This window comes from Cryobacterium sp. PH31-O1, assembly GCF_030063455.1.
Classification (GTDB): Bacteria; Actinomycetota; Actinomycetes; order Actinomycetales; family Microbacteriaceae; genus Cryobacterium.
On the sequence record NZ_JASITB010000002.1, the window covers coordinates 1 to 56,908 of the forward strand.

Below are 56,908 nucleotides of genomic sequence, written 5' to 3' on the forward strand. Positions count from 1 at the left end.
GACCAGGACTTTTTCAATATTATTTCCAAAGGAATCTCATAAACTGCAACCCGCTAGAAACGAGCCACAACCACGAGGTTTTTGGCATTTGACATTGTGCACGCTGTTGAGTTCTCAAGGATCGGACACACCCGGCTTCAGGCCCTATACTAGGCTGTCGCTCCGGGGCAACTTGTCTAACTTACCCACCCAGCCAGTCGCTGTCAAATCCGCCCAACCGGGCAGTTTCCGGCATGCCAAAGCACACCGAAACACTCGGAAAAACACGACTCAACCAGTGACACACACTCGATGGGAGACTTACTATCCTAGCCCAACACACCAGCACTTGAAACAAGCACCCAGCATCAATGTGGCTAGAAGACGGTCCCACGTGAGGCCGAAAAGCACTGCGGCTTTCCGCACCTTTGGGGTACGTATAGATACATTACGGCCACCACACCCACCCGTCAAAACGCCCCCCACCCGGGCGTGTCGCACCGGCGTGCACTCGCTCCCCACCGGGCCCACCTTATGAACACCGGCCCAGTCTATAAACTGGGCCCACGGACGGGGCCCGGGCCCCGTCCCATAAAGCGTGCAACACACCGGGGAGGAAAACGGACGAGGCGGAATCCGCTTAACTGCGCCCAGCCCGACCACCGGGCCCACCTTATGAACATGGGCCCAGCCTATAAACTGGGCCCGCGGACGGGGCCTGGGCCCCGTCCGCAATACGGGCAGGGGCTAGTAGCGGTAGTGCTCTACCTTGTAGGGGCCCTCGGCGGGAATACCAAGGTACGCGGACTGCTCGGGGGTCAGGACGGTCAGTTCTACTCCGAGGGCGTCGAGGTGCAAGCGCGCCACCTTCTCGTCGAGCAGCTTCGGCAACACGTATACGCCGATCGGATACTTCTCGGGCGAGACATACAGCTCGATCTGCGCGAGCACCTGGTTAGTGAAGGAGTTACTCATCACGAACGAGGGGTGCCCGGTGGCATTGCCGAGGTTCATCAGGCGTCCCTCCGACAGCACGAGCACACTGCGTCCGCTCGGCAGACGCCACTCGTCGACCTGCGGCTTGATCTGCACCTTGACGGCGCCCGCGAGGGACTCGAGCGCGGCCATGTCGATCTCGTTGTCGAAGTGACCGACGTTGGCGACGATGGCGAGGTGTTTCATGCGCAGCATGTGGTCGACACCGATGACGTTGAAGTTACCGGTGCCGCTGACGAAGATGTCGACCTGTTCGACGACGGAATCGAGGCGGGCGACTTGGAATCCGTCCATCGCGGCCTGCAACGCGTTGATCGGGTCGACCTCACTGACGATCACGCGAGCGCCCTGGCCGCGCATCGCTTCCGCGGCACCCTTGCCGACATCGCCGTAGCCGGCGACGAAGACGACCTTGCCGCCGATCAACACGTCCGTCGCCCGGTTGAGTCCGTCAGGCAGCGAGTGGCGAATGCCGTACTTGTTGTCGAACTTGCTCTTGGTGACCGAGTCGTTGACGTTGATCGCCGGGAAGAGCAGTTGCTTACTCGCAGCGAGCTCGTAGAGCCGGTGCACTCCCGTGGTGGTCTCCTCCGTGACGCCCATAAGGTCGGCCGCGACCAGGGTCCAGCGGTCGGTCGACTCGGCCAGCGAGCGACGGAGGGCGGCGAGAATGACGCCGTATTCGTGGCTGTCACCGGCAGCATCCGCTGGTACGGCGCCGGCCATTTCGAACTCGCGGCCCTTGTGCACGAGCATCGTGGCGTCGCCGCCATCGTCGAGGATCATGTTGGGGCCGGTCCAGGTGGCTCCGGCGGCAGCGGCCTCGGCGCTCCAGTCGAAGATCTGCGTGGTGCACCACCAATAGTCTTCGAGGGTCTCGCCCTTCCAGGCGAACACGGGAACGCCGGCGGGGGCGTCCGCTGTGCCAGTGGGACCGACCGCGATCGCGGCGGCCGCGTCGTCCTGCGTGGAAAAGATGTTGCAACTGGCCCAGCGCACCTGGGCGCCGAGGTCCACGAGGGTCTCGATCAGCACGGCGGTCTGCACTGTCATGTGCAGCGATCCGGCGATGCGGGCGCCGGCGAGCGGCTTCGACTCACCGAATTCGGTGCGTAGGGCCATCAACCCTGGCATCTCGTTCTCGGCCAGGCGCAGCTGGTGGCGGCCGGCTTCGGCGAGCGAGAGATCGGCGATCTTGTAGGTAAAGGTGGGGAGCGCGGTGGGTGCGGCGACAGTCATGGTGCTATCTTGCCATTTCTGTCTGAACGACCTCGACATTGTTTCGCCCAGGCGGCACGTTCACCAGAGCGGATGCCCCGGCCGGCTCCGCGCGGTCGCTGCGGCGCGCGCCATCGCGGGGTAGCGCGGGTTAGTTGGCGGCGCCCGGGTCGTCGGCGATGAGGCGGTGGCGCATCAGCTGCCAGCCCTGGGGAGCGCTCGTGCGCTCCGCGTGCCGCGAACACAGGTCAAAGCTGTGCGGTTCTTTACGGCCGGAGAGCGGACCGAGCACGGCCAACGATTCCCCATAGTCGAAGGTGAGCGTGGCCACCGAGGGTTCGAGGCAGGCAACACGAGAGCACGGTCGGAATGTCATTGCCTCAAGGATACCGGCTGCCGGCCCACCGTAGGATGGCAGCATGTCCCGATCCCGTCGTTCCGCAGCGCCCGAACCGACCGTGCGCGGCCGCGGGCGCGATCGGCACGGCCGCGGCATCCGCAGCTCGGCGACCGGCCCGTTTCTGCCGCCGTTGCGAACCCGGATCGACCTGTTCGATATGACGATCGCCTCGACGATCGAATACCTGCGCGGCGTCTGGCCGGAAGAACTGGGCAAGTCGGTGTTTGAAGTGGCCTCAGGGCCGACCTCGGTGATTCCGGGGGTCGGGGTGGAACGCTGGATGGTGACGCCGGAGACGAACCGCGTGGTGTTCTACCGCCTGCCGATCCAGCGCCTGTCGCGCCTGCACGAAAACGATGAGATGCACCAGCGCATGATGATCGAGACCTGCGTGTTTCGCGGCGTCGCCGAATTGCTCGGCAAAGATCCCTGGGATCTCGCGCCGGATCGCTTCCGCCACTTCTAAGCGCGCGCCGCGCGGGCGCCGCGGTACTCGTTCAGGCTCGTGGCAGGTGATCAAACTAGTGCCAACTCGCTCAACTCCAGCCGCGAGCAGAAGGCCGGCGAGTCGGGCATCCGCTTCTTAATGCCGACTAATTCCTTGCTGTGACTGGGATCGGAGCCTGTTGGACGGGTCGTTTGACGCGCCCACTTGTCTGGACGTTTGCTGAATTGAGTAACGGATCGGTAACGGAATGGGGCAATTCCAAACCATTTCGGGGGTGGAGCCGAACACCATGCAGACCCCAACACCACCTGCTCGATCTACAGAAAAGGATTCATCCCATGCGCACATTCACCAAGGCCACCATCGGTTTCGCCTCCGCTGGAATTCTCATCGCCGGCCTCGCCGGATGCTCCACAGCCGCCACGACCTCGACCCCGGCACCAGCCGCCAGCTCGTCGAGCTCGGCCTCCGCCGACCCGACGCCCCTCGCCTCGATCCCCAGCCTGTCGGGTGTCGACACGGCCGTGCTCCTCGACGCAGACTTCGCTGCAGCCCTCACAAGCCTTGGCCTCGCCGCCGGTACCGTCGGAACGGCCACCCTCGAAGAGGGCAGCCTGCACTTTCCGATCACCGGCGGAAACGTGGACTACTACGACCCGGCAGAAAGCTACCGCCCCTTCGTTCAGGGTTCCATTGAGCACGAGGGATCCGGCTTCTCGCTGACCGCCGGCGACACCGTCGTTGAGCTGACCAACTTCACCATCGACCCGGGTACCTCGGAGCTTTTCGGTGACGTTTCGGTCAACGGTGAGTCCGCCGCAACCCAGGCCCTGCTGTTCAACCTCTACGGCGGAACCCTTGAGCCGCTCAAGATGGAGGGCGACAACGCCATCCTCACCGGCACCACGGTTCACATCTCCTCCGTCGCCGCCGGCCTGCTGAACTCCACGTTCAACACCGACGCCGTCGCTGACCAGCTGCTCGTCGGCATCGCGACCATCACCGCCGCGACCAAGTAGTCAGTCGGCTCTTCACAGAGTCAGCTTCACAGCACGAATCGGGGCTCGCCACACGGCGGGCCCCGATTTTTGCGTGCCCGTAGACCGCTCGCGGCTCGTGGCACTCGTTGGCGACGCCGCGTTCGTTGGCGACACGGCACACGTTGGCGACGCCGCGTTCGTTGTTAGGAGTGCCGCGAACTCTGGCGAGTATCGCGACGGGATAGAGCGCCGGGACAGAGCGACGGGATAGAGCGCCGGGATTGGGCCGCGAGCATCCGCTCAAAGCGTCAAACGGATGCCGCCACCCGGCTGCGCAGGTCGTCGCGCACGGTAACAGCGAGGTCGGGATGGTCGACGAAGACCCCGTCGACGCCGCTCCCCATGACGGCGGCGAACTCGCCCCGCCAGTGTCCGAAGTTCGCGGCTAAATCTCCCCGTCGGCACGGTGCCGTGAGGAACGCGTTCTCGGGCCGTAGGGTCCAGCAGAAAATCTGCAGCCCGACCGCGTGGGCGTCGGCGACGAGGGTCGACGTCACGAGCTCGCCGTCGGTATCCACTTCGATGATCGCCGACTTGTCAACGCTGATGCCGACCACCGTGCCACTGTCGCCGAGGGCGGCGAGGCCGGGTTCGGTCAGGTGGTCGGCGTAATAGGGCGCGGCGGCACCGACTTCGACGACTTTATCGATCGGCTGGCCGGCCGGAGCGATCAGGAACACGTTTCGGGCGATAATGCCGCGCGCACGAATCTGATCGAGCACGGTCGGTTCGAAACTTTCGATGATGAGGCGCCCGTCGCTGCCGTTCCAACCGGCCGCTTGCACCTCAGCGGCGAACAACTCGTCGAGCGGCAGGCCGATCGAGGCGAAATAGGCGGCGCTCTTGATTTCGGCGACCATGCCGAGGGTGCGACGAAAGGTGTTCGACGCCGCGTCGACCAGGTCGAACAGGTCGCTCAGTCGCAGAATCGGGTACTGGCCGTCGTGCCGGGCGCTTTTTGGTCGCAAGTGGGCGAGGCGCTCCCGGGCGCGCAGCGTTGACAGTTCCGCCCAGGTGAAGTCCTCGGTGAACCAGCCGGTGACGGTGTGGCCGAGAAACTCCTTAGTGGTGCGGCGGCCGGCGAACTCGGCGCGGGAGGCAACATCCGTTGTGGCGGAGATGTCGTTCTCGTGGCGCAGCACCAGAATGCCGTCGCGGGTGGCGACGATATCGGGTTCGACGGCGTCGGCGCCGAGCTCGAACGCGAGCTCATAAGCTGACGCGGTGTGTTCGGGGCGGTAGCCGCTGGCTCCGCGATGACCGATAAGGAGTGGGGGCATCTGCACACCGTAACGGCGCCGCATGACGCCGACGGCCCGGTCGAGTGAACACCCGCTGAAGTTTCGGCGCGATGCAGGCGAACGCCTCGCGACAACTGGGCATATACGCGCAAATTGGCCGAACAGCGACCAGCGCGCTGCCTAACCTGACAGAGTCTGCCGCTTGGCCGACAACACTTTCAGGAAGATTTGCGCGGATGCCCACCATCGAGGACCTGCAGCGCGACACCGATTCAGCGGTGGCGGTCGCGGCCCCGACGAGCGTCGCGACACCCGCGCCGCCTCGTACGTTCAACGCGCGCAAGAAGAAGAAGCCATGGAAGTCGTGGCTGCTTTTTCTGCTGTTCGCCGGCCCGAACGTGGCCCTGCTGATCGTCTTCACCTACAAGCCGTTGCTGCAGTCGCTGTACTATTCGACGCTGCAGTGGAATCTCGGGTCAGCCTCGGCGATTCCGGTGGGTCTCGGCAACTACGTCGCCTGGTTCACCGACCCGGGCACGGCGCGCGTCGTCACGGTCACCCTGATTTTCACGGTCGCGACCGTCGGCGGCGGTATGGTCATCGGCCTGCTGTTCGCGGTGCTTCTCAACCGCAAACTGCACGGTCGCGGCGCAGCGCGCACCATCGTCGTGGCGCCCTACGTGCTCTCGGGTGTTGCGGTCGGCCTGCTCTGGCTGTTCGTGTTTGACCCGAACTTCGGCATCACCGCGGCGCTGCTCGACGCGATCGGCGTGGCCTCGCCGCCGTGGTACAACGATCCGCACTGGGCTTTGGTCATGGTCATCATTGTCTACCTGTGGAAGAACGTGGGTTACGTCGCCCTTATCTACCTGGCCGCGCTGCAGTCGGTGCCACGAGACGTGCTCGAAGCCGCATCGCTCGACGGCGCCTCCCCGGTGCGCGCGTTTCGCAATATCGTGCTGCCGCTGCTCGGCCCGACGACCTTCTTTCTGTCGATCACGACGCTGCTCAGCTCCCTGCAGTCATTCGACATCATTCAGGCCATGACCCGCGGCGGGCCGCTCGAGGGCACCACCACGATGATGTACCAGATCTACGAGGAAGGCTTTCAAGCCGGTCGGGCCGGGTATTCCTCCGCTGTTGCGACCATTCTGTTCGCCGTGCTGCTCGTGGTCACGCTGATTCAAATGAAGTACGTCGAGAAACGAGTGCACTACTGATGGCCCAGCAGATCACGACAGCCACGCGTCGCCGCAAGCCGCTGCAGCTCGGCGGCTACCTCGGACTGGCGGTGGCCATCGCCATCATGATTCTGCCGCTGCTGTGGATGTTTTTGGCTGGGTTTAAGGAACGCGACGAGATCTACACGGTACCGATTCAGTGGTTCCCCGAGACCTACGACCTGTCAAACTACGCCGCCGCGCTAGCCGCCGTGCCGTTCGGCAGCTTTTTTCTCAACAGCACCATCATCACCGTGATCGGCGCCGGACTCAAGCTACTGCTCGGCCTGACCACCGCCTACGCGGTCGTGTTTCTGGAGTTTCCGTTCAAGAAGTTCGTCTTCGGTTTGGTGATCTTCGCCCTGCTCGTGCCGCAGCAGATCGTGATGATTCCCAACTTCACCCTCGTGGCATCGCTCGGCTGGATCAACACCTACCAGGGCATCATCGTTCCGGGCCTGGCCAGCGCGTTTGGCACCTTTCTTTTTCGCCAGCACTTTCTCACCCTGCCGATCTCCATCCTCGAAGCCGCCGCGTTGGACGGTGCCAGCCACTGGACCCGTCTGTGGCGTTTCATCGTGCCGATCTCAGCGCCGACCATCGCCGCCGTCGCCCTGGTCTCGATCGTGTCCGAGTGGAACGAGTATCTTTGGCCGTTGCTCGTCGTCGACCGTTCCGACATGATGACGCTGCCCGTGGGGCTCATGCTGCTGCAGAACAATGACGGCGTCACCAACTGGGGCGTGCTCATGGCCGGCACCGTGCTGGTCACCGTGCCCGTGCTCCTCGCCTTCTTCGTGCTGCAGAAACGCATCATTGCCGGGCTGACCGCCGGTGGCGTCACCGGCTGACGCTCGTGCATCCGTAGCAGTCAAGCGGATGCCGCCCCAATTCTTTTCTGCTCATCGTGTGTAGCCCCTTCAAGGAGAGATCTATGACCGCCTCACCCACCTTCACCATCAACCGCCGACAAATTCTAAAGCTCGCCGCGGTGTTCGGTGCCACCGCCACCCTCGCCGCGTGCAGCGGGCCCTCCCTCGGAGCCGGCGCCGGCGCCGCTGAGGTCGCGGTGACCGACTGGACCGGGATCGTGCCGGCGAAGGAGATCACCTGGTGGAGCAACCACCCGGGCACTTCGAAGCTGATCGAGGAAGAGATAATCAAGCGTTTTCAGGCCGAGAACCCAGAGATCACCGTGACCCTGGTCACGGCCGGCGCCAACTATGACGAGATCGCGCAGAAGTTCCAGGCGGCGTCTGGCACCAACAGCGTGCCGGACCTCGTGCTGGCGAGCGATGTGTGGTGGTTTCGCTACATGATCAACGGCCAGGTGCTTCCGCTGGACGACCTCGCCAAGCACCTCGAGTTCGACACCGACGACTTCAACAAGACCCTGTACGACGACTACACCTTCACCGGCAACCACTGGGCCATTCCCTACGCCCGGTCGACCCCTCTGTTTTATTACAACAAGGCCGTCTGGGCCAAGGCCGGGCTACCGGACCGCGCGCCGAAGTCCTGGGCCGAGTTCGACGAGTGGGCTCCGAAGATTGCGGCCGATGGCGGCGTGACCCCGCTCGGGCTGGGCAAGGGCGCATCCTGGGCGGCCTGGTGGTTCTGCAACATGCTGTGGGGCCAGGGCGGCGCGTACTCCGACGAGTGGACGATGACCCTCGACACCCCCGAAGCGATCGCCGCCGCGGATTACCTGCAGTCCCTGATCTACGAGACGAAGGTCGCCACTGTGGCTGCCGTCGACCAGGTCGCTGACTTCGGCGCCGGCCTGACCGGCTGCATCATGGGTTCGACCGGGTCACTCACCGGCATTCTCAAGGCCGCAACCTTCGAGGTTGGTACCGGTTTTCTGCCGGAAGGGCCGGAGGGCCAAGCGTGCCCGACCGGCGGAACGGGAGTGGCCATCGCAGCCGACCGTGCCCCGGAGCAGCAGCTGGCCGCGGGTATGTTCCTGAAGTTTCTGACCAACTCGGAGAACACCGCCTATTTCTCCTCGAACACCGGCTACATGCCGGTACGCACCTCGGCCCGCGACGGCGACACCATGACCAGGGTCTACGCCGAGTTCCCGCAGTTTCGAACGGCGGTCGACCAGCTCGAGACCACGCGTTCACAGGATTGGGGCCGCGTCTTCGTGCCAAACGCGGACAAGGAGCTCACGACCGCGCTAGAGAAGATCATGCTGCAGCAGACCGACCCGGCCGAGGCCTTCGCGGTTGCCAGCACGGCGATCGCGACCTCGTTCGACCAGAACGTGAGCCCGTACCTGTAGCTTCTGGGTTGATCTGGAACGGGCTCGCCGGGATGGCGGGCCCGTTCTTGTGTGGGCGGGGATGTTTGCGGAGCTGGGGCGTGGATGTGAGCCGTGAGTTTCGCGGCATTTTCACGCAATTTGGGGCCCGAACTCACGGGTCGGCGAACGGGGACTCAGACTCCCCGTCCTTGGCGCTCGCTTAGCGCTGGGAGAGACGCTCGACCGGTGCGAGTTGGGCGAGTTCGGCATCGAGATCGCTGGCATCAAGATTGCTGGCCTCGAGATTATCGGCCTCGACAACTCCAATGGCCCGATAGAACTCGGCGACCGCCCGACGGGCGTAGGCCTCGTGGTCGAACGCGCTGGCCACGACCTCGCCACGCAGAAAGGCGGTGAGGCCGGCCGCGAGACCGGCATCGGTCTGCGGAACGACGAGACCGGCGGCATCCGGCAGCGCATCGTGAACGGATGCGAAAGCCACCGTCACGACCGCACGCCCCAGTACCAGCGCCTCCAGGAGCACCATCGGTGCGCCCTCGTAGTCGCTCGACAACACGAAGCAGTCGGCGGCGGCCAACACCGGGAACGGGTTGCTGAGCGCCCCGGTCAGGGTGACCGCAGTGCTCAGGTTCAGGTCGTGAATCAGACCGGTGAGCTCGGCTTTGAGCGGCCCGCCGCCGACGATGACAAGCCGGGTCAGCGGATGCCGGGAGTGCACGAGCGCGAAGGATCGAATCAGTCGGGCCTGATTCTTTTCGGGCGAGAGGCGTCCGATGGTGACGAAGGTGGTGACATCGGCGGAATTCCGCTGGTCGGCACGGAGGGCAGCGACCGGTTGCACGGTGGGGGCAGCGACGGGATCTGCGGCGGCCGCGCCGCGCAGGATGCGCTGCACGTCGACGGTGTTGTGCGCGACGGTGAACTTCGAGCGCGGCGCGTAGACGGCGAGGGCCTCGGCGTTAATTTCGGCGAGGGCTGGCGACACCGAGACCAGGCTGTCGTACCGCTCATAGCGGGCAAAGGTTTCGGTGAGGCCGCGCAGCATCCGTTTGGCTCCCCCGACACTGCGGTGGGCGTCGGCTGCGAGGTCGTTGTGCAGCCAGATCGAGCGCACGGCCGGCGGCGAGTGCAGCAGCAGTTCGGCCCAGAACGGGCCGTAGCCGCTGAAGTCCACGACGTGGTCGAAGCGGCTGTCGCCGAAGCAGCGGGTGAATTCGGCGGTGAAAGCGGTGGCGGGGGCGCTCCGGCGCCGGCGGGTGAGGCGCTGCCGGAACCCGCCGTTCATGCCGCCAATCCGAGCGAACTGGCGAACGCGCGGGTCGATCAGCCGCTGGTTGGCGCGGCGGGCCGGCGCATTGCTCTTCGCGAACGCAACCGAGACGTCGAACCGGTCATGGTCGACGGTGCCGAGCAGGTTGATTGCGGCGGAGGTGATGCCGTTGGGTTTCATACCGCCGAGGTAGACCAGCACGGAAGTGCGCGCGGGCCCGGGCGACTCGTGCAGGGCCAGAGCCGGGTCGGCGCCGCGAAAGACGATGTCGATCACGCGGGCACTCGCGGCACCGTCATCCTGGCCGACGTAGTCGTGTTGGGCCGCCCGATAGCGCTCGGTGAAGTCCGGCAGCCGTCCGTGGTCGGCCACCTGGCCGATGACCGCGGCGACCGCCGTGGTGGTGCGACAAACCGGGCCGGGCAGCTCGGTCGGCGCCAGGTATAGCCCGCGGGCCTGCTCGAAGTCGGCGAGGTCGGGGGTGAAGAACACAATCGGACGGCCGGTGGCGAGAAAGTCGAAAAAGATGCTTGAGTAGTCGGTGACCAGAATGCTCGTGAGCCCGAGCACGACGTTGGTCGGGAGAATGTTCGGTACGAGCACCCGCGCGAGGTCGGCGCGGCCGGAAGCGAGCGCGTGCACAGCCTGATGGGTTTTCAGCAGCACGACATAGCGACTGGTATCGATGCCTTTTTCGATCTGCTGCACCCGGTCGAGCAGCGCGTCGAGGTCGTCGTCGGGGTGGGCAAACGAGGCACCCTTCCATGTGGGAGCGTAGAGAACGATCTCTCGGTCGCCGAGATCCAACCCGGCGAGCCGAGTACGGGCGGCGCGCGACTGCTCCGGGCTCAGGGTCTGCCGATCGATCCGGGGGTAGCCGGCCAGAAGCATCCGTCCCCGAAAAATGCCGTCGAGCTTGTAGGCGCGCTCATACATTTGGCGTGCCATGAATGGGTTGGCGGCGAGCAGGTAGTCGGCGCTCACGAAATTGCGCACGATATTGGCGGTGCCGTACGCTCCGTCGACCATGTCGTAACCCATGTGTTTGAGCGGGGTGCCGTGCCAGGTATTGAGGTAGATCTGTGCGGGACGCTTGGAGAATTGCGGCGGAAAGGTGGCGTTGCTGATCAGGTACCGGCTCGTGGCGAGCGCCCGGTAGTAGGCAGGCGATCCGCTCTTCACGAAACGAACCGAGCGGTCGCCGCGAAATTCGTGGCGGGCGGCGCGCGGATTCTTCAGCGCCCAGATGTGCTTCAACCGAGCCTGGTCGGGCGTCTCGCGCAGCTGCCGAAACAAGGCTTCGGGGTTGCAGAGCAGTCCGGATCCGTTGAACGCTTCGTACAGCACGGCGTTCGGATTGATCGCCCGGGTGCGCCAGTAGGCGTGCACTTCGTAGTTACAGGCCCGACGGATGCGACCGGCCAGCCACGCACGGCGGCGGCCCGCGCCCGCCCCCGCGCGGCACAAGACTGCGACGAGCCGGGCGAGCACTGTGCGGGTGACGGCGGGTTCTGTGGCGTTTGGGCGGCCGGGCAGCTGGACCGGCGGGTCGGTGCGCACGGTCACGGCGCCGGGTATGCGGTCGGCTGGCTCAGCCCGCGCTCGGCGAGCACGGCGCGCAACCGGGTGGGGTAGTCGGTGATGATGCCGTCGACACCCAGGTCGATGAGGGTGTGCATGAGCGCGGTCTCACTCACCGTCCACGGGATCACGGGGAGCCCGGCCGCGTGCGCTTCAGCGATCAGCTCGGGCGTGACGGTCTCGAAGACCGGCGAGAGCGCGTCGTAGCCGGCTGAGGCGGCAGCGCGAGCGACCGACCCGTCGTAGTCGTCGATGTCGATGCCGCCGAGGTGCACGCTCGCGCCGGGCTGGCCCACTTCGAGCCAATCGTCGTCCTGGGCGAGGGCAACGAGTCGCAGATCGGGCGCGATCTGCCGCACCAGATTGAGCGAGGCCCAGTCGAAGCTCTGCACCGTGACCCAATCGGCGCTGGCCGACGCCCCGATTTCTGATACGACGGCTCGGGTGAGCGCGGCCATTTCGTCGTGATCGCTCGGGGTCTCGATCTTGGTTTCGATGTTGAGCTGCACCGTGTCCGCGCGGTGAGCCTCGACCAGAGCGAATACGTCGGCGAGTTCGACGATGGTATTGCCGGGCACGTTCTGTTGCTCTGGATAGCCGGGCAGCTGCTGGTAGCCGCAATCGAGCGTCTGAATCTGGGCGAGGGTCAGTTCACGCACCCGGCTGCCGGCGTAGGGGAACGCCGGGTCGTTGCGGAAGGCGGCAGCCGTGTCGCGGCATTTGCTCTCGGTGAGCACATCATCGTGCCAGACCACGACCGCGGCATCGCGGGTGAGGTGGGTGTCGAGTTCGAGGGTGCTGACGCCGAGTTCAAGCGAGGCGGCGAAGGCGGCCAGGCTCTCCTCCGTGTGTTCGCCGCGGCCGCCGCGGTGGGATTGCAGGTCGAACGCGACGGCCTCGTCGAGGGGCACGGCAGCCTGAGCCGGTTCGGCGAGCGCAGACTCCCCCTGCACGGCCGCCGCCGCGCCGCCGGCGAGCACCGTGCTGAGGGCGGCGGCCGCCGCGATGATCAGAATCTTGCGCATGGTGGCACTCTTTCGTGGTTCGCAGCACGCCGAAAGGCGCGCATCTGCCCACGTTAAGAAGGGGAGGTAGCCGGCATCCGGTGCGCAGCCGTCAGGTGCATGAACTCTGTGTTAACACAGGGCGCGACCAACTCAGGCGGGCCGGGAACGCAGGGGGTGCAGCATCCGCTTGAGGCCGCCGGGTCCGGCGCGGTGCAGGGAGACGGCGACGATGACCACGACCGCGATGGAGATCGACGCCTGGGTGAGCGGCACGCTCGGCACGAGTAACCGCAGGGTAAGCGCCATCGGCACGAGCAGCCATTCCCAGCGGCCGCTGAGCGCCACGAACGGCAGCAACAGCAGCGCGTACCACGGGTAGCGGGGGCTGAGCACGAGCAGGGTCGCTCCGATCATGACGAGCTGGCCGACCCACGGCCGGTTCTGGTCGGTTGTGAGAATCACCAGCACGGCCACCACGGCCAGGATGAGACCGGCGACGATCACAGCGGAGGCCCCCGGCGCGACCAGGGACACCAACGCGAACCGGCTGCCGTCCTGGTAGCCCTCCTCGCTGAGGTAACCGGGCAGGTAGCCGAGCACCTCGATGCCGGTGGCGAGCACATAGGGCACGTAGAGCAGGGCGAAACTCAGAACGGATGCCGCCACCATGCGCCACCCGCCCCGCTTGAGTAGGGCGGGCGCGGCCAGCACCGGGATGAGCTTGGTGCCGATCGCGATTCCGAGCATGATGCCGCCGCGCCAGACTTTCTTGCTCGAGACCAGGAACACGGCCGCTACGACGAAGATGACACCGAGCATGTCCACGTGCGAATTGGTGATCGCCTCGGTCGCCACGAGCGGGCACCACGCCCAGAGCGCCGCATTGCGCGGGTCGAGGCCGCGGCGCCGCATACCGATCAGAAGCATGGCGGTCGTACCGAGGCTGAGCAGGAGTCCGGCGAGCTGTAACGGCCAGTATTCAGGCCCGGGTCCGGTGAGAAATCGCACGCCGGCGAAGAAGATCTCGCTGGCCGGCGGGTAGATCGTGGGCACGGCTGTGCGGTTGAGCGCCGAACAGAGCAGGTCGCCGTCAGTGGTGTGGGCGCGGGCGATGCGCTCGCCGACGCAGATCTCCTTGCCCGCAGCGTTGGTCTGCGGGGCGGGAAAGAGCCAGTCGGGTCTCAGAGAATCGAGGCGGGCATCCGCGGGGGTGAAGGAGTAAGGACTGATGCCATTGGTTTGCACGATGCCGTCCCAGGCGTAGCGGGCGGAGTCGGTGCTGGTGTTGGGCGGGCCGACCATGGCCGCGCCGCCGATCAGGGCGGAGCCGGCGAGGATCAGCGCGACGACGGCTTTTGCGTTGACACGGCGCAGCAACCAGTACGCGAGGCCGAAGAGCGCCCAGAGGGCGCTCGTGACCAGCACGAGCTGCACCTGGTCGCGGTCGGGTTTGAACAGGTCGAGGGCGGTGACGCTGAACGCGGTGAGGGCAGCGCTGAGTACGAGAAGTCCCGAGATAAGAATGAGTCGCACCAGTCCATCCTCACCTACTTGTGCCCAGCAGCGCCCCTTTCTGCACCTGCGGCTTGAGAAACCTGCAGACCGTAAGACTCCCGGGTTACTGGCGGTGGCCCCCGGGCGGGAGAGCAGACCATGACCATGCGCCTCGACAGCTCAAGCAACTCAAGCAACTCAGACCCACCCTCTCGGTTCGGTAAGCAGTATCAGCGAATCGAGGCAGCGGCCCACGAGTGTGCCAGTGGGTATGCAGTCGCCGAAGCCGATCAACTCGTCGATCACCGTTTCGAGGGGCCGTGAGATGCAACAGGGGCACCAGCCGTTCGCGTCAAAACTTGCACGCATGGCGTCGATGTAGTCGTCTCTTGACATTCCCACGATGTCAGTCACGATCGCCGTCGGTGTGCGGCCGTCTGAACTCATTCCGGTGAATGTGCGCCCACAATCGCACGCCCCGTTGGGGTTGCGTTGGCTGGCTGGGCAGGGATCGATCATCCACACCAGTTCGCCCGCGATGCACGGGTGGGACTCGCCCTCGCTGGCCCGTCGTGCCGCTTTACTCTGTTTGCTCTGGATTATCTCCGTCGCGACCAAAACCTTCATCGTTCTTCTCCTTGGTCTCGGCACGAGTCTCAGTGAGTAGATACCCATCACGCTAGCGGCACCCACCGACATTCCTGTGGCTCCGGTCACGACCAGGTGACGACAGCCCGACGAAGAAGGCGCGGCCCCGAAATCTTCTGCGAAAACGAGGCGGGCCGTGTGCACATCGTAAGGATTCAGCGGGGTCACGGCGGGCGTTCAGATGGTGCAATAGACGTATGCGGCGATTGATGTACGAAGCCCAGCGAGCGCTGGCGTCGCCGGTGCGCAATCCGCGGATGGCGACCGTGATCGGTCGGCTGCTCGGCGCCGCCTTTTTGATCTGCTTTGGCACCGGCCTGTACAGCCATTTTCTGCAGGAACCACTGGACTGGATGCGCTTCGCGACCCGGCCCGAGTTTCTCTACCAGGTCACCCAAGGCACGCATATCGTGGCCGGCATCGCCTGTTTTCCGCTGCTGCTGGCCAAGCTGTACATCGTTTTTCCCAACCTGTTCGCGTATCCGCCAGTGCGCGGACTGGTTCATTTTCTCGAGCGTGCCTCGATCGCCCTCTTTGTGGGTGCCTCCCTCGTGCAGATAACGATCGGACTGCTCAACACCTATCAGTGGTATCCGTGGCCGTTTCCCTTTCGGCAGGTGCACTTCGCGCTCGGCTGGGTACTGATCGGGCTACTCGTCATCCACATCGGGGTGAAGCTGCCCGCGATCACACGGCACTGGAACAAATCGTCTTCTTCAGACGATGACCACCTCGTCGACGCCGTGTCGAACGACCGGGCTTCCAACGCCGAAGCCGTGCGGCTCTGGGGTACGACGCGGCCGGGCGGGGTGACCGGGCGCGTGCTCGACTACATCGATGCGACGCCGCGAGTTGCCAGCAGCGTCAGTCGCCGCGGCTTTCTCACGACGGTTGGCGTGGCGACTACAGCGGTCGTTGGCCTAACCGCCGGGCAGACCTTCACGCCGCTGAACGCGGTCAACCTGTTCGGTCCGCGCAAGAAGGGGGTCGGACAGCAGGGCGTTCCGGTGAACCGCACGAGCGAGCAGGCACAGGTAGCGGATGCCGCGATGGCGTCGGCCTGGACCCTCACCCTCGCGGTCGCCGGCACCGAACGTTCATTCACCCGGGCCGAGCTGCTCGCGCTGCCGCAAACCGAGGTGCGGTTGCCGATCGCCTGCGTGGAGGGCTGGAGCCAGATGGCTTCCTGGCGCGGGGTACGGCTGCGGGACCTCGCCGACCTGATGAACGCCGACCCGGAGACCTCGTTTCGCCTAATCAGTCTCGAGGAACGCGGCAGCTTCAGTAAAACCCAGATGGGCCGCGAATACGTGCGCGATCCGCTCACCCTGGTAGCGCTCGAACTCAACGGCGAAACCCTCGACCTTGAGCACGGGTATCCGGCGCGCATGATCGCGCCCGGACGACCCGGCGTGCTCCAAACCAAATGGCTGAGCCGAATCGAGGCGATCCAATGACGCGAGCGGATGCGAACACGACCGGCGCCAGGGCCAGTGGCGTTGGAATTTCCGGGCTGAACCCACCGCCGGCCGGAATAACGGCATCGACCAGCCGACGGATGCGCAGCATCCGCCTGGTGCTGGTAGCTATCGGTGTGCTGCTGCTCGCCTGGGGCGCGTTTGTGATGTTCGATTCGGTGCGGCTGACCCGCATTCCCGGGGTCGCGCTGTGGGTCGGGGCGGCGATCGTGTTGCACGATGCGATTCTGGCTCCGATCGTGTTCGCGCTGGGTTTCGCGCTGCGGCGGGTGGGTCGCCGGGCGACCGGAACGGTCATTGCGATCGTGCAAAGCGGCATCGTTGTGGGGTCGATCGTGTCGCTCGTAGCGGTGCCGACGATCGTGGCGAAGAACTTCGCACCGGCCAATCCGACGGTGTTACCGCTGGACTACGCACTGAATTTGGGTATTTTCTGGCTCGTTCTGGCTCTGGTCACTGTGGGGCTGTCGGTCGGGGCATTCCTGCGCTGGCGGCAGCCGGTCCCGGCACTACCGGATGATTCCGGTCGGTAACTTTCGGGGCTCCGGGCCCACCTTGTGGCCTCGGGCCCAGTTTATAGACTGGGCCCATGGACGGGGCCCGGGCCCCGTCCGGCAGTGCAAGCGGGAGCAGTGCAGGCGGGAGCAGTGCCGGCGCGAGCGGAGCGGTGCGGGCAAGGAGTCAGGCGCGGGCTAGACGGGCGAAGGAGCGGCCGCCACGGGTCCATTCGGCGTCCTGAAAGAGTCCGAACCGGGCTGCTCGGCGGCGCAGGGCGCTAACCCCGATCTCCGCCCAGGGAAAGGCGTCGCTCGTGTGTCCGGCGGCGTCGTGCAGGGTGCCCTCGTAGGCGAGGTCGTGCTCTGGGTCGCGATGCACCTCGACAACGAGCACACCGTCGGCGGCGAGCAGCTCCGCGCAGCGATCGAGCAGGGCGTCGGGATCGCCGCCGATGCCGATGTTGCCATCGACGAGCAACAGGGTCGCCCAGGAGCCCACATGCGGAATGTAGTCGAACACCGAGCGGTGCAGCACCGCGAGTCCGGCCGCGACCGCGATCCGCACAGCGGTCGGCGAGACGTCGACGCCGAGGGCGTCGAGTCCTACGTCGATCGCGGCCTGGATCATGCGACCCGGTCCGCAGCCAATGTCGAGCACGGGTCCGGCGACGCCGGTCAGCAAGGACCGATCAGTCGCATCGGCACCGGCACTCCAGCGTGCGGCGTGCATGGTCGACACGCGTGCGGGGGTGCCTGGATCGGCATCGGCGCGATTGCCGTGCAGGTACAGCACGTTATCGTCGCTCTGCAACGCCTGCGCGTAGGGTTCGGATCCGCCGGCGCCGAACGTGGTCGGGCGCCTAAACAGCTCTGCGGTCGTGCCGTCGACACCTTCGATAGCGTCATCGGTCACCCAGTCGGCCGGCTGGCCGATGAGCGCTGGCGTGAATCGGTCAGCGTCGGCGGTTTCGTCGCCGGCCGTCCAGTCCGCCCCCTGCGCACGCAGGATCGGCGAGACCAGGGTCACGAGCGTTCCCCGATCAGGGCGAGAAGGTCAGCGCTGCTCAAGTCGGCAGCGCGCGGGTGAACAGCGTCCAGGTCGGCAGCGCGCGGGTGAACAGCGTCCAGGTCGGCAGCGCGCGGGTGAACAGCGTGCAGGTCGACCGGGTGCAGGTCGACGTCGCCGCGCCGAGCGGATGCCTGCACCGCCTCGAAAGCACGGCCGAAGCGCGAGTCGGGAGCGATCGAGGCGACAGCGTGGGCATCCGTTATGGTGTCGATGTCGGTGAGCGAGGGCAGCAGACCGACGGTGAGGCCGGCCCGCTCGAGGCGTCGCAGCTGGTGCGCTCCGGTGTCGGGGCGGCTCATCGGGATGCCGCGAAGCAGGGCACCGGTCGGGTTTTTCAGGCCGAGGGCCCAGAAACCGCCGTCGTTTGCGGGGCCGAACCAGGCATCCGTTTCGTCACCCCAGCCGGAGAAGACGGGCGCGAGCAACTCCGCGCTGACCTGCGGGGTGTCCATACCGAGCAGCAGGGTCGGCTCATTGAGGTGGTCGAAGATGGCGGCGAGGCGTTCGTCGAGTGCGCCGCCGGTCTGCGGCAGAATCTCCCAACCGGAGGCCTCGGGTGGTGGCGTCACGCCGTCGAACGCCAGGATGTGGCGGGTGGCGGGCAGCCGTGACGCGACCGTGAGGGTGTCGGCGAGGCTGGCAGCGGCGAGCTCGGCTGCCTGCTCGAGCGAGAGCGGCGGGTGCAGGCGGGTCTTGACTTTGCCGGGCAGGCACTCCTTGGCGATGACGACGATCGCGGTCATGAGCGGTCTCCCCGCGGGTTGGCAGCGAGCAGCGTGGACATGTCCTTGATCGCGGTGAGGGTGCCGCGCACGGTTCCGGTTACCTTGCTGCGACCGACCCGCGGCGCGTAGCCGGTATCGACTTCGAGGATGCGCCAGTCGGCCGCGGCCGCTCCGAGAAACATCTCGAGCGGATACCCGCTGCGGCGGTCGTGCAGATCGAGGGCGAGAAGGTGGTCGCGGCGGGCCGCTCGCATGGGACCGAGATCATGAATGTTCACACCTGTTATTCGGCGCAGTTGCCAAGAAAGATAGGTATTTGCTAAGCGGGCATGCGGTGGCCACGCGTTGGGGGTGGTCGGGCGGCGACGTCCGAGCACGAGATCGGCCTCATCGGCACTGATCGGGTCGACCACCAGAGGCAGATCGCGGGGGTCCATCGAGGCATCGGCGTCGCAGAACGCCACGATCGGGGCGGTCGCGGCGAGGAGCCCGGCGTGGGCTGCGGCGCCGAACCCGCGCCGGCTTTCGTGCACGACCTGCGCGCCGAGCATGCGCGCGACGTCGGCGGATCCGTCGGTCGACCCGTTGTCGACCACGATCGCACCATAGCCGGCGGGCAGGCGTTCGAGAATCCACGGCAGTGCCTGCGCCTCGTTCAGGCAGGGCAACACCACGTCGACCCGAATGTTCATCATGATCCGAGCCTAAGCGGGGGGTCTGGGCCTTCGAGACGAAAGAGCTTACGAACCGCTGAAGTCTTCTGGGTCTTTGGTGTGAGAGAGCTTACCCACCACCGGCCCCGGCTTCGGGAAGCGGGGCCAGTTTTGATCATGGGCCCACCTTCCGGCCGTGCCCGGAAGTATTTTGCCGATGAGGGACCTGTGCTCACGGCAGAACGGTGCGCACTTCCGCGCGGAACCAAGGCCGCCCGCCTAGTCTGAGGGGGTGTCCCCCTCCCAATATTTTGCGCCGCCCCGAGCGGATGCCCTCGCCAGCCGCCGCGTTCTCGTAATCGAGGACGACCCCATGGTGTCCGAGGTGGTTGGGCAGTACCTGCGCGCCGCCGGATTCGTCGTCGATGAAGCCGTCGACGGGCTCGCCGGTCTGCGCCAGGCCGAAACGGTGCAGCCCGACCTCGTGGTACTCGACTGTATGCTTCCGCTACTGGATGGCATCGAGGTCTGCCGGCGCATTCGCGTGAACTGGGGCGCGCTGCCGGTGATCATGCTGACCGCCCTCGGCGAGGAGGAGCACCGCATCGAAGGGCTCGAGGCGGGCGCCGACGACTATCTGGTGAAACCGTTCTCGCCGCGGGAACTCGTGTTGCGGGTGCAGTCGGTGCTGCGGCGCAGCAGCACCGAATCGATTCCCGAGGGAATCCTTGACGCCGGCGAGTTCTCGCTCAACCTCGCCGCGCATGAAATTCGGCTGCGCGGCAAGCCGCTTGTGCTGACGAGTCGGGAGTTCGACCTGCTCGCCTTCCTGATCTGGCGGCCGTCGAAGGTGCTCACCCGCGAAGAACTGCTCCGCTCGGTCTGGGGTTGGGAATTCGGCGATCTCTCTACAGTGACGGTGCACGTGCGGCGTTTGCGGGAGAAAATCGAGATCGACCCGGCGCATCCGTTGCTCGTGAACACTGTCTGGGGGGTCGGCTACCGCTTCGATCCGGTGCCGCTCGGGCCAGCATCGAGTGGCGCGGCATGAGTGCGCGCGGCATGAGTGCGCGCGGCATCAGCGCCGCTCGCATTCTGGCGGGGCCCCCGGACAGTTCGCCACAGTCCATCACACCTCCGACCAGACCGCGCGCGGGCTGGGCTGGCGCGCGGGGCGGCATCCGTTTGACACGGGGTGACGCACGATGACCGCGGGCGTCTTCGCGACCGTGGCCGGCATCGCCCTCGGCTGCGCGCTCGTCGTGGGCGCGCTGGGATTGCTCGCGCTGCGCCTGCTGTCTCGGGGATCGCTCGTGACACAGCTCATCGTCGTCGCTTTCGCTACCGTGGCGTCGGTGGTCAGCGGTACCGCGGCGGTGGCGTCGCTCATGTACCTGTCGGCGCACGACCTGACCGTGTTCTATTCGGTCGCCGTCGTCGCCGGAATCGTCTCGCTCGTGATGGCGTCGGTGCTGGGACGATCCCTGGTGCGTGACAACCGCTATTTTCGGGCCGCGGCGGCGAGCATCGGTCGCGGCGAATCGGTGATCTCCCCGGAGCGGCATACCAGCACGGAGTTCGCTTCGCTGGCCGGGGAACTGGCCGCGACGGCCGACCGGCTGACAGAATCCCGTGAGAGGGAGGAACGCATCGACACAGCGCGACGCGAAATCGTGGCGTGGATCTCACACGACCTGCGCACGCCCCTGGCCGGTATTCGGGCCATGGCCGAGGCTCTCGAAGATGGCATGGCGCCCGACCCGAAACGGTACCACGTGCAGATTCGCGGGCAGGTCGACCGGCTCAGCGGCATGGTCGATGACCTGTTCGAGCTGTCCAAGATTCACGCGGGTGCGCTGCAACTCAACTTCGAACGGGTAGCCCTCTACGACCTGATCAGCGATACCGTCGCCGACCTCGCGCCAGTGGCGCTCGCCAAATCGCTCGACCTGCGCTTCGAGGGTGAACGCGGCCTCACCCTTCAAGCGGATGCCCGCGAACTCGCCCGCGCGGTCGGCAACCTCGTCATGAACGCCATTCAGCATTCCCCGGCCGGGAGCGCCATCGTGGTCTCGGTCACCCGGCACGACGATGGCCGCGCCGTGATCTCGGTCGTCGATGCGGCCGGGGGCATTCCCGAGCAGGACCTTGGCCGGGTGTTCGAGGCCGGATGGCGGGCGAGCGAGCCGCGCACCGCGTCCGGCGCGGGTCAGAGCGGCGGCGCCGGGTTGGGACTCGCGATCGTCGACGGAATTGTGCGGGCTCACGCTGGGCAGGTGACCGTGACCAATGTGGGGGACGGATGCCGGTTTGAGTTGCTGCTGCCGCAGCATCCGCTGGGATGATGGGTGGCGGGCTCGGCCCTCCGCCGTGGCGCGTTCAGCAAATCCTCGTGCGGGAGCCCCCCGCAAGTCCGGATACACCCGGCCGCCCCCTGAAGTCCACCCGAATTTCCTGACTGCGCCACCGAAAATGACCGGGACAGGACCGGGACGAGTCAGGGACGCACCGCGGCCCGTAGGGGCGAGGTGGCGAACTCGCGCATCCCGTCGTCAAACGTGACCTGGGCGCACCAGCCGAGTTCGCGGCGCAGACGCTCCGAGGACGCGGTGATGTGCCGCACGTCGCCGAGGCGATACTGCCCGGTCACGATCGGAGCCAGGCCGCCCGCTGCAGCGAGGGCCGTCGCCATGTCGCCGATGCTGTGCACGATTCCGCTGCCGACGTTGAACGGACGGAATATTCCAGAATCGGAATGAACGCTTTGCGGCATTGACGGGGCCGCGCCAACGGGCTCGGGAGGGACCGCTGCAGCGGTGGCGGGAGTAGCATCCGTTTCGACGGGTGCGGTGGCCGATGGCGAGACCCAGTCGAACGCGGTGAATTCCAGCGCGGCGATATTGGCCGCGGCCACGTCGCGTACGTGCACGAAATCGCGGCGCTGTCGGCCGTCTTCGTAGACGCGCGGGGCTTCGCCGCGTTCAATCGCCGATCGAAACAGTGACGCGACTCCCGCATACGGGGTGTTCTGCGGCATGCCGGGGCCGTACACGTTGTGGTAGCGCAGGGCGGCGACGCGCCCGCCGGTCGAGCGGGCCCAGGCGGTGGCGAGATATTCCTGACCGAGCTTGCTGCTCGCGTAGACGTTGCGTGGGTCGAGTGGATCGGTTTCGCTCACCAGAACGGGTTCGAGCGGCCGCCCGGTGACGGGGTCGAGGGGGTCGAAGCGTCCCGCGTCGAGGTCGCTCGCAAGGCGCGGGCCGGGCCGGGTGAATCCGTTCGGGCCGCGGTAGCTGCCCTCACCGTAGACAACCATGGATGACGCCAAAACCAGGCGCCGGATGCCCCGCTCGGCCATCGCGGCCAGCAGCACCGCGGTTCCCACCTCGTTGCTGTGCACGTAGTCGGGGGCGTCGGCGAAGTCGACACCCAGTCCCACCTTGGCGGCCTGGTGGCACACCACGTCGATGCCTTCCAGCGCGCGAGCGACCGTGGCCGGGTCGGTGACATCGCCGTGCACGAAGTCCACGCGCGAGTCGAGGCCCGCCGGCAGCACGTTCCGGGCCCGGAGCGTGGGCCCGGTTCCCGGGCTCACGCCCGGAACCGGTTTGGCCCCTGGCCCGGACCCGGCTTCGGGCTCCGGCGCGGTGCCGTGCACGTCGGCGCGCAGCGAGTCGAGCACGCGCACGCGGTAGCCGCGGGCGAGGGCGGCATCGACGATGGCGGATCCGATGAAACCGGCGCCCCCGGTGACCAAGAGGAGTTCGCCGGTCATAACAGGTTCCGCTCAAAGTTGCCGGCGCGGCCTGCGCCCTCGACAGGAGCAGCCGGCAGTTTCCCGGCAATCGTCAGGTTTCCGGGGCGGGGGAACGTGTGACCGGTCATCACGCCGACTCCTCGATCGGGTCAGAACACACGGGACGCCCGAGCACGGAGTCGACCTGGGCCGGGTCGATGAGGTCGCGCGGGGCGAAGTCCGTCGGGAGGGCACGCAGGATCCCGTCGATCGCGGCCAGGATGCGCGGCTGGGCGTCGCGGAGGCGACGGAACACGGCTGACGCGGTGACGGCATCCGTTTCGCGCGTTGCCTCGCCCGGTTGCGGCGCCAGCCCGGCGTCGGCGTCGGTCACGAACGAGAGGTTGACGGTGCCCATGTTGAGCTCGCCGGCCAGCACGATTTCGGGATAAGCGGTCATATTGACGATGTGCGCACCGATCGACTGGAACCAGACCGACTCGGCCCTGGTCGAAAACCTGGGCCCCTGAATGACGACGACGGTTCCGGTTGGCGCAAAGTTCTCTCCGAGATCGGCGAGGGCGCGCACGGCGTAAGCGCGCAGGAGCGGATCGAACGGGTCGGCGGCGGAAAGGTGCTGAACCGACTCGCGGTCGTAGAAGGTGTCGGGGCGGCCGCTTGTGCGGTCGATGAACTGGTCGGTGACCACGAGCAGGCCCGGCGGATACTCCGGCGTCACTCCCCCGACGGCCGACGAGGAGATGATCGCGCGCACGCCGATCGAGGCGAGCGCCCAGATATTGGCGCGGTAGTTGATCAGGTGCGGGGCAACGCTGTGGCCGCTGCCGTGGCGGGGTAGGAACGCGACGCGGCGACCGGCGCGCAGGCCGATCGTGACCGGGGCCGTCCCGTAGGGGGTCGGAACCTGGTGCGTCACCGCTCCGGAAGGATCGATGAGTTCGTAGAGGCCGGATCCGCCGATCACGGCGATGTCAGCCCGTGCGGTCGGGTCGACCAAGGCATTAGCGACGGGGTCAACCGTCGAGGCAGTCGGGTCAAGCGTCACAAGCGGCTCCCAGCACGTTACAGGTCGAGTATTCAGTGTGCCATCGAAACCTGCGTACCCGCGGACGCCGGCGACCGGATGCCCCCGCCGCACCGCCCCCACTTGGACGGGGCCCAGGCCCCGTCCCCGGGCCCAGGTTATAAACTGGGCCCCCGGACGGGGCCCGGGCCCCGTCCGGGGTTGAGGGGGAGCTAGTGCGTGTAGACCCGGATCGACGAAGCCAGCGGGCCGGGCGGGTTCAGCGCGAACGACGACAGTACCCCGTCCCCGGAGTAGTCCACGAGCGCCCAGAGTTCTGAACCACCGCTGACAACGTAAACCGCTCCATTAGCGAGCGGCACCGTGGCGCTGGCCCCCGCATCCACCTCGAGGTCGATCGGTGTTCCGGCGGAGGGCGTGAGGGTGAGGGAGGCATCCGCTGCCCCGCTATTGCGGAGGTGCAGGGTCGGTGACGGGCCGGCGGCCACGGCGACCGCAAACGATCCTTCGAGCGGCGCCGAGGCCGAGAACCAGCCGAAGTCCTTGCCGCCGGCGCTGTCGGTGGCCGTGCGGGCGGCCGCGACGATCGGCTCGTCGGAGCGCAGCTGCACCGAGTAACTACCCACGACTAGCGGCGCCAGCGGAATTTCCGTGGCGATCCCGGGCTCCACCTCCACCTGCGTTGAGGTGCCCTCGGCGGTTCCATCGGCGCTCGTCACGCCGATCTGCACGGTCGCCGCGACCGACCCCGGCACGAAAACCCGAACCGACGGGGTGTCGGCGTTGAAGCCCTCGCCCGTGGTCTCCGTCCCCTCCGAGACGGCCGTCATGACGCGCACCCCGGCAATGATCTGGTTGGTGGCGGGGATCGCCGTGGTGCCGACGATCTCGACCCCGCCCGGTTCGATGCCGCGAATACTGCTCTGCTCGAGCGACGCCGCCACCTGCCCGCCGCGCGACTGAACGTGCAGCACGGGCGATTTCACGTTCGGGGCGAGCCCGGCGAGCGAGATGACCCGCTGCTCCCCCGGCTGCACCAGGATGCCGGTGGCGCCCGGTGCGTCGACGAGACCGCTCTCGCCGGAGACCGTCACGTTCACCGTCGCCAGCACGGTGGTCGGGTTGCTCAGCAACAGCAGGCTCGTGCGCCCAATGTCGGTGGAGCCGCCGACGATCCAGCTGTCGCTGACCGCTTCGGCGCAAGCGGCGACGGCGAGTCCGCCGATGGTGTCGGTCGCGGCGACCTGCGACTGGCTGCCAGCCACGAGCGGCGGCAGCACCGAGCCCTCCTGCACGGGCACGGTCAGCAGCAGCGGCGGCTGCCGGCTGTTCGAATCGTCGACCGCCGTTATCTCGGTCACCTGAGGCCGAATCTGCTCGAGTGAGCTGCCCGAGACCGCGCCATACACAGCGGATGCCGCCCCCACGCTCGACGCGGCCTGCGCCTGGGTCGAGTCCTCGGCCAGGGTCAGCAGGGGCCCGGGGCAGACCCGCTGCTGCTCGCTCGGCAGCGGCTCGATCTCACTCGATTGCGGGTCGCGTTCCAGGGTCGGCAGCGTCACCAGGGTGGCCGCACCGAGCGTTGCGATGACGACGGCGATGCCGACGAGGCCGAGCACCCCGCGACCGGCCCGGCCGCCAATGCGGGCGAGTTGACTTTTATCGGGCATTGTCGTCCTCCACTGGATCGGCGGCATCATCAAAGCCGTCGTCCGATTCCAGCCCGGTGCCAACGCCGGTCTCCCGGTCGATGGCGAGGTCGGCTTCGAGGTCGGTGCCGAGCGGCACCTCCAGGTCGGCATCGAGGTCGGAAACAACCTTCACCCGCCGCGCACGCTTCGGCTTCTGCTTGGCGTTGGCCCGGGCCGCCCGGCGAATCGCGTCGCGGTTGGCCTGACGCACGGCTTCGCGTCCGGCACCGATCGGCAGCGACAGCAGCACGGCGCTGCCCACCACGGCGAGGGCCATCAGCAGGGTCACAAAACCGAAGGCGCCGCCGGCGCGAGCCGGTATCGGGGTGGAGGCGGCAGCATCCGTTTCGCCGAACTGCCACAGCCGGCCAAACTCGGTGTCGCCAACCGGGGCGAGCGCGGCATTGCCGTCGAGGGCGGTCTCGGTGCGCAGCGCCGTGTCGGCGGCGTCGACGCTGGCGCCGGCGGGCTGCAGCACGATAAAGCGGATGCCGAACTCGGCCAGATCCGCGCTGGTGTCCAGCCCGCTGCGTGAGGCCAGGTTGCCGGCGAGCTTTGCGAGCGCCTTCTCGCGGGCGCTGAGAGTCTGGTCAGTGCTGTCGAGGGTGGACTGCTGATTCAGGGTGGCGCCCACGCCGCGCTCGATCGTGGCCAGCAGGCCACCGTCGGCCTGTGGAACGAGTTGCAGCGTGCCGACCCGGGGGTCAATCTGCGCCTCGGCGGCGACGAAAGCCGGCTGGGTCTGCCCGGTGCCCTCCCGCACGGCTGCGGTGCCGAGGTGCAGCGAAGCGACGAGCGGCAGCACAACCACGGCGAGGGCGAGGGCGGCGACCACGCCGGGCGTCGACGCGAAGCGGTGCAGGGAACGCAGGCCAATGACGAGGGCGCCGACCAGGCCGAGCCAATACAGGCTGAGACCGCTGCCGGTCCAGACGCGCACCGGTTCGGCGCCGATCGAGGCGAGTACGAGCTGGTTGGCAGCGAGAGCGGTGCCGAAGCCGAGCAGCGCGACGAGCCAGGCGCCGCTGGCCAGGCGCGCCCCGGGCAGCAGCAGCGCCAGCAGGGCGAGCGCGGCGAGCGGCGCGAGCAGAAGAGGCACGAACAGCTGCGGGTCGAGGCCAGAGGCCCCGAATCGGTCGAGCACAGCGGCCCAACCGTCGGTGCCTGGCAGCCCGAGCAGCAGTTGCAGGGTGGGCGCCTGGCCGCTCGGCACGGGCAGGCCCGGGTCGGCGACGAGGTTCAGCCAGCTGCCGCGCAGCCCCTGGTCGACGATGAGCGGCAGCGCGAGAGCGAACGCCGGCAGCGGAATGCCGACGAAACGCATCACGCGGCGGCCGGCCAGGGCCACGCTGAGCGCCCAGACCAGGAGCAGGGCGGGGGCCAGCGACGGCGCGCAGGCGACGACCGCCGCGAACAGCAGGGCAGCGGATGCCGACGCTGACCAGGTGCGGGCGGCCGCGAACCAGGCGAAGAACAGCCACGGCAGCAGCAGGTGCACCATAATTGCGGCCGGGCGTCCGTCGGCGAGGGCGATCAGAAAGGTCGGGGCGAGCACCCAGAGCGCAGCGGCCAGGGCGCGCAGGCTGCCGCGGTCGGTCAGGCGGGTCGCCGCCATCCATGCGCCGACGGCGGCGAGCGGGAAGGCGAGCGCGTAGACCAGCACGAGCGCGAACGACGGCGACCAGAACGCGATCGAGCCGAGTACGGCGACGACCGCGGCGAAGGGATCGGCAGCGCCGACGAAGCCGAGTCCCAGATCGCGCCAGCCGTAGCCGACGTTCGCCCACAAATCGGGCAGGCTCGGCGACAGCGGCAGCAGCCCGCCGCCGGTGAGGGTGTCGGCGCCGAGCAGCGGCACCATCATGATTACGCCCACGACGGCCGCGGCGAGCATGGTCCAGGCACCGCCGCCGGAGAAAAAACGAATCTCGGAGCGTTCGCCGTGCAGGCCGAACAGGCTCGCCTCCCGTTTGAGCGAATGGCGTCGGCGCACTTCCGCCGAGGGAACCCGCAGGGTGGAGATGGCATCCCAACCAAGCGTGCGGGTCTTGGCGAGCGAGCGGCGGGCGTTGCCGACGCGCATGCCGTTGAAGGCTGCGCCGAACGCGGCCGAGAATTCGCCGACGATGGCGCCGGGTTCCTTGCGCAGCAGCTGGCCGATCGAGCGCACAAAGGCGAGCGGCAGCAGCGACAGCCAGTGGAAGACCAGGGCGCCGGCCGGCGCGTAGACCAGGCGGCGGTGCAGTTGCGCTGAACGTTCGGCGCGCACCCGCCGGCGACGCAGCCGCCCCCGGGACGACTGGTTCGGTCCGGCGACACCGTCACCGGCCGAAGCGACGCGGGCGGCCGGAACCACCGACACGCGATAGCCGGCCAGGCGTACGCGCACGCAGAAGTCGAGGGAATCGTCGACGGTCGGCAAGGCCGGGTCGAACCCGCCGAGCTGTTCCCAGACGGTGTGGCGCACGAGCATGCCGCCGGCGCCGACGGCGAGCACGTCGCTCAGGCCGTCGTGCTGGCCCTGGTCGAGTTCACTTTCGACCAGGGTGACGGTGGTGCCGCTCGGCGTCATCGATTCACCGAAGTCGTGGATGTATTCGCCGGCGATCCACTCCATCACCTTCGGCCCGGCGACGGCGACCGAGGGCGCGATCTCGAGTGCGTCGAGGAGGGCCTCCAGGGCGTTCGGCTCCGGCGCGCTGTCCTGAGCGAGCAGCCAGAGCAGCTCGCGATCGTGCGTGGGCGGTGTGGTCACGCGCACGGCGGCGGTGATCGCCTGCCCGAAATTCAGGTCGGCGTCGGCGGCGATGAACTGCGTCGGCCCGAATGCGGCGAGCATCTTGGCGGTCGCATCGCTCGAGCCGCAGTCCACGGTGATGACAATGTCGGGTTTACGGGTCTGCAGCGACAGCGCCTTGAGAGTTCGCTCAAGGTGTTTCGCGCCGTTTCGGGCGACAAGGATGGCGGTGACTCTCGGTTGCATAACAGCACCAGCCTAGGTCGGTATCGGCCGGGGGCCCTGAACTGCGAGGGCGCGCCCCCAATATTGGCCCGGCAATAAGCGGATGCCGTGGCACCCGCTCGCGAGGCAGCCCCGGGTAAAGCGTGGCTGTAACAGGCATCCGCTTAGAGGAGCTCCGCGATGGACGGGCCCAAGGGCATCGAGCGCAGACGCAGCCTGCGCTCACGCCCGCGCCCGCAGTTAGGCGCGCTTACGCAGTTTGCGGCGCTCGCGCTCGGAGAGGCCGCCCCAGATGCCGAACCGCTCGTCGTTGCCGAGCGCGTATTCGAGGCACTGACTGCGCACCTCGCAGCCGGAGCAAATCTTCTTGGCGTCGCGAGTGGAGCCGCCCTTTTCGGGGAAGAATGCCTCGGGGTCGGTCTGCGCGCAGAGCGAGTCGGCTTGCCAGGCGAGAAGGTTTTCGTCGCCAAGATCTTGTCGTACTCCCGGAACACCGAGGGTGACGGGGTCTACGAACCAGTCCTCTGGTACTCCGGAACGATAGTCAGGTGTAGCCATATCGTCTCCCAGCGCTCGCTCACGCACCGAATGGTGCTGTACCTAATTACACCGGTGTAATTCGCTAACGTCAAGTCGCAGATCGTAAACCCTCAATAGGGGCTGGAGGGTTGCGACTCGCCGACGGCATCCAAATCGGGCATTTGGGGGGTACGCGGTGTGCGTGGCAACATTGCGAACGTAGCACGATCGTCGCTGGCGACGGCGTGTCGCGCGCTCAGTTTGCGGCGGCGCGGGAGGAATTCCAGGCGCTCTGCACCATCTGCTCGAGGGTGTGGCGCATGCTCCAGCGCAGATCGCGGGCCGCGAGCGCCCCCGAAGCCACGATGCGATCCGGGTCACCGGCGCGGCGCGGCCCGATCTCGGGGGTGAAATCGATACCGGTGACCCGGCGCACGGTGGCCATGATCTCGCCCACCGAGACGCCGTCGCCGCTGCCGAGGTTATAGACCGCTTCGATCGGCTCGGCGGCGTCGAGGCGGCGGGCCGCGGCGACGTGCGAGAGCGCCAGGTCGGCGACGTGAACGTAGTCGCGCACGCAGGTGCCGTCGGGGGTGGCATAGTCGTCGCCATTAATGCGCGGCGTGCGACCGTCCAGCAGCGCGGCGAACACGAGCGGAAAGAGGTTGTGCGGGCTCGTGTCGCTCAGGGCCAGGTCGCCGGAGCCGACGACGTTGAAGTAGCGCAGAGACGTGTGGCGCAACCCGGTCGCGACGCCCTGGTCACGCAGCAGCCATTCGCCGATCAGCTTGGATTCTCCGTAGGGCGACTCCGGGCTCTTCGGCGTCTCTTCGGTGACGAGGTCGGTGCGCGGTGTGCCGTAGACGGCGGCGCTCGACGAGAAGACGATGCGGTCGATCGCGGCGGAGTTCATGGCGGCGAGCAGGGTGGCCGTGGCGGTCACGTTCTGCTCGTAGGTGTGCAGCGGGCGTTGCACCGAGACGCCGGCATATTTGAAGCCCGCCACGTGCACGACGCCGTGCACGTCATGCTCGTGGAACGCGTGCAGCAGCGTGCCGCCGTCGAGTACGTTCGCCCGAATGAAGGGAACGTCGGCCGGCACGAACGACTCGTGGCCGCTCGAGAGGTCATCGAGCACGACCACGTCGAGGCCCTCGGCCTGAAAGGCCCGCACCACATGGGAGCCGATATAGCCCGCTCCGCCGGTAACCAACCACGCCATAACGCCCCGCTCGTTCACGCGGCACTCGGTGTGCCACCGCTACAGGCTAGCGCCAGCGGATCAGGGCGTCATAGTCGTGCGTGACACTGGTGGGCTGACGGCGGTAACCGTCGCGTCGGGTGGAGCGGATCGAGGCAACAATACCGGCGACCGCGAGGACTGTGAGAAGAAACATAAAGATGAACATGGCAGAAACTCTATGTATTGTGCTTTTCTGCCGCGAGTGGCAGAATTGACACCGTTCGACAGATTCCTGCCAAGGTTGAAAAGAGGATGCCCGTGCTTCAGAAAATCGTCTGTGTCACCCTCCCCGGTCTGGCGCCGTTCGAATTCGGCGTCATCTGCGAGGTGTTCGGCATCGACCGCAGCGCCCAGGGCGGGCCGGCCTTCGACTTTCACGTCGTCGCCGCCAATCCCGGCCCGATCCGCACCAAGATCGGCTTCGATATCGTCGTGCACGACGACCTGTCGGCCGCCGCCGACGCCGACCTCATCGCCATTCCCGGCTACGAGTCCGGTGAGCCGATCGACCCGCGCGTGCTGCAGGTCGTGCGCGACGCTGAGGCCCGCGGCGCCTGGGTACTGAGCGTCTGCAGCGGCGCGTTCGTGCTCGCCCACGCCGGCATCCTCGACGGTCGCCGCAGCACCACCCACTGGATGTACACCGACACCCTGGCCCGGTTGTTTCCGAACACGACCGTCGACCCCGACGTTCTGTTCGTCGATGACAACCACGTCGTCACCGGGGCCGGCACCGCTGCCGGCATCGACGCCGCGCTGCACATCGTGCGCACCGAGCTCGGCGTCACCGCCGCCAATGTGATCGCCCGCCGCATGGTCGTGCCGCCGCAGCGCGACGGCGGCCAGTCGCAGTACATCGAGGCCCCGGTCGTGGATTGCCAGGACGAATCCTTTGCCGCCGTCACCGAATGGATGCTGCGCCACCTCGACCAGGAGCTGCCGGTCGACCTGCTCGCCCGCAAGTCGCTGATGTCGCCGCGCACCTTCGCCCGCCGGTTTCGCGCCGAGCTCGGCACCACGCCCACCCGCTGGCTCAATCGGCAGCGGCTGCTGCGCGCGCAGGAACTGCTCGAGGACTCCTCGCGCAGCCTCGAGGAGATCGCCGCTGACACCGGTTTCGGTGGGGCCGCCGTGATGCGGCACCACTTTCTGCAGGTGCTGCAGACCACGCCGACCGCGTACCGCCGGGCGTTCGGCCCCCGCAAGGCCAGCTAGCCGCCCCACGTCCCCACAATCGCTCGCGCCGCACCGATGGAGGTCTCGACAAGCTCGACCAACGGAAGAGGCAAATCCAAGCGGCAAGCCCCGCGCTACGCGCCCGTCGTCGCGAGAAAAACCTCACCGGTGCCCGCGAAGGTCAGCGTGCCCTCATCGGGCGTGACGTAGACCGACTGCCCGCGCTTCAAAGCCCGCGACGAGGTCGCCCCGGCCACGAGAAACCCGCCGGCCGTGCAGATGGCGATGGCCGGGCCGGTGAGGGTGATCTGTCGCATCGTGACGGGCATCTCGGGCGCCGCGTCGGCATCCGCTTCGATGTGAACGAGCTCGAACTCGGTCACCCCCGGTCGATACAGCGACACCCCGGGCGCACCCACGACCGGCGCGAGGTACGGTGCGTGTTGCGGAGTGAAGTCGAGCACGGCGAGCAGTTCGTCGATGTCGACGTGCTTGGGCGTCAGCCCTCCGCGCACCACGTTGTCGGAGGCGGCCATGAGTTCAACACCGAGCCCCGACAGATACGCGTGGATGTTGCCGGCCGGCAGATACTTCGCCTCGCCGCGCTTGAGGGAGATGCGGTTCAACAGCAGGGCCAGCACGATTCCCGGATCACCAGGGTATTCGGCGGCCAGGGCGCGAACCGTCTCGAGCTCGCGGGCATACCCGATGGCGGCTCCTCCCTCGGCCAGAAACTCGGCGTGGTCGGCGAGCGCCACGACCCGTTCCACCAACCATTCCACCTCGCCGGAGTCGCCCCCGCGACCGTCGCGCAGCAGCCAGTCGACGGTGTCGGGCAGCCCGCGGGCGAGGTGGTTCTCAAACAGGTCGAGCACGGCAGCCTGCGGTTTTTCGGTCGCGAGATCGAGCAGCCGCAACTCGGCGATGATTCCGCGCACCTCGCCCAGCGGGCGGAACCCGCAGAGCGCTTCGAAGGTATCGCTCAGCGCAAAGATCAGTTCGGGCTTGTGGAACGGGTCGCGGTAGTTGCGGTTGCCGGCGTCGACGGCGATGCCGGCCTCGTTTTCGAGCTCGAATCCGGCGCGGGCCTGCTCGGTCGTCGGGTGCGCCTGCAGCGACAGCGGGCGGCCGGCGGCCAGGAGTTTGAGTAGAAACGGCAGGCGTGGGGCTGCGCCACCGGCATCCGCTTCTCGGGTCGCCCAGTCGGCACCGAGCGCCGCCTCGGGTGCCGCCGCAATCCACTCGGCGAGGGTCGAAAACCCGCCCACCAGCGACGGATCCTCGATCACCGACGGCGACCCGGCGTGGGCGCCCAGCCACAGTTCGGCTTCGGGTCCGCCCGACGGCGTGCGTCCGAGCAGGTCGGCAATGGCATGCGTCGACCCCCAGGCATAATTGCGCGGCGTGTTGGCGATGCCCACAAACATTTTCGGCTCCTAGTCAAAGTGTTTAGACCAAACTACCAACCGAATTCGGGTGCTCCGCCGACGACCCTAGGCTGGCCGCCATCCCTGACCTTCTTGCAACGGAGCATCCATGACCTTTGAACTACTCGGCAGCGACTTCTTCGGCTACGAAAACCTGCTCACCCCGCCCGAGCAAACGGCCATCCTGAAGCTGCGCGCCTACCTCGAGGCCGAGGTGCGGCCCATCGCGAACGGATGCTGGGACCGCGCCGAATTTCCCGCCCAGATCATCAAGCCGCTCGCGGAGCTCGGCATGTACTCCTTCGGCTGGGACGAGACCAAACCGTTCGCGAATTCGGCCGTGTTCCGCGGATTCGTGGCGCTGGAACTGGCGCGCGTGGACGCATCCGTTGCCACGTTCGTCGGTGTGCAGAACGGGCTGTCGGCCGGTTCGATCGCGGCCTGCGGCTCCGCCGAGCAGCGCGCCGAATGGATTCCGCGGCTCGCTTCGGGCGAGATCGTGGGAGCCTTCGGGCTCACCGAGCCGTTGAGCGGCTCCGACGCCGCGCAGGGCCTGCGCACGACTGCCACCCGCAGCGGCGACAGCTGGACCCTGAACGGCGCAAAGCGCTGGATCGGCAACGCCACCTTCAGCGACGTGACCATCATTTGGGCCAAGGACACCGCCGACAACCAGGTGAAGGGCTTCATCGTTCCCACCGACACCGCCGGCTACAGCGCCACCAAGATCGAGGGCAAGATCAGCCTGCGCACGGTGCAGAACGCCGACATCACGCTGACCGACGTGGTGGTGCCCGAAAGCCTGCGCCTGCAGAACGCCAACTCGTTCAAGGACACCGCCAAGGTGCTGCGGGCCACCCGTGCCGAAGTGTCGTGGGCGGCGGTCGGCAACGCCATCGGTGCCTACGATGCGGCCGTGGCCTATTCGAAGCAGCGCGAGCAGTTCGGCAAAGCCATCGGCGGGCACCAGCTGGTGCAGGACCTGCTGGTGAAAAGCCTCGGCAACATCACCGCGAGCCTCGGCATGGTCGTGCGGGTGTCGCAGCTGCAAGATGAGGGCGTGCAACGCGACGAGCATTCCGCGCTGACCAAGGCCTACACGACCAGCCGCATGCGCGAGAGCGTGGCCTGGTGCCGCGAAATGTTCGGCGGCAACGGCGTCACGCTCGAATACAACGTGGCCCGGCATTTCGCCGATGCCGAGGCCATCTATTCCTACGAGGGCACCCAGGAGATGAACACCCTCATCGTGGGCCGCACGATCACCGGCCAGGCCGCCTTCGTCTAACCCGTGGCCGGCCGCAGCTCGGGCCGGGGCTGCAGGAGATGCCGGTGAGATTTGCGACACGTCGTTTGGGGCATCTGCGGCGGCGTGCCGCACATTGAGGTGCCCAAACGGTTACCCGCGCCGCCGCTCGCGCAGTCTTTACCCGTAGTGCCGTTCACAAGTGCGGAGATTTCGCACACACCGGGTCACTCCAGCGAAATTTCACGCATTCTCGGGAGTATCTCCGCAGTTTTGAACGCCACCTCGAGTAGAGCTGCAAAAGCGGATGCCCACGCCCCCGAAATACCGCCGCCCCAAACCGCCCGCGGACTGTGCGACCGCCCCACGCCGGGCTACGGTGTCGGAATGAGATCACACCAGCGAAGCCCGGTCACCGAGTGACGACCGATCAGGGGCTCGACGCCGTCGTCGTCGGATCCGGCCCGAACGGGCTCGCCGCCGCCGTCACTCTCGCCCGGGCCGGCCTGAGGGTGCGGGTCTACGAGCGCAACCCGGTCATCGGCGGCGGAGCGGCGACCGCCGAGCTGACCCTGCCCGGGTTTCACCACGACGTGGGATCCGCCGTGCATCCGCTCGCGCTCGCCTCCGAGTTCTTTCAAAAATTCGGCCTCAAAGACCGCATCGAACTGAAAGTGCCCGAGATCTCCTATGGGCATCCGCTGCCCGGCGGCCGCGCCGGCGTGGCCTGGCACGACATTGAGCGCACCGCCGCCGGCCTCGGCAGGGATGGTCCGGCGTGGCTGCGGTTACTCGCGCCGCTCGTTGACAACATCACAGACGTGGCCGAACTCACCGGGGATGCGCTGCTGCGGGTGCCGCAGCATCCGCTCACGCTGACCCGGTTCGGGCTGCGCACCCTCGAGCAGGGCAGCCCCGCCTGGAACTGGCGATTTACCGGCGAAATAGCACCGGCGCTGCTGACCGGCACGTTCGCCCACTCGATCGGCAGGCTGCCGAGCCCGTCGACGGCCGGTGCCGGACTCACCCTCGCCGCGCACGCGCACGCCGGCGGCTGGCCCATTCCGGTCGGGGGAAGCGGCGCCATCGCGGCGGCCCTCGCTGACGACCTGCTCGCACACGGTGGAGAAATCGTAACGGATGCCGACATCACCAGCCTCACGCAGCTGCCGCTCGCCAGCATCGTGCTGCTCGACGTGACGCCGCGGGCCCTGCTCGAACTGGCCGAGGGCGCGCTTCCCGCTCGCTACGCGACAGCGCTGGGGCGGTTTCGCTACGGCAATGCTGTCGCCAAGGTGGACTTCGCACTCTCCGAACCGGTGCCGTGGACGGCGAAAGATCTGCGGCGAGCGCCGACCCTGCACGTGGGAGGCACCCGCGCCGACCAGGCTCGTGCCGAAAACGCGGTCGCCCACGGGCGGCACTCCGACTCCCCCTACGTACTCGCCGCCCAGCCGAGCATTCTCGATGAAACCCGCGCCCCCGAAGGCCAGCACGTTCTCTGGGCGTATACGCACGTTCCCGCCGGGTCGAGCCGTGATCAGACCGAGCAGATCACCCGGCAGATTGAACGCTTCGCTCCGGGCTTTCGCGACACGATCCTCGCCTCGGCCAGCCAGACCGCTGCGCAGATGCAGCAGAACAACCCCAACCACATCGGCGGGGATATCGCGGCCGGTGCCATCAGCCTGCTGCAACTCGCCCGGCGCCCGGTGCTCTCCGGCGATCCCTGGCGCACGCCGCTCAAGGGCGTCTACCTGTGCTCGTCGTCAACCTCGCCCGGCCCCGGTGTGCACGGCATGTGCGGCTATCGCGCTGCGCTCAGCGCCCTGGCCCACGAATTTCACATCGAGACACCCCCGGATCTTTCTCCCCCGAAGCTCTAGCTCTCGTTCGGGGCGCAAACGCGGCGCCGTGCGCAAGCGAGTGGTACGTTGCCTCGGAGTTTTTCGCAACACGCCGTGATTTCGCGCTGCTTTGAGCGGTATGTCGCGAAGTACTCCGAGATTACGCGCACGGGCCGGCCCGAAGTCGAGCAGCCGGCCCACCGCAACGCTCGCTGAAACCGCATCCGCTCGCTGAAACCGCATCCCAAGGAGTTTCCATGGCCGTGAACTATCGAGCATTCGCCTGCACCGCCGAACAGGTCTTCGCGGTGCTCGACAACGGATGGCTCTACCCCACCTGGGTGGTCGGCGCGAGCCGCATGCGCGATGTCGACGACAGCTGGCCCGCTGTCGGCAGCCGCATCCACCACTCGGTGGGAATCTGGCCGGCCCTGCTCGACGACACCACGTTCGTGCTTGAATGGCAGGCACCCCGCCACGCCATGCTCAAGGCCCGCGGCTGGCCGATCGGTGAGGCGCACGTGTCGATCGACATTCAAGATCGCGACAGCGGATGCCTCGTGCGCATCACCGAAGACGTCGTAGCCGGCCCCGCCCGCCTGATTCCCACTCCCCTGAGCGATCTGGCCATCGGCTGCCGCAACGCCGAAACCCTGCGCCGGTTGGCCTATTTGGCCGAGGGCAACGCCACCTAGCCGGGTTCACGAAAGCGGGCACCGCGCTGCGCCAGCTACCCCGAAGCAACCATTTACCCGCCCTCGACTGACACCGGCACGCTCGACAACACCGGTAATCTGAGGAGTATGTCCGCCGTGCAGAGCCGCCTCGTCATTCGACTCTTCGCGACCTTCGTCTGGTTCACCGTTTTGGCCGGCCAGTTCTGGCGCAACCTCGGCGGTTGGTGGGGCTTCGGCGCCATCGCGGTGATCGTGGTCGTCGGCAGCATCATCGGCCTGAACACCCAGCGCACCAACGCCCGCAACCGGGCCACCGCTCTCGCCCTGGTCGCAGCGGGCTCTGGCCCCGTGCAAACACCCGACGATACCCCCACCGATCGCGACATCGCCCGCGGCCGCACCTACCAGGCAGCCCTCGCCCCACCCCTGAACTGGCGCAAATTTCCGAAGACCATCACCGCGTTCCTGCTGCTGGCCACCCTGTCGATCGCGTGGTCGTATTACCCGGGGGCATCCGCTCTGGGAATCACCCTGCAGCTCATCACCACCCTTGCCGCCCTGTTTCTGGCCGTGACCCTCACCTGGCCGGAGCTGCTGCGCACTTTGGCCGGCGCCCTGCGCTGGGTGCTCGCGCTCAGCCTCGTGTTCGAACTGTTCGTGGCCGTCGTCATCCAGAACCCCGTGTTGCCCTTCTTCGTGGACTACGGCACGAGCAAGGTTCCAAATGCCTTCTACTGGTCGCGCGGCCTGCTGCTTGACGGCGGCCCGATCGAGGGCATCGTCGCCAACCGCAACCTGCTCGGATTCGTCGCGTCAATAGCCATCATCGTCTTCATCGTGCAGTTGAAAGCGCACACCGTCAGGCGCAACGCCGGCCTGGTCTGGCTCGGCCTCGCCGTCGGGATGCTGCTGCTCACCCGCTCCGCTACTGTCACCGTCTCGCTCGTCGCCGTCGTCGCCGCCCTGCTCTTTGCGCTCTGGGCGCGCAGAGTGCACGATGAGCACCGGCGGCCGTTGTATGTCGTGGCGGGGGCATCCGTTTTGGCAGTTGCGGCAGCCCTCGCGCTGTTTTCGTCGCAACTGTTCGGGCTGCTCGGCCGCAGCGACGACCTCACCGGTCGCTTCGACATTTGGGCCAGCGTCACCCAGCTGGCCTTGGAACGCCCGGTGTTCGGCTGGGGCTGGGTGAGCTACTGGGTGCCGTGGGTGGAACCGTTCAACGATCTGGCCGTACGTAAGGGCGTCACCTACCTGCAGGCGCACAATGCCTGGCTGGATGTGTGGCTGCAGCTGGGCATCGTCGGCGTTATTTTGTTCGCGGCGCTGGTGTTCTCCACCCTGTGGCGGGCCTGGTTTCTCGCCGTGGACCGCCCGCGGCTCGGCGTGAAAGACACCGAACCGTTCGCCGTCTCGGCGCTGCTGCCGCTGCTGCTGCTCGCCGCGCTGATCGCACAGAGCGTGGCCGAAAGCCGCCTGCTGATCGAGAGTGGCTGGGTGATTCTCATCGTGCTCGCCGTCGTCACGAAACGTCAGCAACACGCGCCCCGGCCGATGCCGTGAGTTGCGGCGCGGTAAATTAGAGGATGCCCTCCCTGCACGACGCCCTTCGCCGCGTGCTCGCGTCGCCAAAATTCGCGTCAGCGCTCACGCTCGCCATTCTGGCCACCGCCTTCAGCACCCACCTGCTGCGCAGCGTCATGGGCTGGCCCGGCCTCATCGGCATTCTCGGCGGCCTCGTCGTGCTCGCCGTACTCTCGCTGCTGGCCCGCCGCCCGATTGTGGAATGGCACGGCCTGCTGCCCATCTCGATCATCGCGTTCGTGGCCTGGTGCGCGCTGTCCGGCGTGTGGAGCGGTTACGTCACCGAGACCATCATCGGCGTCAGCTACCAGATCACCGTGGGGTTCCTTGCCATCTACGTTGCCCTGGTACGCGACACCTTCCAGGTGGTGCGCGCCATCGGCGACGTGCTGCGGGTGTTGCTCGGCCTCTCCATCGTGCTCGAAGTGCTCTCGGGGCTGCTGCTCGACCTGCCCATCGCTTTTCTCGGTGTGGTCGGCGATATCGATCAGCTCGGCCCCATCCAGGGCGTGTTCGGCTCGCGCAACGTCTTCGGGCTCATCGCCCTGATCGCCGCTGTCACCTTTTACGTCGAACTGCGTGCGAGGTCTATTCCGCGCGGCCTGGGCCTCGGCTCGATGTGGCTGGCCGGCATCTGCCTCGTGCTCACCCGCTCGCCGGTCATCGTGGTCGTCGCCCTCTGCGTGATCGTCGCCGGGCTGGCCCTCTATCGCTTGCGCCGTGCGCCCGTTGACAGTCGCTGGCGAGCCCAGCTCGGCCTGGTGGCGGCAGCTCTCGTCGCGGCCGGCGCGGCCTGGCTCGGCCGCACCACCATCATCGGCGCCCTGAACGCCGGAAGCGAGTTCGAAGCCCGCTATTCCCTCTGGAGCGAGATGTGGCGGCTGGTGAAGCTGCATCCGCTCGAGGGGTGGGGCTGGGCCGGATTCTGGCCGCAGGACGTGACCCCCTACGGCTGGCTTGAGTTCACCACCGGGCGCGCTCACGCCACCGGTCTCAACGCCTACCTCGACGTGTACTTTCAGGTTGGACTGATCGGCTTTCTCGCCTTTCTCGCCCTCGTGCTGCTGGCCCTCGTGCGGTCCTGGCTGCTCGCTTCGAACAAGCGCTCGCTGGTCTACGTCTGGGCGCCGCTCATTCTGGTGACCCTGCTGGTGACGAGCGCGGCGGAGAGCACGATTCTGTTCGAGTTCGGCTGGCTGCTGCTGGTGATCTGTTCGGTGAAGGCCGCGCAGAGCTTGAGCTGGCGAAGCGCCCTGCCTCACAAGCCCGACCCCGTCGGTTCGTAGTCTTTGCCCACTGCTCGACTCCGGCCTCTTTTCGAAACTCCGCACCCCGCGGGTCGAGCCCACCGTCACCGCCAGACGACCAACGGTGTGGGTCTTGCCTATCCCGTGCCTGCAGACGAGTGCGTCAGCAGGCTTCCGCATTTCGCTGCCGTTTGAATTCGAGCATGAGCGGGCTTTTGCTGGCGAGCGCAATCAGCGTCTGCGTCGGGTCGATGGTCGCGGGTGGTTGCAGCCAGAACTCGCCAGGCTCGCCAATCACTCGCCAGCCTTCCTGGTGAAGACGGCGGTGGCAGGGCCCGCAGAACAACAGTCCACGTTCGATGTCGGTCGCGCCGTTGTCACGCACCCACTGGTCGGCGTGGTGCGCCTCCGTTCGGGAGGGTGGCATGTCGCAGCCCGGAAACATGCAACCGCCATCGCGCACACCCATGGCCACGCGTTGCGCCTCGCTGAAGGTGCGTGCGGTGCGGCCCAATTTCAGCGGATGCCCCGCCTCGTCTACCAGCAGCCGCAACTGGCCGGTGTCACACAGGTATTTCTGCACCGTTTCGAGTGAAATCGGGGCCAGGTTTCCCTCGAGAAAACCGTGCCCGACGCGTTTTGGTGATTGGGGAGGAACCGATGCTGGTGGAGTTGGTTGTGAAGCAATTGATTCGGTCAGAGCCGGCGAGCCGGCTCTCGGCGTCGCGGCGGCGGCTCCCGCGCCCGGTCGAGCGTTACCCCGTGCTTCGCTTCCGGTGCGGTCTGAGGCGTCCGGCTTCGGGCTGTTCGCGTCAGCGCCAGTCACCTTCACCCCACGCGGTACGGCCAGCCCGGCCCGTTGAAGGTCGGCCTGGGTGACGATGATGCGCACTGCCGGCTGGCGTCCGCCGTACACCTTGGTGGGGTCGGCGTCAGAGCCGGTCTTGAGCAGCGCTGTGAAGCAATCGGCGGCGATCTGGTCGACGGTGCGGGGGTCGTTGCGCACCCGGTCGGCCCACGCTTCCTGCTCGGGGTCGACGAAGCGCACGCCGCCGCGACGGCGCGGGCTGGTGAGGCAGTCGTAAGCGCTCAGCCAGTACTCGCCCTGCTCCGGTGCGAGCAGCCCGCTGAGCACGACCATGCCGTCCTGGCGGCGAAACAGTTTGAAGCTGGTGTCGTCGCGGGCCTGCTTCTCCCTGGCCCGGATGCCGGCTTCGTCGAGCTGGTCCCGTAAGCGGCGAGCCCGCCGGTACACCGACTCCACGTTGAGCCCGGTGACCTCCGGCACCAGTGCCGTGAGCGCGTCCCGAAGAATCTGGGCCGATACGGCCAGGTCGATCTCACCGAGGCCGCGTCGCAGTGCGTCGGCCTGGTCGACCGTGAGGTTTCCGGCAGCGACGGCGTGCACGATCGGTGCCTGCCACGGCAGCTCCACGATCTCAGATTGCACTTCGCAGAGGTCACGATTATTCGGAGGGTTCAGCAGCAATTCCGCTGCTCGCTTGGCCGCTTGGTCGGCCGCCAGCTTTTCTGCAGCATCCGTTTCGCCGATCAGAATGCCCGACATGACAAGCTTCACCGCCTCCCCGCGGCTGGAACCGTTCACGTGCTGAATCATCGCCTCAGGAGTGGCGAACCCCTGCCGTGCCGCCAAACCCGCCCGGCCCAGCTCCGGCCGCGAGCGGCGGGCGACGGTACCGGCCATCCACGCCGCAAACACATCGAGAAGCCGCCGCGCCTCGGCCAACAACTGCTGACCGGCCAGCACCTCAACCTCTGACAGGGCGTCGAAAGCCGCGCTGCAATCGCCCAGAGAAGCGACCTGATCGGCCGCCCGGCGAAGCTCATCAGCGAGGTTGTTCATACCCCCATTCTCTCACTCCACACGTGAATTACCGAGAAAAGCTCATAATCTGTGGATAACAAATCGAACTGAAATCCGTGGAGGAGCGGCGCCAAATGGAAAGTGGGCCAGCCCCTTGGCACCCTAACTGCTACGCCTGCTACACTCACGGTATGAGAACAATCGCTCATCGTGACCTACGCAACAACAGCGCTGAGGTGCTCCGCGCCGTTCGGGATGGCGAGACTCTCCAGATCACCAATCACGGCGAGGTTGTCGCCGTACTGTCCCCACCGCCCGCCGCACCGCTCGGCGGCATTCGGCACCAACCGCCCCTAACCCGCGGAGGGTTTTCAGACCTACCACTCTTCACTGCTGCGGAGAGCACCGAGTCTGCCCTGCACGACCTGCGCGCCGAGCGTTGATCACCTACCTGGATACCTCTGCCGTCGCCAAGCTGCTCGCGGACGAACCAGAGAGCCAAGCGCTCCGGGCGCACCTAGACGACAGGGTCGCGGCCGGGCACGCCGACCTCGTCTCGGCATGTCTGCTGGAAACCGAGTTGCGGCGCCTGGCCACGCGAACAGGAATACCACAAACCGCGGTCACTGACGTGCTCTCACGACTGGCCTTGATGGACATGGACCGCAGCGTCTTCCGCGAAGCCGGGCTCCTCACTGGCACCAGCCTGCGGAGTCTGGACGCCCTCCACATCGCCGCAGCGCTCCAAGCCTCGGCAAACGAGTTCATCACGTACGATGCTCGCCAGCAGGCGGCAGCCGAGGCCGTCGGTCTGCGCGTATATACCCCCCGGACGGAGCTAGCTGAGCCTCAGTGAGATGCATCCGTTCAACTTTTCGCCCTTCAGCAGCGAATGCCGCAACCCATCGAGGAGCGCGCGCCACCAGAAAGCGGATGCCGGCAGCCAGACTCGCCGGGCGAGGGCTCAGACCGGCTGCACCAAATCGCGCAGCACGTCTTGCAGCCCCAGGCCGAACCGGGTGTAGTCGCCTCGGCGCCAGCCCCGCACAATCGGCGCAACCCGAAGCAGGCGGTGCTGCGAAAGCGCGCTGCGCATGCGCTCGTGCGTCAGTTTCGCATCGATCAGCGCCAATACCGCAGCGGATGCCGCCGGCTCGAACCCCGACGCCCGGTGCTGCAGCGCTTCGGACCGGGCTAACAGGCGAGCGTTCCGCGCGGTGCGCGGTGCCCGCAGCCGCCCGAGCTTGCCGGAGGCGTCGAGCGTGGTCACACCGATCTGATTGTTACCGTGCTGCCGGTAGTCGGTGAGCGGCTCGTCGAGCAGGTCCACCATTCCGGTGGCAGCAGCAACCATGGCCAGCCACTCATCGTGCACCCAGGCAGCAGGAAACGGCGTCGCGGCCGCTACGAGCTCGCGCCGCACCATCATGGTCGCGCCTGTGACGATGTTGCGCCGGAGCAGGGCGTCAAAGGCATGCCCCTCGTGCACGCCAGCGCGGTCGGCATCTGACACTCCGAGCGTCTGCAACAGGGTCAGCCCGAGCGGGTTCCCGACCGCGTCGACGAGACGAGCCTCGGCGTGCAGCAGCAACAGGCCGGGCCGACGATCGAATTCGGCGGTCATGCGCTCAAGGCGTTGGGGCAGCCAGACGTCGTCCTGATCGCAGAGCGCAATGAGGTCGCCGGTGCACGCGGCGAGCGCCTGCTCAAAGTTCGCCGTCACCCCGAGCGCCTTCGCGTTCTGCAGCACGATCAGGTCGAGCGCTGAACTCGGGTTCTCGCGAAGCCAGTCTGAAACGACGCGCCGAGCGATGGCGAGCGAGGCATCCGTCGACCCATCATCAGAGACAACGATCTGCCCCGGCAGCACCGTTTGGTTGAGGATGCTGTCCAGTTGCTCAGCGAGATAGGCCGCACCGTTGTAGGTGCACAGGGCGACAGACACACTCATAGTTAGCGGCGTTTCACGCCGACCGACAGCACACCGAGAAACATGCCAGCCATGATCGTCTGGGAGCCCAGCATCATGAGCAGCGCGGCCGGGATGGCCGCGCGTAGGGTGGCGCCTGCTTCAAGGGGACCAAAGTCGTTCGACGCCCAGCCGACAAGCTGGCCGACCGCAATACCGAGACCGATGATGAAGAGAAGCAATCCGACCAATGCCCCGCTCTCGAGGCTGATGCGCTTTTCCAGGCGGTCGAAGTTGCGGCTGCGCGGAATGCGAAATCCTTCGCGCTGCGCATAGATCTTGGTGAGAATGGCAAACAACACGGATTGATAGCCAACCACGGTGAGCGCGGCGAGATACAGCTGAGAAGAGTAGGTAAACCCAATGCGGCCGAACACCACCGGACCAAAGCCCAGCAGCATTACCCCCACGAACCCCAGCACGAACGCAGCGGTCCCGGGGATCAGGAACAGCCAGCGCGGGCTGAAGATGAGCAGAAAGCGCAGGTGGCGCCAGCCGTCGCGCCAACTCCGCAGGTGCGGCGGGCGACTGCGACCGTCTTTCGCGAGCGTGGTCGGCACCTCACTGACGCGAGAGCCGCCGAGGGTCGACTTGACGACCATTTCGCTGGCGAATTCCATTCCGGTGGTCTGCAAGTGCAGGTCGAGCATCGACTGACGATTGAACCCGCGCAGGCCGCAGTGAAAGTCTTTGATGGGCGAGCGAAACAGCATGCGCCCGATCCAGGACAGCACCGGGTTACCGAGGTACTTGTGCAACGGCGGCATGGCTCCGGGCTCGATACCGCCACGAAAGCGGTTGCCCATGACAAGTTCGTCGCCCGCGCGCAGGCGCTCAACAAAGCCGTCCAGGCTGCTGAAGTCGTAGCTGTCGTCGGCGTCGCCCATGATCACATACGTGCCGCGGGCATGCTCGATGCCACCGTTGAGGGCGCTTCCGTAGCCCTTCTCTGCAATAGCGACGACGCGAGCTCCAAGTGACTCGGCGATCTGCTGTGATCCATCGGTACTGCCGTTATCGGCGATTAAAACTTCGCCGACCACCCCGCTGCGCTCGAGATATCCGAGGGCCTTGTTGACGCAGACCGCCAGGGTCTCAGCTTCGTTCAGACAGGGCATGAGGATCGTCAGTTCGATCGTCGAAGTTTGTTGCATGTGCGTGTAGGTCCTGTCTATGTTCTGCGGTGCGTCCCCAATCGTACAGACTTAGTGCACTATGAACATTGGCCTCGTCATCACCACCCTCGGCCGCGAGCAGGGGTTGCGCCGACTCCTCCAGTCACTCGAGGGCCAAGTCGTCGCCGAAGACGCCATCGTAATCGTCGCGCAGCGCAATCTAAAAGCGGTCGAAACTCTCGTCAGGGATTTCGCCACCATCGGTTGCGACATCGTCGTGACCACGTCAGCGCTGGGCGCCTCGCGGGGGCGCAATGCCGGTGCCGAGGCTCTCCCGGCCGGTGAGGACTACCTCCTGCACTTTCCAAACGACACAACCTGGTTTCCTCCCGGCACAATCGCCGGTATACGGTCCACGCCGAGTGCGGCAAGCGCCGGCGCACTCACCGTCACGGACGAGAATGGCCCGAAATTTCACCTACCCGCTGCGGGAACGCCTCTAGACCGCTGGAACATCTGGACCGTCATCGAGATGGGCCTGGTCATGCGCCGCAGCGTGTTCACCTCACTAGGCGGTTTCACGGAGTCGATCGGCACCGGAGCCTTGACGCCGTGGCAGTCGGGCGAGGCCACCGATCTTCTGCTGCGTCTTATGCACGCCGGCCAGGCCGATTCTTTTGTGTGGTTGCCGGCCGACATCGCAATCGGCGGCATCTCCGACCCGCATGGGCTATCCAACAGCCAGCGTCGACGCAAGTTGCGCACCTATGCCCGCGGGTTCGGTCGCCTGCTCAGCGTCTGGGAGTACCCGCTGTACTGGCGAGCAGCCGCGCTCGCCGGGGGGCTGCTTTTCGGCGCGCGAAATCGGTCATCGTTTCACATAGCGGATGGCTGGTGGGTTTTCGTGGGCCGATTCGAAGGCCTCACCGGCCGCTGCGTCGGCAAGAACACGACGACGGCGGTCGATCGATGAGCCTGTCCCTGCCACCGCAAATTCGGCTCCGCGGCGCGGCAATGTCGCTCATCACCCTGCTCGGGGGCGTCTCCTTGGCCGTCATTCCGGCCGCGACAGTCGCCATCTCAGCTCGCCAATTCACTTTGGAAGAACAGGGCGCCATCGCCGTTGCTGTGATGCTTGCCACCTTCGCCGGTCAGGTGACCTTCGCGGTCGTGATCGAATCACGACTCAGCTCGGCCGCAACGGCCCGACGGGTAACGTTTCCGCTCTGGCTCGCCGCGCTGTCGGTGTTGACTGCGATCATCGTGGGCTTCAACTCCAGTAGTGCGGTCGTGCTGTGCGTTGCCCTTCCGGTGCTGCTGGCCTCGCTCGAGGTCGGCCGTGGGGTGTCCGTTGCCGAGCGTCTCGACACTCGTGAGATCTGGGCATCCGTTCTGGTCGGCTCTGGAGCACTGGCTGGAGTGCTCGTGGCATTCACCGCCCAGACCTGGGGAATGATTCCCCTGGTCGTCGGAATCGCCCTCGCCACCTGTGTGCGATCCCTGCCGGTAGCGCATCAGCCCAGCCGGCCCGACCCGGCCGTCATGGGTTGGGTGGTTGCAGACACTTCTATTACCGGTGTCATCTATCCACTTCTGAACGTGATGATTCTGGCGTTCATCGGTCCGGCTCAGGCCATCATTTTCACCGCCATCTCAACGGTGTCAGGGTTGCTGGCGATTCCGCTCAACTTCTTGCGACTTCGGCTCCTCAAGGAGCACTCCCGACTCGATATCGGGGTGTCCGGGCTCGCCTTGTTGGGGGCCATCGTTGCACTGGGCATTCTCGAAGCGACCGGCACGTTCGGTTTCATCTTCGGTTCGGCCTGGTCTCTCTCAGACACTGCGCTGCCGCTCGCCGTCGCCTGCGCGTGGCGAGCCACGTCGCTACTGACGACAATCCCCTTTGCTGCCCTGAGGCGCATGGGCGCGGTACGCCTGCTGACCGGACTGCGTGCGATCGTCGCCGCCATCACATTTGCTCTTGCCGGGCTGGGGCTCGTAACCCAGAACATCGTCTGGGTTTTCACTGGAATGCTCGTGGCCGAACTGATTTCCGCGGTGATCTACGAAGGTGCCCGCCGCTCCCAAACCGCGCTGGTGACCAAGGACTAATTCAATGCCGCTACCGCTAATTTTGGTCGACCTGCTGTTCTTCACGGGCAAGAAGGGCGGCATGGAGTCATATGTTTGCGAGGTATACAGCCGCCTGCCGAGTGAAGATGCAGGTGTTCGATTCATAGCCCTCGCCTCGAGCGAACTCGCCGCGGGCGACACCTCTTGGTTTCCCGGCGACGTGATCGATTCCGGCATCAGCGGCGAAAACCGGGTGGCGTGGGCGCGCGGCGAGTTGTTCAGCGTTGCCGGGTTCGCGCACCGCCGCCGCGCCTCGCTCATCCATTGCCCGGCCAACCTGGGTCCGCTCCATTCACGTGTTCCGGTCGTCATGACGATCCACGACCTGCTGCCCTTTCGGCATCCGGAGTATGTCCCCGGCGCCTACTCGCTCATCCTGCGCATCCTCATTCGATTGGGTGCGCGCACCGCCCGCCGAGTTCTCACAATCAGCGCAGCCTCCCGCACCGACATCCGCCGCTACCTGCACATCAAACGCACCCCGGTCGACGTGATCCCACTGGCCGGCGAGACGCGGGGCACAGCGACCCCCACAGTCGCGCGGCGCACCGACCAACTACTAGCCGTCGGCAACCGGATGCCGCACAAAAACTTCTCGACGCTGCTCGCGGCGCTCGCGCTGCTGCCGGAACAGACGCGACCACACCTGGTGATTTCTGGCAGTCACGGTGACGACCCGCTCACCCCGCTCGTTCGTGACCTCGGACTTCAGAAGTGGGTGTCGTTGCGTGGCTGGCTCACCCCCGAAGAGCTGGACACGCTGTACGCCGAGTCAACCCTGTTTGTATTTCCGACATTCTTCGAGGGCTTCGGGCTACCGGTTCTCGAAGCGATGGCGCATGGTTGCCCGGTACTGTGCTCCGACATTCCAGTGCTGCGTGAGGTCGCCGGTGACGCGGCCGGGTACGTCGACGCTCACGACGCCGCCCGGCTCGCCGACAGTATCGGCGAGCTCTTGTCGTCGCCCACCAAGTTGGCGCGTCTTGCGACGACTGGGCTGGCTCGGGCCAAAGAGTTCACCTGGGATCGCACCGCGCAGCAAACGCTCGAATCGTTTCAGCGGGTCCTGAAAGAACGGTAGGCCTGCAAGATCTGGTCGATCGAGTGGCTGAGACCGCCCGCCGTGCGTTGCTGCTCGAACCAATTGTGCGTGGATCGCCGCAGGGGCTCGCCGGCGGCCACGACCGCCACAATGGCCGCGGCAAGATCGTCGGGTTTCACTGACGGTGCCACGGAGCCGTTGACACCGTTGTGAACCAGCTCGGCAGCCGCATTGTCGGGGCCGGCCACGACTACGCTCGGGGTAGCCACCGCGGCCGCCTCGGCGACAACCAGCCCAAATCCCTCACGGCGTGACGGGTTGACCAGTGCCCGGGCGCCGGCCAGCAGGGTGTGTAGTTCCTCATCGCTGACCCGACCGGCGAGCGTGACAGCGTCGTCGAGACCCAGCTCGGTGATGCGCGTGGCGACGGCGGCCGTTTCGGGCCCGGACCCCACGATCAGCAGGCGTAGATCGTGAATCTGTGTGCGCGCCTCCCGCAGGGCGGGCAGCAAGTCGATGAGTCGCTTGTCGGCGATGTGCCGGCCGACGAAAATCAGGTACGGCTCGTCGCCGCGTTTGGCCGTCGCGTCGGGTGCGGCACCGACGAGGTCGATCAGCCCCAATGTGACCGGAGCTGCTCCCCGGCGATAGCTCCGAATACGTGAGCCGGTGAAGTGACTGTTCACGGTGTGAAGGTTGCCAAGGCGAATGGCGACAAACTGAAGCAGCGAGGCGACGGTGCCCATCAGCGCCCCCGAGTAGGCGCGCCACTGGCGCCAGCCCCACACCTCGAGCCAGTCGGACACGACGAAGGTCTTGCTTCCGGCCAACGCCAGTTGCACCGCAAAGACGTTGAGCACAGGCAGCGCGCTGACGATGACCACGTCGTAGTTGTCGCGGCGCGCTCGAAAATGGCGAAAAAGCGCCAATGCAAACTTCACGGCGCTCACCGGCGTTCGCGTGCCCGCGCTGTTGTAGATCGCCCCGTGCCACACCGGCACGACCGAAAAGGTCGCCTCCGGGGCCGGGCCATCCCACTGACCCCGCGTTACATAGTCGACCTCGCTCCCTCGATCGGTGAGCATCTCGGCCATCCGTCGATACACTCGCTCGCCGCCGCCCGAGTTGATCGGAAAGAAGCAGTCGTAGGCGATCGCTACGCGTGGCTCAAGCACGTTCAAGAGTGGCCGGTCCCGCGGGGGTTGGTCGGCAAGTTGTCCTCGAGCACGCTTTCGTTGCTCGCCGAACTCAAGATGACATCTGGTTGGCGTATAGCCAACCAACTGCACCAGATGGCAAAACCGATGGACGTCAAGGCGAACACGGTCAGGAGTGTTATCCAGCCGAGCGGCGGTTGCCATGCCGGATCAGTGAGCATAATGCTTACAGGGTGCCCCTTGCCCACCACGTAGCGTTTCATCACAATCATGAAAGCAACGACAGAATATGAGGCCAGAAGGATGCCGGCCATCAAAGAAACCCTTGGAGCAAGATTTGCTACTCGAGCCCCGTCCCTACCAGACAGTATCCACGCAGCGACGATGGCAACACCGACATAGAGGAAAAGCCCGTAGCGACCCTGCCAGATGATTCCCGTCTGGCTCACGCTGTATCCCTGCACCAGTGGAGGGACGAAGAGGGCTGCGGCCAAAATGACGGTCATCGTCAGCAGGCTCCGTCTTGCGGCGACAGCGAAAGCCAGAATTACGAGAAGTGAGAACGCGGCCACAAACAGCCAATAGACGTGCTCAGGAAGCGGTGTGTCAAGCCAACCGAAGAACCCGAGTGCTTGCAACACGTAATCCGGCGTCGCTCGCAGCGTATGAGTGAAGCCCTCAACAAACGATGCGCCGACAAGAGGAGCATCAGATGCCTCCGCCTGCCCCGATAGGCTTCCGCCAAAAAATGTCCACGCAATCGAGAAGATGCCGCCAGCCGCGATGAAGGCCAACGCTACATAGCTCGAGCCAGTCGTGAAAAGGCGTTTAACAGGACTCCAACCGCACGCCAGAAAGCACATCAGCACAATAACCACAAGCCACAATGGTCCTAACGATCGTGTGGTGACGAGCACAATCGACGAAATGGCTACGGCAAACCACAGATACCGACGGGAAAGCACCGAAACAGTACCGTCATTGTGTCCGTTGAAGTGTTGCAACAGGCGAAGAAGTGAAACCCACAACGCTGCGGATGCGGCGATTTCAAGCCCGTTCGGATTTACCGAACCGCATAAGTACGTGATCATTGGCGTGAAAACGAAAGCAAGGCCGAGAGGCATCCATCGAGATCGCCGCGCCGACATCGCGATCTGAAAAGCCAGACCCGCGAAGGCAGCGCACAGCAGCCCACTAATGATGCGCATGGCGTAGATTCCCGCGGAGCCGTCGAGCATCAACGTTGGCCATCCAACGGCGTAGTAGTACAGGGGGTTATATGCGCTCACCCATGTCGGAAACCAGTCAAGACCTCCTTCATCACCGAGCGCGAAATCGCACGCAGCTGGAGTTTCTGGCGCGAACAAATAGCACAACATGCTCTGGCTGTAGGAATACTCCGGCGGCAGGTCAACCACTGTGTGTTTGACGCCAGGGACGCTGTATCCGAGAACCTGACCACGCACCTGGGCGATTGCCTTTGTAGCGTGGGCATTCTCGTCTGGCACCGAGAAGATCGGGCTGGCCAGCGACCAAACCGTAGCCAAAAGGGCGAAAAATAGAAAGGCAGACCAGAAAACACGCCGTGGACCACGTGCGCCGAGGCCGATGGGCGGTTCGTTGGACGGAGCCTCCATAGTCGATAGAGAATTCAGTGACACTCGTTCAGGCTCCCGCCAGATTTCTTTGGCACTGGGCGTGCCACATATAGGCTAACCGAGCACTTCTTCCGTTGGGGCCCCAGCATATGTGCCGCGAACTGGCCCCATCGACACCTCTCGCTAGAATGAGCGTCATGCCGTTGCTCGAAAAAACTCTCATTGTGATGCCTGCATTCAACGAAGAAGAAGTCGTGGGCGCAGTCGTAACCGAGGTGTTGACGACGCTTCCGGGTGTAGCGTGCCTCGTTGTAAGTGACGGCTCCACTGACAGGACCGCCGAAGCCGCCGCTCGGGCCGGGGCTGTCGTGTTGACGCTCCCGTTCAATTTGGGGGTCGGCGGCGCCATGCGGCTGGGATTCTTGTACGCCGTCTCCAACGGTTTTGACAACGTTGTCCAGCTCGATGCAGACGGCCAGCACGACCCTCGAAACGTTCCCGAACTCGTCGCGCGGCTCGACACTGCCGACATCGTCATCGGTGCGCGGTTTGCAGGCACCGGTGATTACGAGGTCAGCGGCCCCCGGAAGTGGGCGATGAAGCTCCTTTCAACGATCATCAGCAAAATCGCAAAGACGCCCCTAACCGACGTGACGAGCGGTTTCAAGGCAGCAGGGCCACGGGCCGTGCAGCTGTTCTCCGTTCACTATCCGGCGGAGTACCTCGGGGACACGATTGAGTCTCTCGTGCTCGCTTCCCGTGCAGGCTATTCGGTGACCCAGGTTCCTGTAGGGATGCGTCCCCGCGCTGGCGGCGTTCCGTCGCACAATCCGCTGAAGAGCGCCATCTACCTTGGCCGTGCCGGGATGGCCTTGATCATCGCACTATGGCGCACGCCCATTTCGAGTAAAAGGTAACAGCCCATGAACTCTGTCTCCTACTTCTTCGCAATCGCGGCCGCGAGCGTCGCATTACTGTCGGTCGTTGAGATGTTACGACGCCAACGGTTCAGAGAACGCCATGCGTTTTGGTGGCTTCTGGCAGCACTCCTATCCGTCGTGGTGAGCGTCTTCCCCGCAACATTGGAATGGGCCTCTTCCGTTGTTGGGGTGGAAGTGCCCAGCAATCTGGCGTTTTTCGTAAGCATCATCATCTTGTTCTTCGTCACCGTGCAGCACAGTTCTGAACTCACCACACTCGAGGAGAAGACGCGCACCCTAGCGGAACACACATCCCTAATTGAGCTGCGCCTGGGCCGTCTCGCGGAGCGTCTAGATAGCCAGCCAGACGCACGCGACAAGTAGCCCGATGACACGCGATCACTCGTTCGTCACGGTCAGAAACACGATTGCTGTTCTATTTCGCCACAGCGTGGTGCGGTATCTGATCATTGGAGGCATGAGCTTCCTGATAGACATTGGCTTACTAGCCCTTTTTTACCAAGTGTTCGGCTGGCAGCTGTGGTTGGCGACCGGATCGGCTTTCCTACTGACTTTCGTCTTCAACTACTCGCTTCAGCGGGCCTTCTCCTTCGGTTCGGATGCCGGCCATGGACGTACTCTGCTCAGATACCTTGTGCTTCTCGGGGCGAACACGTTGGCCACAATCGGCATTGTTTGGGTTGTGGATCTATCTGCTTTTGGTTGGAGCGTAGGCAAAATAGCGGCCACGATCATCACCACGGGATGGAACTACTTCATCTTCCGCTACTGGGTTTTCGCTGGGGCCAGTACCACCGAGCGTTCTTGAATGACGAGAACGTCATCAGGAGCCCACCCAAGCACACATCCAGCATTCGAAAGGCCCTCCATGTCCAGTGTCCTCCCGCACCGTGCCCTGTCGAAAGCAAAACGAATGCCTCCCGCGACGTCGGCAAGCTACCCTAGGGCGTGGCACACTTTCCTAGTCGCGTTTTTTGCCTTACTAGCACTAAGCGGCTGCTGGGCTGCGGCATCCCCGCTAATGAGTGTCCCGGATGAGCCTTCGCACGCTATCAAAGCCGCCGCGGTCGTTCGCGGCGAACTCACGGGCACAGTCACAGCCGAAAGCCCCTTCCCGGAAGTCATCGTTCCAAAATGGGTTGCCCTTAGTCACGAGTTAACCTGCTTCGCATTTCAGGCCGATGTGGCACCGAGTTGCGCAGCAATAAATCTGGTTGATGTCACCCAAGAGACGTCTGTTTCAACGAGCGCTGCATATTACAATCCCGTTTATTACGCGATCACCGGACTTCCATCTCTCTTTCTAGACGGCAAGGTTGGTTTCTACGCCATGCGGTTGGTTAGCGCGGCGTTGAGCTGCCTCTTGCTCGCAAGCATGTTTCAAGCTCTTGCCCTCATGACCAGCCGCCGGTGGACCGCTATCGCTGCTGCCGTCGCGGTCACCCCCATGGTCCTTTACCTAAATGCCGCCGTGAACCCAAATTCACTCGAAATCGCGGCCACCGGCGCCGTATTCGCGAACCTGGCTCTCCTGCTGGAACAGAGCGGGCGCGCTCGCCAATCGGTTACCACCACAGTCTGGTTCACTGCCGCGGCAGCACTCCTAGCCAACGCGCGCGGGCTGTCGCTCGTTTTCTTGCTCGCAGCCGTCGTCCTGGCGGTGATGTCCTATCGTTTCAGTCGATTCCTCGCGGTACTTCGACATCCCATTACCTGGATCGGTGCAACTATCATCGCTGTTTCGACCGCATTTGCCCTTTGGTGGATCGCAACGGTCGACGCGCTTTCTACGACGCCCTTCGGCGGCGCAGGATCAACCTTTAGGCAGGGTTTCGAGGTCACAATGGACAAGACCTTCGAATACACAACCGGGCTTATCGGCTATTTTGGGTGGCTAGACGCGCCAGCGCCAGGCGTTGTGCTTTGGGTTTGGGCCACGCTCATCGGCTCGCTTTTGCTAGGGGTCCTCGCGCTGGGTCGTGGCAGGGCGCTGAGTGCCGCAATTCTCGCGGCCTTGGCGCTGCTGTTGCTGCCCCCCCTCTTCCAAGCGCTCATCGTCACGGAAAGCGGATACATCTGGCAAGGGCGATACAACTTGGCGCTGTATATCCTTCTCATGCTCACTGCAGGGAGAGCGCTCGACCGCACCCTCGGAAGACAGTGGATTCCGACCATGAATCGTGTACTGGTTGTGGGACTATCCGTAGCTATATTCGGTCATCTCGCAGCGTTCCTATGGCCTCTCCGCAGGTACGTTACAGGTATTCGTGCCGACCAATTTTGGATCGACATGGTGAGAAACCCACAATGGCAGCCTCCGTTTGGTTGGATTGCGTGGGTGGCTCTTTACGCTGTGATCCTTTGTGGCACAGCGTTGATCATCTACCCAGGATGGCCCGTCGCGAAGAAAAGGCTTTGAACGCTGTCTCGGCAACAAGGGTAGCGACCTGGCTCAAGGCCCAATAATTAGGGTGACTGTCGGCGGACATGAGAAGCTGGGCGTTATCTAGCCATCGTCGCAACACTTGATCAAATGTGGGCTAGTTCTTTGAGCCTATCGAAGTGCGTTTGGGATGGCTCCCAATTGCGCGATTCGCGGGGTCGGGCGTTGATCTTGGCGGCGACTTCAGCCAGGCGTTCGGGGCTGTGGAGGTTGAGGTTGGTGCCCTTGGGGAAGTACTGCCGAACGAGTCCGTTGGTGTTCTCGTTGGAGCCTCGTTGCCATGGTGAGTGTGGGTCGCAGAAGTAGACGGGGATCGTCGTGTTTTCTTTGAATTGGTGGTATTCGGACATCTCCGATCCTTGGTCCCAAGTCAATGTTTTCCGGAGGTGGGCTGGCAGGGCGGACATCGCTGCTCCGACCCGTTTACGGACCGTGACGGCATCGTGTTTGTCTCCGAGGTGCACGAGTATAAGGAAACCGGTGGTGCGTTCCACGAGTGTGGCGATCGCCGATCGGTTGAACGCTCCGCAGACGAGGTCGCCTTCCTTACGTTGTTGTGGTGGGTGATTTCGGGACTGTCGTAGTGTGTCGATCACCCTCGGGTGGCGGGTATGGCTGAGATCGCCTTGCCGCATAAACGGCTCACTGGGAATGGCCGCCCGCTGCCCGCAGATGACTAGACCGCTGATTGAGAATTGCGACATTGATCGCTAGGTAAGGACGTGCCGGCGTGGTTATCGACAGGGAAACTGCTATCAACGAGACGGAAGGAACCTTCAGATGCCAGCAGTATGGGCGGGAATTGATGCAGGAAAGCGGGCGCATCACTGCGTCGTGATCGACCAGACCGGGAAGACACTTCTCTCCCAACGGATAGATAACGACGAGACCGTGCTGCTCGAAATCATCGCCACGGTCACCGAGATCGCCGATGGGCACGAGGTCGTATGGGCGACGGATTTGAACTCAGGCGGCGCAGCTCTCCTCATTTCCCTGCTGGCCGATCACGGCCAGCAGCTGCTCTATATCCCGGGCAGAATCATTCACCATGCGGCTGCGACCTACCGCGGTGAGGGCAAGACAGACGCGAAAGATGCCCGAATCATCGCCGATCAGGCACGGATGCGCACCGACCTCCAACCCGTTCGCGAGGGTGATCAGATCAGCGTTGACCTCAAACTCCTGACCGCTCGACGCCTGGACATCATCCACGACCGGGTGCGCGCAATCAATCGGCTCCGCGCGACCATGCTGGAGTACTTCCCCGCGCTGGAGCGCGCGTTCGACTACTCCAAAAGCAAAGCCGCTCTCACGCTCTTATCGACCTACCAGAGGCCCGGAGCGCTTCGCCGGATGGGAGTGACGCGTCTGGCGGCATGGTTGAAAGCCCGCGGCTGGCGCAACAGCGCCACCGTCGCCCAGAAAGCAATCGACGCCGCGCGTGAGCAAGAAACGACGTTGCGCACCGAGATTGTCGCCGCCACCCTTGTGTCGCGCCTGACCGCCGTGATCACCGCGATCGACGCGGAGCTGGGGGAACTCGACGCGACCATCACCGCCCGGTTCAACGAGCACGAGAACGCCGAGATCCTGGAAAGCGTGCCCGGCTTCGGCCCCATACTCGCCGCAACCTTCCTCGCAAACATCGGTGGAGACCTCCGTAATTTTGAGAACGCCGATCGACTTGCCAGCGTGGCAGGCGTCGCACCAGCCCCCAGAGACTCCGGTCGCATCAGCGGCAACCACCACCGGCCCCGCCGATTCAACCGGCGGCTGTTACGCACTTGCTATCTCGCAGCACTATCAAGCTTGAAGAACAGCCCCGCCTCCAGGGCTTACTACGACCGAAAGCGCCGCGAAGGGAAAAACCACAAACAGGCGCTGCTCGCTCTCGCCCGGCGACGCATCAACGTCCTCTGGGCAATGCTGCGCGACCACACCCTCTACCAGGAACCAGCCGACATCCCGATGCTCAAAATCGCTTGACAAAGACTGTGAGTCTTGGGGTGGCTGGTCCGGGACTGGCTGGCAGAGTTGGTGTTGGTCGCTCCGCCGTGGTCGTGACTCATGACAAAACTGGCCCCTCGCGGGTGCCTTGCCTATGAACTGTCCGGCCGTGGTGGGTGACCGACGCCGGCCCGGCCCACCTCAGTGGCTTAATAAGAAGCATGCCCGATCCGTGCGGATCGTGGCTCATCACAGTTCTGCCCCGAAGTGATTCCTCTCCGGATCGGCGCCGGTCGTCAGCGACTGGATCATCGCCCATCTCAAAGAAAGGAACCCGGACACTATGGACACCATAGTTGCGCACACTCATCCGTTCGTTATCGGCGTGGACACGCACGCCAGAACCCACACCTACGCTGTCCTCACGGCGGCAGGTCAGCACCTCGGAACCGAAACGTTCCCCAATACCGGCGCTGGTCGATCCCGCGCAATCAACTGGGCCGGGCGTCGCTCTGGCGGCGTCACCGATGCGCTCTGGGTGATCGAGGGAGCCGGGAGCTACGGCGCCCAGCTGGCCCGCAACGTAGCAGACACCGGCTACCGTGTTGTTGAGGCCGCACGCATGGGCCGGACGGGCCGGCGCGGCATTGGGAAGTCCGACCCCCTCGACGCACGTCGGATCGCCGCCGCTGTGCTGGCCCTACCGGTCAATCAACTCCGCACCCCGCGGCAGGATGAGGGCGTGAGGGCAGCAGCGCAAATCCTCCTGACTGCCCGCGATGGACTCGCCGCTGAGCGCACCCGCGCGGTGAACGCACTCACCGCATTACTTCGGATTATCGACCTCGGCATCGACGCCCGACGTCCCCTCGGAGCACGCAAGATCGCCGAGGTCGCGCGCTGGCGCACACGAGAAGAAGCCCTCGCCGCGACCACCGCGCGCACAGAAGCAATACGTCTAGCCAAACGCATCCTCGAGCCCGACGCGGAGCTCGGCCAAAACATGACGCGTATTAGTGACCTCGTCGCAGCGAGCCCTGCAGCCGAGCTGCTGGAAAAAACTGGTATCGGTCCCGTCACCGCAGCCAGAACACTCGTCGCGTGGTCC

Annotated in this window: 50 protein-coding genes (1 of these 50 cut by a window edge); 26 read left to right on the top strand and 24 right to left on the bottom strand. The window is 65.6% G+C overall.

The window, feature by feature from the left end; genetic code table 11:
• Nucleotides 1-726: 726 nt before the first annotated feature.
• Entirely contained in the window at nucleotides 727-2,214 is a 1,488-nt protein-coding gene (ahcY, locus tag QMK31_RS04790; RefSeq protein ID WP_283499825.1) for an adenosylhomocysteinase, read from the bottom strand.
• Nucleotides 2,215-2,344: 130 nt separating this feature from the next.
• On the bottom strand, nucleotides 2,345-2,569 hold the full coding sequence (locus QMK31_RS04795) for a DUF3499 family protein (protein ID WP_283499826.1): 225 nt from the start codon (nucleotides 2,567-2,569) through the stop codon (nucleotides 2,345-2,347).
• Between the two features lie 43 nt (nucleotides 2,570-2,612).
• Between QMK31_RS04795 and QMK31_RS04800 the strand changes: the two genes are divergently transcribed.
• Complete coding sequence (locus QMK31_RS04800; protein WP_283499827.1) at nucleotides 2,613-3,059, top strand: metallopeptidase family protein; 447 nt, start codon at nucleotides 2,613-2,615, stop codon at nucleotides 3,057-3,059.
• Between the two features lie 320 nt (nucleotides 3,060-3,379).
• Nucleotides 3,380-4,060: a hypothetical protein gene (locus QMK31_RS04805; protein ID WP_283499828.1), complete on the top strand. Its 681-nt coding sequence runs from the start codon at nucleotides 3,380-3,382 to the stop codon at nucleotides 4,058-4,060.
• Nucleotides 4,061-4,329: 269 nt separating this feature from the next.
• On the opposite strand, the gene QMK31_RS04810 is transcribed toward QMK31_RS04805, so the two are convergent.
• Nucleotides 4,330-5,361, bottom strand: a complete 1,032-nt coding sequence (locus QMK31_RS04810) for a glycerophosphodiester phosphodiesterase family protein (protein ID WP_283499829.1) — start codon at nucleotides 5,359-5,361, stop codon at nucleotides 4,330-4,332.
• Between the two features lie 197 nt (nucleotides 5,362-5,558).
• Between QMK31_RS04810 and QMK31_RS04815 the strand changes: the two genes are divergently transcribed.
• From QMK31_RS04815 to QMK31_RS04825, 3 genes are all read left to right on the top strand, one after another.
• Nucleotides 5,559-6,542 (top strand): carbohydrate ABC transporter permease, encoded by a 984-nt coding sequence (locus tag QMK31_RS04815; RefSeq protein WP_283499830.1) that lies wholly within the window; start codon nucleotides 5,559-5,561, stop codon nucleotides 6,540-6,542.
• Nucleotides 6,542-7,393, top strand: a complete 852-nt coding sequence (locus QMK31_RS04820; protein WP_283499831.1) for a carbohydrate ABC transporter permease — start codon at nucleotides 6,542-6,544, stop codon at nucleotides 7,391-7,393. The genes QMK31_RS04815 and QMK31_RS04820 overlap by 1 nt, the downstream gene beginning before the upstream one ends.
• An 83-nt stretch (nucleotides 7,394-7,476) precedes the next feature.
• Entirely contained in the window at nucleotides 7,477-8,829 is a 1,353-nt protein-coding gene (locus tag QMK31_RS04825) for an ABC transporter substrate-binding protein (RefSeq protein WP_283499832.1), read from the top strand.
• 181 nt (nucleotides 8,830-9,010) lie between these two features.
• Here the strand turns inward: QMK31_RS04825 and QMK31_RS04830 are convergent, their stop codons facing one another.
• The 4 genes from QMK31_RS04830 to QMK31_RS04845 all read right to left on the bottom strand — a co-directional run bounded on the left by QMK31_RS04830 (nucleotide 9,011) and on the right by QMK31_RS04845 (nucleotide 14,790).
• Complete coding sequence (locus QMK31_RS04830) at nucleotides 9,011-11,647, bottom strand: glycosyltransferase (protein ID WP_283499833.1); 2,637 nt, start codon at nucleotides 11,645-11,647, stop codon at nucleotides 9,011-9,013.
• On the bottom strand, nucleotides 11,644-12,687 hold the full coding sequence (locus tag QMK31_RS04835; protein ID WP_283499834.1) for a glycerophosphodiester phosphodiesterase family protein: 1,044 nt from the start codon (nucleotides 12,685-12,687) through the stop codon (nucleotides 11,644-11,646). Before QMK31_RS04835 ends, QMK31_RS04830 begins: the two co-directional genes overlap by 4 nt.
• A gap of 132 nt (nucleotides 12,688-12,819) precedes the next feature.
• A complete protein-coding gene (locus tag QMK31_RS04840; protein WP_283499835.1) occupies nucleotides 12,820-14,202 on the bottom strand; it encodes a glycosyltransferase 87 family protein in 1,383 nt (460 codons plus the stop codon).
• Between the two features lie 159 nt (nucleotides 14,203-14,361).
• The gene (locus QMK31_RS04845; protein ID WP_283499836.1) at nucleotides 14,362-14,790 is read right to left on the bottom strand and encodes a DUF7715 family protein; all 429 of its coding nucleotides are present in this window, start codon (nucleotides 14,788-14,790) and stop codon (nucleotides 14,362-14,364) included.
• 218 nt (nucleotides 14,791-15,008) lie between these two features.
• Between QMK31_RS04845 and QMK31_RS04850 the strand changes: the two genes are divergently transcribed.
• Nucleotides 15,009-16,268: a molybdopterin-dependent oxidoreductase gene (locus QMK31_RS04850; RefSeq protein ID WP_283499837.1), complete on the top strand. Its 1,260-nt coding sequence runs from the start codon at nucleotides 15,009-15,011 to the stop codon at nucleotides 16,266-16,268.
• On the top strand, nucleotides 16,265-16,822 hold the full coding sequence (locus QMK31_RS04855) for a hypothetical protein (protein WP_283499838.1): 558 nt from the start codon (nucleotides 16,265-16,267) through the stop codon (nucleotides 16,820-16,822). Before QMK31_RS04850 ends, QMK31_RS04855 begins: the two co-directional genes overlap by 4 nt.
• 148 nt (nucleotides 16,823-16,970) lie before the next feature.
• Here the strand turns inward: QMK31_RS04855 and QMK31_RS04860 are convergent, their stop codons facing one another.
• The 3 genes from QMK31_RS04860 to QMK31_RS04870 are packed head-to-tail and all read right to left on the bottom strand — an operon-like array spanning nucleotide 16,971 to nucleotide 19,275.
• Complete coding sequence (locus QMK31_RS04860; RefSeq protein WP_283499839.1) at nucleotides 16,971-17,813, bottom strand: methyltransferase domain-containing protein; 843 nt, start codon at nucleotides 17,811-17,813, stop codon at nucleotides 16,971-16,973.
• Nucleotides 17,810-18,598 (bottom strand): TIGR04282 family arsenosugar biosynthesis glycosyltransferase, encoded by a 789-nt coding sequence (locus QMK31_RS04865; RefSeq protein WP_283499840.1) that lies wholly within the window; start codon nucleotides 18,596-18,598, stop codon nucleotides 17,810-17,812. Before QMK31_RS04865 ends, QMK31_RS04860 begins: the two co-directional genes overlap by 4 nt.
• Nucleotides 18,595-19,275 carry a glycosyltransferase family 2 protein gene (locus QMK31_RS04870; protein WP_349361542.1) on the bottom strand — a complete coding sequence of 227 codons (681 nt, stop codon included), beginning with the start codon at nucleotides 19,273-19,275 and terminating at the stop codon, nucleotides 18,595-18,597. The genes QMK31_RS04865 and QMK31_RS04870 overlap by 4 nt, the downstream gene beginning before the upstream one ends.
• A gap of 250 nt (nucleotides 19,276-19,525) precedes the next feature.
• Between QMK31_RS04870 and QMK31_RS04875 the strand changes: the two genes are divergently transcribed.
• Both QMK31_RS04875 and QMK31_RS04880 read left to right on the top strand, forming a co-directional pair.
• Nucleotides 19,526-20,284, top strand: coding sequence for a response regulator transcription factor (locus tag QMK31_RS04875; RefSeq protein WP_283499841.1), 759 nt, complete (start codon nucleotides 19,526-19,528; stop codon nucleotides 20,282-20,284).
• A gap of 154 nt (nucleotides 20,285-20,438) precedes the next feature.
• On the top strand, nucleotides 20,439-21,578 hold the full coding sequence (locus QMK31_RS04880; protein WP_283499842.1) for a sensor histidine kinase: 1,140 nt from the start codon (nucleotides 20,439-20,441) through the stop codon (nucleotides 21,576-21,578).
• Nucleotides 21,579-21,730: 152 nt separating this feature from the next.
• Here the strand turns inward: QMK31_RS04880 and QMK31_RS04885 are convergent, their stop codons facing one another.
• The 7 genes from QMK31_RS04885 to QMK31_RS04915 all read right to left on the bottom strand — a co-directional run bounded on the left by QMK31_RS04885 (nucleotide 21,731) and on the right by QMK31_RS04915 (nucleotide 30,595).
• Nucleotides 21,731-23,008: an NAD-dependent epimerase/dehydratase family protein gene (locus tag QMK31_RS04885; protein WP_283499843.1), complete on the bottom strand. Its 1,278-nt coding sequence runs from the start codon at nucleotides 23,006-23,008 to the stop codon at nucleotides 21,731-21,733.
• Between the two features lie 109 nt (nucleotides 23,009-23,117).
• The gene (locus tag QMK31_RS04890; RefSeq protein ID WP_349361543.1) at nucleotides 23,118-24,035 is read right to left on the bottom strand and encodes an MTAP family purine nucleoside phosphorylase; all 918 of its coding nucleotides are present in this window, start codon (nucleotides 24,033-24,035) and stop codon (nucleotides 23,118-23,120) included.
• Nucleotides 24,036-24,226: 191 nt separating this feature from the next.
• Entirely contained in the window at nucleotides 24,227-25,684 is a 1,458-nt protein-coding gene (locus QMK31_RS04895; protein ID WP_283499844.1) for a DUF5719 family protein, read from the bottom strand.
• Entirely contained in the window at nucleotides 25,674-28,688 is a 3,015-nt protein-coding gene (locus tag QMK31_RS04900; RefSeq protein ID WP_283499845.1) for a glycosyltransferase family 2 protein, read from the bottom strand. The genes QMK31_RS04895 and QMK31_RS04900 overlap by 11 nt, the downstream gene beginning before the upstream one ends.
• Before the next feature lie 219 nt (nucleotides 28,689-28,907).
• Nucleotides 28,908-29,225 (bottom strand): WhiB family transcriptional regulator, encoded by a 318-nt coding sequence (locus QMK31_RS04905; RefSeq protein WP_283499846.1) that lies wholly within the window; start codon nucleotides 29,223-29,225, stop codon nucleotides 28,908-28,910.
• 217 nt (nucleotides 29,226-29,442) lie between these two features.
• Complete coding sequence (gene galE / locus QMK31_RS04910; protein WP_283499847.1) at nucleotides 29,443-30,408, bottom strand: UDP-glucose 4-epimerase GalE; 966 nt, start codon at nucleotides 30,406-30,408, stop codon at nucleotides 29,443-29,445.
• Nucleotides 30,409-30,454: 46 nt separating this feature from the next.
• Nucleotides 30,455-30,595, bottom strand: coding sequence for a hypothetical protein (locus QMK31_RS04915; RefSeq protein WP_283499848.1), 141 nt, complete (start codon nucleotides 30,593-30,595; stop codon nucleotides 30,455-30,457).
• 92 nt (nucleotides 30,596-30,687) lie between these two features.
• Here QMK31_RS04915 and QMK31_RS04920 point away from each other — a divergent pair, with 92 nt between their 5' ends.
• Nucleotides 30,688-31,644 (top strand): GlxA family transcriptional regulator, encoded by a 957-nt coding sequence (locus QMK31_RS04920; protein WP_283499849.1) that lies wholly within the window; start codon nucleotides 30,688-30,690, stop codon nucleotides 31,642-31,644.
• A gap of 95 nt (nucleotides 31,645-31,739) precedes the next feature.
• On the opposite strand, the gene manA is transcribed toward QMK31_RS04920, so the two are convergent.
• Nucleotides 31,740-33,032, bottom strand: coding sequence for a mannose-6-phosphate isomerase, class I (gene manA, locus QMK31_RS04925; RefSeq protein ID WP_283499850.1), 1,293 nt, complete (start codon nucleotides 33,030-33,032; stop codon nucleotides 31,740-31,742).
• A 109-nt stretch (nucleotides 33,033-33,141) separates the two neighbouring features.
• Here manA and QMK31_RS04930 point away from each other — a divergent pair, with 109 nt between their 5' ends.
• The 5 genes from QMK31_RS04930 (at nucleotide 33,142) to QMK31_RS04950 (ending at nucleotide 39,669) form a co-directional block, all read left to right on the top strand.
• On the top strand, nucleotides 33,142-34,320 hold the full coding sequence (locus QMK31_RS04930; RefSeq protein WP_283499851.1) for an acyl-CoA dehydrogenase family protein: 1,179 nt from the start codon (nucleotides 33,142-33,144) through the stop codon (nucleotides 34,318-34,320).
• A gap of 377 nt (nucleotides 34,321-34,697) precedes the next feature.
• Nucleotides 34,698-36,164 (top strand): phytoene desaturase family protein, encoded by a 1,467-nt coding sequence (locus QMK31_RS04935; RefSeq protein ID WP_283499852.1) that lies wholly within the window; start codon nucleotides 34,698-34,700, stop codon nucleotides 36,162-36,164.
• Nucleotides 36,165-36,382: 218 nt separating this feature from the next.
• Complete coding sequence (locus QMK31_RS04940) at nucleotides 36,383-36,820, top strand: SRPBCC family protein (RefSeq protein ID WP_283499853.1); 438 nt, start codon at nucleotides 36,383-36,385, stop codon at nucleotides 36,818-36,820.
• Between the two features lie 108 nt (nucleotides 36,821-36,928).
• A complete protein-coding gene (locus QMK31_RS04945) occupies nucleotides 36,929-38,362 on the top strand; it encodes an O-antigen ligase family protein (RefSeq protein ID WP_283499854.1) in 1,434 nt (477 codons plus the stop codon).
• A gap of 23 nt (nucleotides 38,363-38,385) precedes the next feature.
• Nucleotides 38,386-39,669, top strand: a complete 1,284-nt coding sequence (locus QMK31_RS04950) for an O-antigen ligase family protein (protein WP_283499855.1) — start codon at nucleotides 38,386-38,388, stop codon at nucleotides 39,667-39,669.
• 124 nt (nucleotides 39,670-39,793) lie between these two features.
• Here the strand turns inward: QMK31_RS04950 and QMK31_RS04955 are convergent, their stop codons facing one another.
• Complete coding sequence (locus tag QMK31_RS04955; RefSeq protein WP_283499856.1) at nucleotides 39,794-41,494, bottom strand: HNH endonuclease signature motif containing protein; 1,701 nt, start codon at nucleotides 41,492-41,494, stop codon at nucleotides 39,794-39,796.
• A 152-nt stretch (nucleotides 41,495-41,646) separates the two neighbouring features.
• On the opposite strand from QMK31_RS04955, the gene QMK31_RS04960 reads away from it, so the two are divergent.
• Both QMK31_RS04960 and QMK31_RS04965 read left to right on the top strand, forming a co-directional pair.
• The gene (locus QMK31_RS04960) at nucleotides 41,647-41,898 is read left to right on the top strand and encodes a type II toxin-antitoxin system Phd/YefM family antitoxin (protein ID WP_283499857.1); all 252 of its coding nucleotides are present in this window, start codon (nucleotides 41,647-41,649) and stop codon (nucleotides 41,896-41,898) included.
• On the top strand, nucleotides 41,895-42,311 hold the full coding sequence (locus tag QMK31_RS04965; RefSeq protein ID WP_283499858.1) for a type II toxin-antitoxin system VapC family toxin: 417 nt from the start codon (nucleotides 41,895-41,897) through the stop codon (nucleotides 42,309-42,311). The genes QMK31_RS04960 and QMK31_RS04965 overlap by 4 nt, the downstream gene beginning before the upstream one ends.
• Nucleotides 42,312-42,419: 108 nt before the next feature.
• On the opposite strand, the gene QMK31_RS04970 is transcribed toward QMK31_RS04965, so the two are convergent.
• Together QMK31_RS04970 and QMK31_RS04975 are read right to left on the bottom strand one after the other, a co-directional pair.
• Nucleotides 42,420-43,406 carry a glycosyltransferase family 2 protein gene (locus QMK31_RS04970; protein ID WP_283499859.1) on the bottom strand — a complete coding sequence of 329 codons (987 nt, stop codon included), beginning with the start codon at nucleotides 43,404-43,406 and terminating at the stop codon, nucleotides 42,420-42,422.
• Between the two features lie 2 nt (nucleotides 43,407-43,408).
• Nucleotides 43,409-44,578, bottom strand: coding sequence for a glycosyltransferase family 2 protein (locus QMK31_RS04975; RefSeq protein WP_283499860.1), 1,170 nt, complete (start codon nucleotides 44,576-44,578; stop codon nucleotides 43,409-43,411).
• A 61-nt stretch (nucleotides 44,579-44,639) separates the two neighbouring features.
• Between QMK31_RS04975 and QMK31_RS04980 the strand changes: the two genes are divergently transcribed.
• Genes QMK31_RS04980 through QMK31_RS04990 form a run of 3 tightly spaced genes read left to right on the top strand, consistent with a single transcriptional unit; the run spans nucleotide 44,640 to nucleotide 47,753 of the window.
• Entirely contained in the window at nucleotides 44,640-45,512 is an 873-nt protein-coding gene (locus QMK31_RS04980; RefSeq protein ID WP_283499861.1) for a glycosyltransferase family 2 protein, read from the top strand.
• 41 nt (nucleotides 45,513-45,553) lie between these two features.
• Nucleotides 45,554-46,651, top strand: coding sequence for a hypothetical protein (locus QMK31_RS04985; RefSeq protein WP_283499862.1), 1,098 nt, complete (start codon nucleotides 45,554-45,556; stop codon nucleotides 46,649-46,651).
• A 4-nt stretch (nucleotides 46,652-46,655) separates the two neighbouring features.
• Complete coding sequence (locus tag QMK31_RS04990; RefSeq protein ID WP_283499863.1) at nucleotides 46,656-47,753, top strand: glycosyltransferase family 4 protein; 1,098 nt, start codon at nucleotides 46,656-46,658, stop codon at nucleotides 47,751-47,753.
• On the opposite strand, the gene QMK31_RS04995 is transcribed toward QMK31_RS04990, so the two are convergent.
• Together QMK31_RS04995 and QMK31_RS05000 are read right to left on the bottom strand one after the other, a co-directional pair.
• The gene (locus QMK31_RS04995) at nucleotides 47,729-48,889 is read right to left on the bottom strand and encodes a glycosyltransferase family 4 protein (protein ID WP_283499864.1); all 1,161 of its coding nucleotides are present in this window, start codon (nucleotides 48,887-48,889) and stop codon (nucleotides 47,729-47,731) included. The two genes, QMK31_RS04990 and QMK31_RS04995, sit on opposite strands and share 25 nt — an antisense overlap.
• A gap of 2 nt (nucleotides 48,890-48,891) precedes the next feature.
• A complete protein-coding gene (locus tag QMK31_RS05000) occupies nucleotides 48,892-50,532 on the bottom strand; it encodes a DUF2142 domain-containing protein (RefSeq protein ID WP_283499865.1) in 1,641 nt (546 codons plus the stop codon).
• Between the two features lie 134 nt (nucleotides 50,533-50,666).
• Here QMK31_RS05000 and QMK31_RS05005 point away from each other — a divergent pair, with 134 nt between their 5' ends.
• The 4 genes from QMK31_RS05005 to QMK31_RS05020 all read left to right on the top strand — a co-directional run bounded on the left by QMK31_RS05005 (nucleotide 50,667) and on the right by QMK31_RS05020 (nucleotide 53,829).
• Nucleotides 50,667-51,386 (top strand): glycosyltransferase family 2 protein, encoded by a 720-nt coding sequence (locus QMK31_RS05005; RefSeq protein ID WP_283499866.1) that lies wholly within the window; start codon nucleotides 50,667-50,669, stop codon nucleotides 51,384-51,386.
• Between the two features lie 6 nt (nucleotides 51,387-51,392).
• A complete protein-coding gene (locus QMK31_RS05010; RefSeq protein WP_283499867.1) occupies nucleotides 51,393-51,773 on the top strand; it encodes a DUF2304 domain-containing protein in 381 nt (126 codons plus the stop codon).
• A gap of 4 nt (nucleotides 51,774-51,777) precedes the next feature.
• Nucleotides 51,778-52,218, top strand: a complete 441-nt coding sequence (locus QMK31_RS05015) for a GtrA family protein (protein ID WP_283499868.1) — start codon at nucleotides 51,778-51,780, stop codon at nucleotides 52,216-52,218.
• Between the two features lie 105 nt (nucleotides 52,219-52,323).
• Nucleotides 52,324-53,829, top strand: coding sequence for a DUF2142 domain-containing protein (locus QMK31_RS05020; protein WP_283500260.1), 1,506 nt, complete (start codon nucleotides 52,324-52,326; stop codon nucleotides 53,827-53,829).
• A gap of 110 nt (nucleotides 53,830-53,939) precedes the next feature.
• Here QMK31_RS05020 and QMK31_RS05025 read toward each other — a convergent pair whose 3' ends face one another.
• Entirely contained in the window at nucleotides 53,940-54,557 is a 618-nt protein-coding gene (locus tag QMK31_RS05025) for an IS30 family transposase (RefSeq protein ID WP_349361544.1), read from the bottom strand.
• Nucleotides 54,558-54,633: 76 nt separating this feature from the next.
• On the opposite strand from QMK31_RS05025, the gene QMK31_RS05030 reads away from it, so the two are divergent.
• Entirely contained in the window at nucleotides 54,634-55,839 is a 1,206-nt protein-coding gene (locus QMK31_RS05030) for an IS110 family RNA-guided transposase (protein ID WP_283499869.1), read from the top strand.
• A 304-nt stretch (nucleotides 55,840-56,143) separates the two neighbouring features.
• Nucleotides 56,144-56,908, top strand: partial view of an IS110 family RNA-guided transposase gene (locus QMK31_RS05035; RefSeq protein ID WP_283499870.1) — the 5' portion only. 315 nt of this gene lie beyond the right edge of the window; the window shows 765 of its 1,080 coding nt (coding positions 1-765); it begins with the start codon at nucleotides 56,144-56,146; its stop codon lies beyond the right edge, outside the window.

Bases quoted from the DNA above. Each gene is read 5' to 3' on its own strand.
- ahcY (WP_283499825.1), bottom strand. From the start codon at position 2,214: ATGACTGTCGCCGCACCCACCGCGCTCCCCACCTTTACCTACAAGATC.
- QMK31_RS04795 (WP_283499826.1), bottom strand. From the start codon at position 2,569: ATGACATTCCGACCGTGCTCTCGTGTTGCCTGCCTCGAACCCTCGGTG.
- QMK31_RS04800 (WP_283499827.1), top strand. From the start codon at position 2,613: ATGTCCCGATCCCGTCGTTCCGCAGCGCCCGAACCGACCGTGCGCGGC.
- QMK31_RS04805 (WP_283499828.1), top strand. From the start codon at position 3,380: ATGCGCACATTCACCAAGGCCACCATCGGTTTCGCCTCCGCTGGAATT.
- QMK31_RS04810 (WP_283499829.1), bottom strand. From the start codon at position 5,361: ATGCCCCCACTCCTTATCGGTCATCGCGGAGCCAGCGGCTACCGCCCC.
- QMK31_RS04815 (WP_283499830.1), top strand. From the start codon at position 5,559: ATGCCCACCATCGAGGACCTGCAGCGCGACACCGATTCAGCGGTGGCG.
- QMK31_RS04820 (WP_283499831.1), top strand. From the start codon at position 6,542: ATGGCCCAGCAGATCACGACAGCCACGCGTCGCCGCAAGCCGCTGCAG.
- QMK31_RS04825 (WP_283499832.1), top strand. From the start codon at position 7,477: ATGACCGCCTCACCCACCTTCACCATCAACCGCCGACAAATTCTAAAG.
- QMK31_RS04835 (WP_283499834.1), bottom strand. From the start codon at position 12,687: ATGCGCAAGATTCTGATCATCGCGGCGGCCGCCGCCCTCAGCACGGTG.
- QMK31_RS04845 (WP_283499836.1), bottom strand. From the start codon at position 14,790: ATGAAGGTTTTGGTCGCGACGGAGATAATCCAGAGCAAACAGAGTAAA.
- QMK31_RS04850 (WP_283499837.1), top strand. From the start codon at position 15,009: ATGCGGCGATTGATGTACGAAGCCCAGCGAGCGCTGGCGTCGCCGGTG.
- QMK31_RS04855 (WP_283499838.1), top strand. From the start codon at position 16,265: ATGACGCGAGCGGATGCGAACACGACCGGCGCCAGGGCCAGTGGCGTT.
- QMK31_RS04865 (WP_283499840.1), bottom strand. From the start codon at position 18,598: ATGACCGCGATCGTCGTCATCGCCAAGGAGTGCCTGCCCGGCAAAGTC.
- QMK31_RS04870 (WP_349361542.1), bottom strand. From the start codon at position 19,275: ATGATGAACATTCGGGTCGACGTGGTGTTGCCCTGCCTGAACGAGGCG.
- QMK31_RS04880 (WP_283499842.1), top strand. From the start codon at position 20,439: ATGACCGCGGGCGTCTTCGCGACCGTGGCCGGCATCGCCCTCGGCTGC.
- QMK31_RS04885 (WP_283499843.1), bottom strand. From the start codon at position 23,008: ATGACCGGCGAACTCCTCTTGGTCACCGGGGGCGCCGGTTTCATCGGA.
- QMK31_RS04895 (WP_283499844.1), bottom strand. From the start codon at position 25,684: ATGCCCGATAAAAGTCAACTCGCCCGCATTGGCGGCCGGGCCGGTCGC.
- QMK31_RS04900 (WP_283499845.1), bottom strand. From the start codon at position 28,688: ATGCAACCGAGAGTCACCGCCATCCTTGTCGCCCGAAACGGCGCGAAA.
- QMK31_RS04905 (WP_283499846.1), bottom strand. From the start codon at position 29,225: ATGGCTACACCTGACTATCGTTCCGGAGTACCAGAGGACTGGTTCGTA.
- galE (WP_283499847.1), bottom strand. From the start codon at position 30,408: ATGGCGTGGTTGGTTACCGGCGGAGCGGGCTATATCGGCTCCCATGTG.
- QMK31_RS04915 (WP_283499848.1), bottom strand. From the start codon at position 30,595: ATGTTCATCTTTATGTTTCTTCTCACAGTCCTCGCGGTCGCCGGTATT.
- manA (WP_283499850.1), bottom strand. From the start codon at position 33,032: ATGTTTGTGGGCATCGCCAACACGCCGCGCAATTATGCCTGGGGGTCG.
- QMK31_RS04930 (WP_283499851.1), top strand. From the start codon at position 33,142: ATGACCTTTGAACTACTCGGCAGCGACTTCTTCGGCTACGAAAACCTG.
- QMK31_RS04940 (WP_283499853.1), top strand. From the start codon at position 36,383: ATGGCCGTGAACTATCGAGCATTCGCCTGCACCGCCGAACAGGTCTTC.
- QMK31_RS04945 (WP_283499854.1), top strand. From the start codon at position 36,929: ATGTCCGCCGTGCAGAGCCGCCTCGTCATTCGACTCTTCGCGACCTTC.
- QMK31_RS04950 (WP_283499855.1), top strand. From the start codon at position 38,386: ATGCCCTCCCTGCACGACGCCCTTCGCCGCGTGCTCGCGTCGCCAAAA.
- QMK31_RS04955 (WP_283499856.1), bottom strand. From the start codon at position 41,494: ATGAACAACCTCGCTGATGAGCTTCGCCGGGCGGCCGATCAGGTCGCT.
- QMK31_RS04960 (WP_283499857.1), top strand. From the start codon at position 41,647: ATGAGAACAATCGCTCATCGTGACCTACGCAACAACAGCGCTGAGGTG.
- QMK31_RS04970 (WP_283499859.1), bottom strand. From the start codon at position 43,406: ATGAGTGTGTCTGTCGCCCTGTGCACCTACAACGGTGCGGCCTATCTC.
- QMK31_RS04975 (WP_283499860.1), bottom strand. From the start codon at position 44,578: ATGCAACAAACTTCGACGATCGAACTGACGATCCTCATGCCCTGTCTG.
- QMK31_RS04980 (WP_283499861.1), top strand. From the start codon at position 44,640: ATGAACATTGGCCTCGTCATCACCACCCTCGGCCGCGAGCAGGGGTTG.
- QMK31_RS04985 (WP_283499862.1), top strand. From the start codon at position 45,554: ATGTCGCTCATCACCCTGCTCGGGGGCGTCTCCTTGGCCGTCATTCCG.
- QMK31_RS04990 (WP_283499863.1), top strand. From the start codon at position 46,656: ATGCCGCTACCGCTAATTTTGGTCGACCTGCTGTTCTTCACGGGCAAG.
- QMK31_RS05005 (WP_283499866.1), top strand. From the start codon at position 50,667: ATGCCGTTGCTCGAAAAAACTCTCATTGTGATGCCTGCATTCAACGAA.
- QMK31_RS05010 (WP_283499867.1), top strand. From the start codon at position 51,393: ATGAACTCTGTCTCCTACTTCTTCGCAATCGCGGCCGCGAGCGTCGCA.
- QMK31_RS05015 (WP_283499868.1), top strand. From the start codon at position 51,778: ATGACACGCGATCACTCGTTCGTCACGGTCAGAAACACGATTGCTGTT.
- QMK31_RS05020 (WP_283500260.1), top strand. From the start codon at position 52,324: ATGCCTCCCGCGACGTCGGCAAGCTACCCTAGGGCGTGGCACACTTTC.
- QMK31_RS05025 (WP_349361544.1), bottom strand. From the start codon at position 54,557: ATGTCGCAATTCTCAATCAGCGGTCTAGTCATCTGCGGGCAGCGGGCG.
- QMK31_RS05030 (WP_283499869.1), top strand. From the start codon at position 54,634: ATGCCAGCAGTATGGGCGGGAATTGATGCAGGAAAGCGGGCGCATCAC.